We start from the raw sequence: 57671 nt of genomic DNA, 5'->3' as shown, positions 1-57671 counted from the left end.
ATCACCGCGTCGCTCGGCGGGGCGCCGGGGCTGCCGATCGCCGCGGTGAAGGGGCCCGTGCTGGCCGACGCGGTCGAGCAGGTCCTGACCGCGACCGCGAACGAGCCCGGGCGGCCCGTACTCGGCGGGCTGCGCGTCGAGGCGGGTGCCGGCGCGGTCACCCTGACCGCGACCGACCGCTACCGCCTCGCGACGCGCACCCTGGTCCCCGCAGAGGCGGGCGCCGCCGAGTGGGCGGCGACCATCGAGGGCGGTGCGGTGCGGGCCGCGCTCCCGGAGGTCCGCCGCAGCCCGATGGTGCGGATGGAGGCGTCCCTGCACGGACTCCGGCTGCGGGTGGCTCCGGACCGCGCCTTCCACTGCCGGATGCTGGAAGCGGAGTTCCCCGACTACCGGCTGATGCTCGCGTCCCTGCCTGAGCCGGCGACCCGCGTCTCTGTGCCCAAGGACGTCCTGCTGCGCGCCCTGGAGGAGCACCCGGAAGAGCACATCGCGCTGCGGGCGAGCCGGGCCGGCCTGGACGCCGGCCCGGTCGGCGCACCGCCGGCGGACGCGGCGGCAGGGGAAGCGGAGCCCGCCGCGCCCCGGGCTGCCGGTGCACTGCTCGCGGCCGCCGTGACCGGTGCGGAGGCGTGCGTCTGCTTCGCACTGACGACGCTCTACCCGGCGGTCAGCACCGCGCTCGGCCCCGACGTGCTGGTCGACCTGCGCGGCCCGGGGCAGCCCGCCACCATCCGCTCCGCCGACCGCGGCGACCTGACCACTCTGGCCATGCCCGTGAAGCCCGGCACCAGGCCCGCCGAACGCGGATGAGGCCGCCGGCCACCCGCGGCCGCTCGCGCCTGCCGAGCCGGCAATCCACCGACCGACCACAGAGGAACACCGCCATGGACACCGCATCCCCCGGCCCCGCCGCCCCCTCCTCCGGTACTGATGCCGGCGCCGGAGGAGCCAATGCCGGCGGCGCCGACACCACCATGGACGCCATCACCCGGGCCGTCCTCGCGGGCCGCGCCGGCGGCACCGACTCCGCCCGCAGCGCGCTGCTGGAGCTGTGGTCCGAGATCGGCGCGGACGGCGATCCGCTGCACCGCTGCACGCTGGCGCACTACCTGGCCGACCTGTACACCGACCCGGCGCAGGCGCTGGCCTGGGACGTCCGCGCGCTGGACGCGGCGGACGCGGTGACCGAGGAGCGGGTACAGCGGCATCACGCGGGCCTGAACATCGCCGGCTTCTACCCGTCCCTGCACCTCAACCTGGCCGACTGCTACCGCCGCCTCGGCTCGTTCGACGCGGCCGGAGCCCACCTGGCAGCTGCCCGGGAGCACGCTCCGGACCTCCCGGACGACCCCTACGGCGCCTCCCTCCGCACGGCCCTCGACGAGGTGGCCGAGGCCGTCGCCCGGCGGGACACCGCCCAGCGGGCCACGGCCCCCGGAGCCGGCTGAGGGGGCCGCACCGGGCGGTGCGGCCCCCTCAGGTCCGGAGGCCCTCTCTTCGCCGCCGGCGGCAGGGCCGCCCGGCACCGCGCGAGCCGGCCTCCCGGAACCGCCTATGCGGAGGACGACCTGCGCAGCAGCTCCTCCGTCTCCCGCTCGGCTCCAGCGGCCGAATCGGCGAACTCCGGGGTGTCGAACACCTCTGCACCGGCGGGATCCGGTGCCTGCGAACCGTCCTTGAGGCAGATGAGCCCGGTGCTGGTGTCCACGGCCACGGCCTCGGGAGGAACGTCGTGCACCGCCAGAACCTCCGCCTCCGCGGCCACCGGACCGGAGCCGGCCTGCGCGGCTCCGGTCCCCGGAGCGAGCCCGCCCAGCGCAGCCGAGGCTCCGGTGCGCCGGCCGGCGGCTGCACGGCTGCGCGCCTTCAGCAGGGCGCGCAGGTTGTCCTGCACCTGCACCTCACCGTCCGATTCCGCGCGGGCCGCTGCGACCAGCGCCGACGGGGTCGCCTGCGGACGTATCCGCACGTAGCGCGGCATGGCCGAAGCCTCGTAGCGCAGCATCCGGACCAGCGCCAGCACGGCCAGCGCGTAGATCACCGAGAGCGGCGCCGCCCCGAGGATCGAACTGACCTGGAGGACGGTGAGTGCCGCCTCGCCGCCCGCCGTGAGCAGCACGATTCCGGCCACCCCCAGCAGGACCGACCAGAACATGCGGGTCGAGCGGGGCGTCTCGCTGCGGCCGCCGTGCGCGAGGACGTCGACCACCAGGGCGCAGGAGTCGGCGGAGGTGACGAAGAACAGCACGATCACGGCGAGCGCGAGCACGGACAGCACCGTGGCCGCAGCGGCCCCGCCGGGCAGGTTCTCGAACAGCAGGAACAGGGTCGTGTTCGTGTCGACCGCGCCGTCGCCGCCGGTCATCGAGCCGTCGCGCAGCTGGTAGAGGACCCCGGTGCTGCCGAAGACCGTGAACCAGACCGCCGCGATCGCGGTCGGCGCCAGCACCACTCCGAGCATGAATTCGCGGATGGTGCGCCCCCGGGAGATGCGGGCGATGAACATGCCCACGAACGGCGCCCAGCTGAGGAACCACGCCTGGTTGAACAGGGTCCAGTTCAGGGTCCAGGTGTCGGCCGCGCCGGCCCCGGTGACGAACATGAACTGCGGCAGTGCCTGCATGTACTCGCCGGTGTTCTGCACCAGCGACCGGAACAGGAAGACGGTCGGTCCGAGGACCAGGACGCACAGCGCCAGTACCGCCGCGAGCGCCATATTGGCGTTGGACAGCCAGCGCAGCCCGCGGTTGAGGCCGGAGACGACCGACAGCGTGGCGCACGCGACGAACACGGCCACCAGGACGGAAAGGAGCACGGGGGACGGCTCGAACCATCCGATATGCGCCAGGCCGGCCTGGATCTGCAGGGCGCCCTGCCCGAGCGAGGTGGCAACGCCGAAGATGGTGCCGACGATGGCGAAGACGTCGATCGCGTGCCCGGCCCAGGATTCGATGAGCCGCCGGCCCAGCACCGGCTCCAGCAGCCACCGGACGGAGAGCGGGCGCCCGCGGCGGAACGACATGTACGCCAGTCCGAGGCCCACCACCGCATAGATGCCCCAGGCGTGCAGGCCCCAGTGGAAGAGCGCCTGGCCGATCGCCGCACCCCCCGCGGCCCGCGTTCCCGGCTCGTTGCCGGCGACGGCCGGCGGCTCGACGAGGTGCGTCAGCGGTTCCGCGACGCCCCAGAACACCAGCCCGATCCCCATGCCCGCGGAGAACAGCATGGCGAACCAGGAGAAGCGCGAGAATTCCGGCCCCTCGTCGTCGCGCCCGAGGCGGATCGCGCCGGCTTTGGAGAACACCGCCCAGGCGGAGAAGGCCAGGAAGCCGGCGACCACCAGCGCATACCACCAGCCGACGCCCTCGCCGACCGCGTCCCGCAGGCTGGTGAACGCCTCCGACGCCTCCTCCCCGTACGCGGCGCCATACCAGGTTGCGGCCGCGAGCGCGGCGGCAACGATCAGCAGCGCAGGGAGGAACACCGGCAGCACGAGGCCCCGCGTGCCCCGGGCCGGTGCGGTCGGTGCCGATCCGGTGTCGGCGTTAGATGCCACAGATACTCCTTACTCGTCCGTCAGGGAGGCGGCCGGCGGGGGGCGGCGGTCCGGCCGCGGTCCGCGCACCCCCGAAGCCGGCACCGCTGCTGGGCTGCCAGCAATCGGTACCGCGGGTGCGCGGGATGGGGGCGGGCGGGCGCGCGGGCGGTGTGCGGGGGGCTGGGTTCCACCGCGGCGCGCCGCCGAGCGAAGGTCAGGCCGTTCGGCCCCCGCTGCTGCGGTGCAGGCGGACAGTGCGGACTGCGCGCGAGGAGGGCTCGTCTGCCGATCGCGCTGCTGCGCCGGTCCCACTGGACCGGGCGGTCGTCTCCGCTGCCTGCTGAACCGTCATCACACCGACATTATCCCCGAAAGGAAACACAAGGAAAAGCGAACGCTTTAGCGGACATACCTTCAGAAATATTGCACGATCGAACGGCTGTCCTGCCCCGCGGTGAACCAGGACGACCAGGCTTCAGCACCGCGGCAGCCGCAGGCACGCGGAGCAGCCTTCCACCGGCGCTCCGGCGGGGCCGCTCCGGTCAGGGGGTCAGCGGGAAGCCGGGGCCGCCAGGAAGCCGGCGGTCGTGTCGGCAAGGGCGCGGCGGGCTTCGGGGCCGGTGAGGCGGGGCGTGCCGTCGCCGTCCTGCGGACCGTAGGCGCCGAACTGGGCGTGGGACATGCCGGCGATCTCCGTGGCGGCGGCGTCCGGAGGGAGGTGGCTGCGGTTCTGCTCGGCGGTGGCCGGGTCGGTGAGCCCGTCGCGCGAGCCGGTCACCGACAGGACCCTCAGGTCGCTGCGGCCGGCGAGGTCGGCGTCCTCGGTGGCGTAGGAGCCCCACAGGATGAGGCCCTCGAGTTCGCCCGGCGGGCGCCCGCCGGCGTAGGAGGCGGCCATGGCGCCGCCCAGGGAGTGCCCGCCGACGTACCAGCGCTCGGTCGCGCCGGCGGCTCCGGCGATCACATCCGCGGCCCGGTCGGAGGCGAAGAAGGCGAGGTTCAGCGGCATCGCAGGGATGATGACGCGGACGCCGGCGCGCTCCACGACCGGCGCCCAGGCGGCGGCGTAGGCGGCCGGCTCGACCCGGCCGCCCGGGTAGAACACCACGCCCGCTGCCGCGCGGTCCCCGGCCGGAGCGATCTCCACCCCCTCGTCCGTGGAGTGCACGGACACGCCGGGCGTGCGTTCCGCATCCGCGAGCGGGCCGGGCTCGGCCGGCGCTGCGCTGCCCGCCCACACCGTGAAGCCGGCGGCGGCGAGCACGGCGAGCAGCACCGCTGCCGCCGCGGCGGCGAGGCGCCGCTGCAGCCTGCTCCGCGGGCGGCGCGCGCGCCGCCCGCCCTCTTCCGGTCCCCCTGCTGCCTGCACACGCTCACCGTAGTGCCGCGCCCTGCGGCTCTGTCGGCGCCCCCGCCGCCGAGCCGCAGGGCGCCCGGCTCAGCCGGCGGCGCGATAGGGGGTGGCGGAGCGCAGGGTCACGGTGACCTCGGCCCCGGACGGGGTGCGGTAGGTGCGGCGGTCGCCGGGCCGGGCGCCGAGGAGGGCGGCACCGAGCGGCGACTCCGGGGAGTAGACGGTGAGGTCCTCCCCCGCCGACCGGTCGCGGACACCGAGCAGGAACGTGGCGGGCTCGCCGCCGTCGCCGTAGTCGACGGTCAGCACCATGCCGGGCTCGGCGACCCCGTCGTCCGGCGGCGCGTCCCCGACCACCGCGTTCTTGAGCAGTCCTTCGATGCGGGCGATCCGGGTCCGGCGCTGCCCCTCGTCGGGCCGCGGTCCGAACTCCGCCTCCGCGGCGGGTCCGGCGCCGGTGGCGGAGAGGTACTCGAGCTCCCGGAGCAGCCGGTCGCGGGTGGCGGGCGTCAGCCAGGTGGTGGTGTCGCTCATGGCGTGCCTGTTCTACTGGTGCTTCTCGACGGGTAGGGAAAACTGCTGTCCGGCTCCCGGAGCGGCCGTGCGGCGGGGCACCGGGTCGTACTGGGAATGCTTGTGCGGCGCAGGCCCGCAGGCAGCCCCCGCGGAACGCGCCGGAACCCCGCCAGAGGCGGGAAATGCAAGCGGGCCCCGCCATGCGCTGTGCGGGGCCTGTCGGGAACGGCGCCCCGGAGGGCGCCGCCGTGTCACCGCAGCGGATCCAGGGGCGCGAGTTCGTCCGGCACGGTGCCGGTCGCGATGGCGCGGGCCAGCAGGCGCCCGGTGGCCGGTCCCTGGGTGAGGCCCCACATGCCGTGGCCGCCCGCCGCGAACAGCCCCGGGATGCGGGTGCGGCCCACGAGCGGTCTGCCGTCGGCAGTGACCGGCCGCGGCCCCACCCAGGAGTCGGCGCGCGCGTCCAGTCCGGGCACGTCCAGGAAGCGCCGGGCCGAGGCGGCGATGTCGCGCGGGCGGGCCGGGCGCAGCCGCGCATCGGCCGCGTCGAACTCCATCGTCCCGGCGAGCCGGAGGCCGGCGGGCGACGGCGTGCAGGCCACCCGGGCCTCGGGCAGGTACACCGGCTCGGCGACCGGGTCGGACGCCGGCGCGAGGAAGCTGTAGCCGCGGCCCGAGGCCAGCGGCACGCGGATGCCCCACGAGCGCGCCTGGCGCCCCAGCCACGCCCCGGTGGCCGCGACGACGGCGCCGGCGGTCTCAGTCTCTCCATGCGCGGAGCGGACGGTGAGCTCGTCGCCGTCCTGCTCCAGCCCGGTGACGTCGAAGTCCTCCACCACCGCGCCGCCGCGGCGGCGCACCGACGCGGCGAGCGCCTCGGTGAACAGCGCCGGGTCGACGTAGCGCTGGCCGCCGATGCGCAGGCCGGCGCGCACGGCACCGGATGCCTGGGGCACTGCGGCGTGCACCTGGTCGCGGGTCAGCGGCGTGAAGTCGATCGGCAGGCCCGCGTCCTTCGCCTGGCGCAGTTCGGCGATGAGGTGCGCGGCCGCGCGCTCGGCGGAGAACAGGGCGGTGATCGGCGCTTCGGTCGAGCCGACCTCGACACCGCCCGCCGCGAGTTCGTCGAAGCCGTCCAGCGCCGCACGGTTGAGCGGCAGCGCCGCGTCGAGCGCCCGCTGCCAGGCGGCAGGGCGGCAGTTGGCGGCGAACGCGGCGAGGAAGCGGGCGACACCGGGCGCCGCCGGTGCGGGGATCGACAGCGGCGCGCGCGGGTCGGCCAGCGCGCGCGGGCCGTAGGCGAGCATGCGCGGCTCGTTGAGCGGCAGGGCGAGCCCGGGCGATAGCCAGCCGGCGTTGCCCCAGGAGGCGCCCGCGCCTACGCGGCGCCGCTCGACGACAGTCACCGCGACACCGTGCTCCTGCAGGAACCAGGCGGTCGACAGGCCGACCACTCCGGCGCCCACGACGACGGCGGTGTCCGGCACCCGGACACCACGGCTCTCCCCCATGTGCGTTGGCCTCCCTTGGTCCACACAAGCCACTGCCTCCACCCTCCGCCACCGCACCGGGAACTGCATTGTCCAGGGCTGACAATTCTCGGCTAGCCTCTTGTCCTGTGCGGACAGTACGGCGGCGCGGCGAGGAGGCCCGATGATCCGGCTGGAGCGGCTGGTCACGGTGCTGGGCGGCTACGGCGCCCGGTCGATCGGCGCCCGGATCTCCCCGGACGCGGTGATCCGCAGCGTCGCCCTGCACGATCCGACGCACACCGCACCCGACCAGGGCGACGTCTTCCTCGCGGTGGGCGTGGCCGAGGCCGCCGGTGCACTGGCACCGGCGCTGCGGGCGGGCGCCGCCGCGGTGGTGGTGCGCAGTGCCGACGGTGAGCGGTCGGAAGCCGCTGAACAGGCGCGGGAGCACGGCCTGGCCCTGGTGGCCGCCGACCCGTCGATGTCCTGGAGCCGCCTCGCCGGCGTCGTCTACGGCCTCGTGCTGGAGGGCGGGGAGACCGAGTCCGGGCGCGGGCCGACCGACCTGTCCTCGCTGGCCGACGCCATCGCGGAGCGCATCGGCGCGCCGGTCACCATCGAGGACCCGCGCTACCGGGTGCTGGCGCACTCGGGCATCCAGGCGACGGCCGACCGGGCGCGCCGGGAGACCGTTCTCGGCCGGCGGGTGCCCGAGGCGCTGCGTGAGCACCTGGAGCGCTCCGGGGCGGGGGCGCGCCTGGCCGCGTCGGCGGAGCCCCTCTTCGTTCCGGCCGCCGTCGAGTACGGACTGACCGGCCGGACGGCGATCGCGGTGCGGGCCGGCCGCGAGCTCCTCGGTTCGGTCTGGGTGCTGGCCGCGGAGCCGCTGGACGCCGCGCGCACGGCGCTGCTGCGGGAGGGCGCCGGGACGGTGGCGCTGCACCTGCTGCGCACCCGCGCCAGCGCCGACCTGGAGCGGCATGTCGAATCCGACCTGGTCAACCGGCTCCTGGAGGGCGGGGTCGACCCGACAGAGCCGGCGAGCCGCCTCGGGCTGCGCGCGGAGCGCCACCGGGTGATCGCGCTGCAGGCGCACACGCCCCAGGAGCGGCACTCGGCGGCGCTGATGGCGTTCGAGCGCGCGACGACCGGGTTCGGCTGGTCGCGCGCGGCGCGCAGTGCGGTGTTCGGCAGCACGGTCTACACGGTCCTGCCGTGCGGCAGCGACGCCGAGCCGGCCCGGGAGTGGCTGCGCTCGATCCGCGCCGGACTGCCGGACCACGTCGCCCTCAACGCCGGCATCGGCGCGCCGGCGGCTCTCGCCGACCTGCCGGACAGCCGCCGCGAGGCCGACGAGAGCCTGCACCTGCACACCGCCGGCGGCGCCGGTGCGCCCGCCGTCGCCTACGACGAGTCGTGGGACACCGTTCTTCTGCACCGGCTGCGCCAGGCGTCGGGGTCGGGGCGCCGGCCCGCCGAGGGCCCGGTCGCCGACCTGGCCCGGAACGACGCCGAGCACGGCACGCACTACGTGTCCACGCTGCGCGCGTGGCTGCGGGCCCAGGGCGATACCGCGGGCGCGGCGCGGATCCTGGACGTGCACCCCAACACCGTGCGCTACCGGATGCGCCGCATGGCCGAGCGCGCCGACCTGCGCCTGGACGACCCCGCCGCCCGGTTCGCCCTGGCCGTCGCCGTCGAGACGGCCGCCGGCGGCTGACCGTTCCGCCGCGGTGTGCGCTCGGTTGGCCCCCTAGGCAGCGCGCGGCGCCCGTGCAAGGGTTACGCGTCACTCGTGGGACGGATGGGAGAGGAGTGGCGTGAGCGTTGACTTCTTCTGGCGCCGGGTTCCTGGAGCAGTTGCGGAATCGGCGCCGGTCGACGAGCTGGCCGCCCTGTTCCCGGGCTGGTTCAGCGAGGCGTTCGATCCGCTGTTCAAAGCGGGCCTGATCATGGGTGTCGAGCGGCACGGGTACCTGATGGACGTGGTGCTTACCGCGGCCGGCCCTGCGGATGACGCGGCGCGCCACCTCCCCGTCTTCGGCGGCACACTGCGCACCGGCACCGTCGCCGACGACGCCGACGCCGACGAGGGGGTGGAGATCCTCACCCTCACCCCCGCCGAGACCGCCGACGCCGCCCGCTTCCTCCGCGCCTTCTCCATCCAGACCGCGGTCCGCTCCCTCGAGGACACCCTGGTCCGCGAGGCCGACGGCGTCGGCCTCCGCTGGGACGACGACCTATCCGACGACCTCGTCCGCGACCTCCGCGAACTCCGCGACTTCTTCGACGGCGCCGCCCAGGACGGCGACGCCGTCGTCAAATTCGAATCGGCCTAGGGCGTTCGGGCGCACCACGGCCCGGCTGCGCGTTCCGCCCGCGGCGACCGCCGGGGAGGGGACGCGCCGCGAGACCGGCCCCGGCCGCTACGGCTCCGCGGCAAGGAGCGCAAGGTCCGCCCGGCGAAACCCGTGCCCCGCGGCCTCAGCGAGGCGGTCCAGGGACCGGAGAGGGGGCACGCCGGCGATCTGCAGCACGACCATGACCGCATCCTCGGTGCGGTGGTGCGGGGAGACGCCGCTGAGGCGTCCCGGCTGACGACCGGGGACATCCTTCGGGCCGCCGCGATCCGTGATCGGGAGCCCGGGCTGCGCGCGGCGGGCCACCAGGACCGGGAGGCGTTCCCGCCGCACGAGGGCTGACCGGGCGTCCTCGGGCCGCAGGGGCGCTTCCGCCGGCGGGGCCGCTGCCGCGCGTCAGCGGCCGGGGCGGGAGAATCAGCGCATGCACCAGGAGAGCACCACTGTTTTCGTGACCGGAGCCAGCTCGGGGTTCGGGGCGGCGATCGCGCGGCGGTTCGCGGCGTCGGGGGCCCGGGTCGTCGCCGCCGCGCGGCGGACCGACCGGCTGGAGGCGCTGCGGGACGAGCTCGGCGCGGCCGTGCACCCGGTCCGGTTGGACGTTCGCGACGGTGACGCGGTCGCCGCCGCCGTCGCCGACCTGCCCGCGCCGTTCGCCGAGGTCGACGTGCTGGTCAACAACGCCGGCCTCGCACTCGGCCTGGGCCCCGCCCAGGAGGCCGACCCCCAGCAGTGGCGGCGGATGGTCGACACCAACTGCGCCGGACTCGTCTCCTGCACCCGGGCGGTCCTTCCCGGCATGGTGGAGCGCAACCGGGGCCACATCGTCAACATCGGGTCGACAGCGGCGCACTACCCCTACCCCGGAGGCAACGTCTACGGTGCCACGAAGGCCTTCACCGCCCAGTTCAGCCGCAACCTCCGTACCGACCTGCACGGCACCGCCGTGCGGGTGACCTGCGTCGAGCCCGGCCTGGTCGGCGGCACGGAGTTCTCCGAAGTCCGGTTCGGCGGCGACGCCGAGGCGGCCGCGGCGCCCTACGCCGGCACCGATCCGCTGACGCCCGAGGACATCGCCGAGACCGTCCAGTGGGCGGTCGAGCGGCCGGGCCGCGTCAATATCAACACCATCGAGCTGATGCCGGTGGCGCAGAGCGCCGGGCCGCTCCGGGTGCACCGCGGCGGCGCTTGACGCCTGGCCCCCTGCACGGCGCCGGGCGCGCAGGGGGCCAGCGCGCTCATCCGGCGCGGGCGATCGCGATCGTCGCGCCCAAGCGGTCCCCCGCCTCGTAGAACATGTACTCGGTGCCGCCGTCGGAGCCGAAGGACGGTGCCGCCGAGCGGCCCGAGTCCGGGGGTCCCGCCATCGGGCGGTGCACCACGCCGAGGTGGTCGCGACGAGCGAAGTCCGCGCCGACCTCCGTTGCGCGGATGTCGCCGCGGTCGGTGTGGTAGACGACGAGGGTGCGGCCGTCCCGCTCCACCAGGTGCGGGCTCGACAGGTTCTCCAGCCCCAGGTCGGCGTAGTCGACCAGCGGGTCGGGGTCGAAGTCGAAGGTGATGCCGTCGGCCGACCATCCCCAGCCGATCGAGCGGTGGTCGGCGCCGTTGTTGCGCATGTAGACCATGACGTAGCGGGCGTCCCGGTCGGGCAGCGCGTGCTCGAAGACGCGGGCGTAGGACGCTTCGGTCGTGCCCGGCACCATCGACGTGTGCAGCACCTCGGCCTCGTAGCTGAAGGAGAGGCCGTCGCGCGAGCGAGCGAGGCGCGTGGTCCGGTTGTCGCCGTGGAAGTACAGCCACATCTCGCGGTGCTCGGAGTTCCACAGCACGTGCGGTGAGGAGACGTGGTCCACCGCGTAGTGCGGCCGCCACTCCCTCGACACGACCGGGTTGCCCGGATGCTCGGTGAAGGGCCCTTCGAGGTCGTCGCCGTAGGCGAGGCAGATGCCGCCCGGCGGATCGTGCGGGGCGTAGTAGAGCAGGAACCTTCCCGGCGCATCGGGAAGGCGGCCGGCGGTGCCGCGGATGCAGGGGAAGATCAGCTCGCCGGTGGGGTTGTAGGCGAGGCTCCCGGTGTCCAGCGCCTCGCGCAGGTAGCGGTAGGCGGGCAGCGGGGACGCTGCGGCGCGCGAAGCGCCGCCGGCGGCCGCGGCGGCACCGGGGGCCGAGGTGGCCAGCAGGCCGCCCGCGGCGGCGGCACCGGCGCCCGCGAACAGGGACCGGCGGCTGACGCGGCCGGTGCCGGAGGCGGGAGTGCGGGACGCGTGATGATCCATCGATGCTCCCATCGGAGAAGGACCGAACCGCCAGTCTTCAACTGCTCCGACGCGCCCTGCAAGGTTCTAATACGTATTAACGAAACCCTGCCGCCATCTCGCGGTTTTCCGGTCCACCCGTCTTGACACCTCCGGGAGACGCGGATCACAGTCAGTTCCTAATGCGCATTAGAAGACCGGCATCGGCCGGATCAGCGGTGAGAGGCAGTGGATGAGTGAACCGACCGGCACCCCCGGTGCGCCCGCCGGCCGGGGGCGGCGCCGCCCCCGGCAGTCCGATATCGCCCGCATCGCCGGCGTCTCGCAGACGACGGTCTCGCTCGTCCTCCGCCAGACCGCGGTCGGCAACTCCCTGGCGCGCGAGACCCGGCACCGCGTCCTGGAGGCCGCCGAGCAGCTGGGCTACGTCCCCGACCCGGTGGCCACCCGCCTCGCCTCCGCGGGCAATGCGCTGATCGGCCTCTACACGTTCAGCGCCGCCTTCCCGACCGAGGTTGCGCACTCCTACTACCCGATCCTGGCCGGGGTCGAGGAGGAGGCCGCAGCCCAGGGGCGCGACCTGCTGCTGTTCACCGGCTCCTCGGCGCCCGGACTGCAGAGCAGTGCCGACGCGGCCCTGCGGCGCGTCCGCGTCGCCGACGGCTGCCTCTTCTTCGGGCGCCACGTCCCGGCGGCCCCCGTCCGCCGCCTCCTCGAGGACGGCTTCCCCTTCGTCTACATCGGCCGCCGCGACGAGCCGGACATCCCCTACGTGGGCGCCGACTACGTGTCCGCGTCGGCCGACGTCGTCGCGCGGCTCGCCGCAGCCGGCCACCGCACCATCCGCTATCTGCGCGAGAACGACGAAGCCCCGTCCTCGACCGACCGCGAGGAGGGGGTGCTGCGCGGCGCCCGCGCCGCGCAGATCCCCGTCGAGAACCTGGTCGTGCGCTCCGACGGCCGCACCGACACCGACGCTCTGCTGGCCCGGTGGCGCGCGGCCGGGGTCACCGCGGTGGTCGTCGAGCAGACCGACACCGGCGCGGCGCTGTCCGGGCTGGGCTCCGCGGTCGAGCGGGCCGGGCTGCGCTGCCCCCGCGACCTCTCGCTCGCCGTGCTGGGCGCCCCGACCGGGACGCGCGGCAGTGCGCCCGGGGGCGGCGCCGCCTTCAGCGGGTTCGACGTGCCCATGCGCGCCATGGGGCGCGCCGCCGTACGGCTGCTCCTGGCACTGATCGCCAACAGCGCGCATCCCGGACCGGTGCGCCACCTGCTGCGCTGCGACCCCGTCTCCGGCGGCACCATCGCCGCCCCTGCACCGCCTGAGCACTCCGCCGGGCACCGGTAGCTCCGCGCTCCGTCCGCCCGCACCCGCTACCGAAGCACCGTCACGAAGGGAAAGGCCGCTCCCGGTTCGCTCCGGGACCGTCCGATGCGCACTATGACTACAACCGCAGCCGAAATCCTCGTCGTGGGCGCAGGGCTGGGCGGAGTGGCCGCCGCACTGGCCGCCGCCGACTCCGGCCGCCGCGTCGTGCTGACCGAGGAGACCGACTGGATCGGCGGTCAGCTCACCTCCCAGGCCGTCCCGCCGGACGAGAACCCCTGGATCGAGAAGTTCGGCTGCACCGCGTCCTACCGGCGCCTGCGCGACGGTATCCGGGACCACTACCGGCGCGTCTACCCGATGCGCGGCGAGGCCGCGGCCCGCACCGGCCTCAACCCCGGGGCGGGCCGGGTCAGCAAGCTCTGCCACGAGCCGCGGGTCGCGCTGGCGGTCCTGGAGGAGATGCTCGCGCCGCACCGCGCCGCCGGGCGGATCACCCTGCTCACCGAGCACGCCCCGGTACGCGCCGAGACCAGCGGCGGCCGTGTCGCGGCGGTGGTGCTACGCGACGCCGAGGGCCGCGAGCACGCAGTGCAGGCCGAGTACGTGCTGGATGCCACCGAGAACGGCGACCTGCTGCCGCTGACCGGGACCGGTTTCGCCACCGGCGCCGAAGCCCGCAGCGAGCACGGCGAGCCGCACGCGCCCGAGGAAGCCGACCCGGCCAACCTGCAGGGCATCACCTACTGCTTCGCCGTCTCGCACCACGAGGGCGAGGACCACACCGTCGAGCGGCCGCAGATGTACGACTTCTGGCGCTCCTACCGGCCCGGCTTCTGGCCGGGGCCGCTCATCGGGTTCAGCGCGCCCGACCCGCGGTCGCTCGAACCGGTCTCCCGGACCTTCGTGCCCAACCCCGAGGGCGACCCGCTGGACGTCGGCGCCGACCAGAGCGCAGACGCCGGCGACAAGGAGCTGTGGGGCTTCCGCCGCATCCTCGCGCGCAACCTGCACCGGCCGGGGTTCTTCGACTCCGACATCACACTGGCCAACTGGCCGCTGAACGACTACTGGCTCACCCCGGCCCTGGAGATCGAGGGCCGCACCGGCGCCGCCGATGTGGCGCGGGCCCACCACGAGGCGCGCCAGCTGTCGCTGTCGGTCCTCTACTGGCTGCAGACCGAGGCCCCGCGCCCGGACGGCGGGACCGGGTTTCCCGGCCTGCGGCCGCGCCCGGACGTCACCGGCGGCGAGCAGGGCCTGGCGAAGGCGGCCTATGTCCGCGAGTCGCGCCGCATCAGGGCGGTCACCACCGTCACCGAGCACGACGTGTCGATGGAGCTGCTCGGCCCGCGCGGCATCGTCCGGCGGCACGACTCCGTGGGCATCGGCAGCTACCGGATCGACCTGCACCCCTCCACCGGCGGCGACAACTACATCGACATCGCCAGCGTGCCGTTCGAAATCCCGCTCGGCGCCCTGCTGCCCGCGGCGGAGACCAACCTGCTCCCGGCGGCGAAGAACATCGGCACCACCCACATCACCAACGGCTGCTTCCGGCTGCACCCGGTCGAGTGGAACATCGGCGAGGCCGCCGGGCGCCTCGCGGCGTTCGCGCTGGACAACGCCACCACCCCGCACGCCGTGCACGCCAAGGGCGACCTACTGGAGCGCTTCACCGCGCTGCTGGACCGCACCGGCGTCGAACGGCACTGGCCGGCCGTCCAGGGCTACTGAGTCCGACCGGCCCGGCGTCCGCCCCGCCTTCCGCGCTGCTGCGCATCCACCCCGCCGTTCACCCGCTTCCTCCCAACCCCAAGGAAAGGGGCGCGCCATGGGCGATCCGCTCGGCGAACCTCGGATCCGCGTCGGCGTCGACGTCGGCGGCACCTTCACCGACGCCGTGGCGGTCGACGCCGCCACCTTCGCGCTGCTGGGGCAGGTCAAAGTCCCCACCAGCCACCACCACGAGGACGGGGTCGCCCACGGCATCATGGCCGCCCTCGACCGCCTGCTCACCGAGGTGGGCGTCGCTGCGGAAAGCGTCGGCTTCCTCGCCCACGGCACCACCCAGGCCACCAACGCCCTGCTCGAGGGCGACGTGGCCACCATCGGCATCGTCGGCGTCGGGTCGGGCATCGACAAGCTCGCCGTGCGCGGCCTCCGGTCGCTGGGCCGCCTGCGCCTGGACTCCGGGCACCGGCTCCCGGTCCGCTACGCGGCGCTGGGCAGCCCTGCCGGGCCGCAGGCGGCGCGGGCCGCCGTCGATGCCGTCGTCAGCGAAGGCGCCGAGGTCGTGGTCGCCGTGGAGCCGTTCAGCGTCGACGACCCCGGCGGCGAGCGCGCGGTGCTGGAGGCCGCCGCCGCCCGCCGGGTCCCGGCCACCGCGACCCACGAGATCACCAGCCTGTACGGACTCACCCGGCGCGCCCGCACCGCCGCGCTCAACGCCGGGGTCATGCCGCGGATGCTGCAGACGGCCGACCTGGTGGAGCGCAGCATCGCCAAGGCCGGGATCAGCGCCCCGCTGATGGTCATGCGCTGCGACGGCGGAGTGATGTCGCTGCCGGAGATGCGCCACCGCCCGCTGCTGACCGTGCTCTCCGGGCCCGCGGCGGGCGTCGCCGGCGCCCTGATGAGCGAGAAGGTCAGCGAAGGCGTCTTCCTGGAGACCGGCGGCACCTCCACCGACATCAGCGTGATCCGGCGCGGCCACGTCCAGATCAAGCACGCCGAACTCGGCGGCAAGGAGACCTACCTGTCCGCGCTGGACGTGCGCACCGTCGGCATCGGCGGGGGTTCCGTTGTACGGATCGGCGGCGGTACCGGCGACGGCGCCGCTCGCGTCACCGGCGTGGGGCCGCGCAGCGCCCACATCGCCGGGCTGCCCTACGCCTGCTTCGCCGACCCGGCCGAGCTGGACGGAGCCGTGCTGGCCGCGGCCGCCCCGCTGGACTCCGACACCGGCGACCACGCCGTGCTCGACGCCGCCGGCGGGCGCTTCGCGCTCACGGTGACCTGCGCCGCCAACGCGCTCGGCCGCGTACCGGACGGCGACTACGCCCGCGCCGCCCCCCGGTCGGCCCGGCTGGCGCTGGAACCCCTGGCCCGCGCTCTGGGCACGTCCGTGGAGGAGGCCGCGCGCACCGTCCTGGACCGCGCGACCGACCGGGTGGCCGAGGTCGTGGAGGACCTCGCCGAGGGCTACCGGCTGGACCGCTCCACCGCCGAGCTGGTCGGCGGAGGCGGCGGCGCGGCGACCGTCACGCCGCACCTGGGCCGGCGCTTGGGCCTCTCCTCCCGCATCGCCGCGCACAGCGAGGTCATTAGCCCGCTCGGGGTGGCCCTGGCCATGGTCCGCGAGTCGGTGGAGCGGATCATCCCCGGCGCCACCCACGCCGACGTCCTCGCCGTACGCACCGAGGCCGAGCAGGCCGTGGTCGCCCAGGGCGCCGCCCCGGACGGGGTCGAGGTGGACGTCGCGGTCGACCCCCAGCGCAACCTCGTCACCGCGGTCGCGACCGGCTCCACCGAGCTGCGGACCAGGGACCGTACCGCCGCGGTGGACGGTGCCGGGGCCCGCGCCGCCGCGGCGGCGGGGCTCGGGCTGCGCCCCGACGAGCTGGAGGAGTACGCCGACAACGGCCAGTACCGCGTGCTGGGGGCGGTCCGCTCCCCCACCGGCCCGCTGCGCCGGCTGTCCCGCCCCCGCCGGCGCGTCCGGGTCGTCGACGCGGAGGGCGTCGTGCGGCTGCACCACCGCGACGCCGAAGTGGACACCCTCGTCGCCGGCCAGGCCGAGGGGCGCCTCAAGGACATGGTGGCGGAACGCACCACCTACGGCGACGGCGGCGCTGTGCCGCCCGCGGTCTGGCTGCTGCTCGGCCCCAAGATCGTCGACCTGTCCGGAGTGGTGGACTCCGGCCACCTGCTGGCGCTGGCGTCCACCGAGATCGCCCGGCGCTCCCCCGACGAAGCGGTCGTCGCGATCATGGAGCGGCGCCGGTGACCCCCGCAAGCGGCCCCGCCGGCGCGTCCCGGCCAGGGGCCGGCGGGGACGGCGGGTCCGCGTCCTCGGCCGCCGCCCATGCGGGCGCGTCCCGGCGCGCGGCGTATGCGCGGATCGAGGGGCAGAGCGAGGCCGCCCTCGGCGCCGCGCTGCTCGCCGGAATCCCGCTCCACTCAGGCCAGCCGCCCGGGACCGTGCACCGCTGGGCCGATCGGGCCGTGGAGTTCGGGCGCGGGCTCGCGCAGGACCCGGTGCCCGCGGCGGCCGCCGCGGCGCAGGTGGTGCACCGCGCCACGGGCGGCGTCACGGCCGGCGAGATCCTGCTGGCGGAGTACCTCAACCGGGCCGGCGGCGACCGGATCGTGGTATACGGCGACGCGCTGGACTTCGCGCACCGGGTCGCCGCGGAGGCCGGCTGGCGCGCCGACTACCCGCCCGCCGCCATCCGCGCAGCGGCACTGGCGCACGAGGAGGCCCACCGCCTGCTGCACGCCGGGCGGCAGCGCACGCTGCGCCGCCGGCTCGGCCACGACCTGGTCCGGCTGGGGCCGCTCCGGCTGCGCGGCCATGTGGCCGGCGCCGGCGAAATCGCCGCACACGCCTACGCCGGAGCCCGCTGCGGGCTCACCCGCAGCCCGCTCGCCCTGACCGCGGCGATCGCCGCAGCCCTGGCCCATCCCGACCCCGCGCCGGCCGCGCCCGGCGCCGAACCCCCCTCGAGAGGCACCCCATGACCGCCTTGGGAATCCTGGTGGCGATGGCGGTGGGCGTCGGCCTGATGCTGACCCGCCGCCTGCCGACCGCGTTCGCCCTCGTCCTGCTCTCCGTGGCCGTGGCGCTCATCGCCGGGGCCCCGCTCACCGGCGAGGAGGGCAGTGTGCTGGTCACGGTCGTGCAGGAGGGCGCCCCCGCCCTCGCGGCGACCATGGTGGCCATCCTGCTCGGCAGCTGGCTGGGCACGCTGCTCTCCGAGACGGGCATCGCCGCCACGCTGGTGCGCAAGATCGTGGAGTTCGGCGGCGAGCGCCCCTCGGTGGTGGCCGTGGGAATCTTCCTGGTGGCGATCCTGTGCGGCAGCATCACCGGATCGGCGCCGGCGGCCATGCTCGCCGGCGTGGTCGGCATCCCCGCCATGATCGCGGTGGGGGTGACCCCGACCGTCGCGGCGGGCACCGTCCTGGTCGGCATCGCCGCCGGCCTTCCGCTGGAGCTCATCAACTGGCAGTTCCTCTCCGATGCCATCGGGGTCCCGGTCTCCACCGTCCAGCACTTCCAGCTGCGCCTGTTCCCGATCGCCCTCGTCGGCGGCCTCGCCTACATCCTGGTCGAGATGCGCCGGGCGGGCGTCCGCCACACCTGGGCCGTCCGGGTGGACCCCTCCGGCGGCGACGCGCCCGAGCCGGCGGGCTCCGGATCGGGCGGCCGGCGCCAGCGCGCCCGCGAGCGCCGGCAGCGGCGCGGCGATGCGCCGTGGTTCGCGCTGGCCACCCCGCTGGTGCCGATCGTGCTGGCGCTGGGGCTGGAGGTGCCCATCGTGCCCGCGCTCCTCGCGGGTGTCCTGTTCGCGCTAGCCACGGCGGTGTCCCCGCGGGAGATGACCGCGACGGCGCTGCGGACGCTCTACCGGGCGTTCGACGTGGCGGCGCCGCCGATCGTGCTGTTCATCGCGATCGGCATGCTGCTGGCCGCGGTGAACCTCCCCGGCGCCGTGGAAGCGCTGAGCCCCGTCGTGCTGGCCATCAGCCCGTCCAACCCGTGGCTGTTCGTGCTGGTGTTCGCGCTGCTGGCGCCGCTCAGCCTGTACCGGGGGCCGATGAACATCTTCGGGCTGGGCGCCGGAGTGGCCGGGGTGCTCACCGCCGGCGGCATCTACCCGGCCTCCGCGGTCGTCGGCCTGATGGCCTCCTACGGCCAGGTCCTCGGCGTCTCCGACCCGACCAGCACCCAGACCGTGTGGAGCGCGCAGTACGCCGGCGTCCGCCCGGAGCGGGCGATGGTGTCGACCCTGCCCTACACGTGGGTCATCGCGATCGCCGGGCTCTGCCTCACCGCCTACCTGTACCTGTTCTGACCCCCGGAGGGTCCTGCGCCGGCCGGCGCAGGGCCCTCCCGGTGAAGGCCGCGGGCAGCCCTCTCGGGCGCCGCGCGCGGAACGGGCGCAGTCCGCGCGGAGCGCGGGCGTGTTCCGCCCCCGCTCCGGCCGGTCCGGCTCCCCGCGGGGCAGGGGACCGGCCGGGGACTGCGCGGCCGCCGGGGAGCACAGCACGGGCGGCTCCGGTGCGGAGCCCCTGCGCTGCGAGCGCCCCGGCGGTCACCACCAGCGGCCCCGCCGCCTCGGCGGGCGGCGCGGCCATGCCCGCGGCTGCGGATCAGCCGCCGGCTTCCCGGAGGATCGCGCCGGGGCCGCGGGAGCGGGAAAGGCAGCCGGCCCGGTCCACGGCCGCCCGAACGGCGCGCCGAACCAGTGGCACCGCCGATCGGCGCCGGGCTCCGGCAGCCTTCCGGGGGCGGGCCGGCGGCCGTCGCGGCGCTGCCCTCCGTGCGGCTCGGACAGCGGCAGGTGCGCGGGCGCACCGCAGGACATCCAGGAGGTGTTCATTTTTCCATCAATTGATTGAATCATTACTTTCGACGGCATACGTTGTTCCGATGACCGAATGCCCCACCCATTCCAGCGCCCCTCCCGAGGCAGCGCCCGACCGCATTTCCGCGTCGGCTACCCGGTTGTTCGCCGCGCTCGGCTACGACGGCGCCTCGACCCGGCTGATCGCCGACGCGGCGGGCGTCAACATCTCGACGCTCGCCTACTACGCCGGCACCAAGCGCGACCTCTACCTGGCCGTGATGGAGCGCGCCCAGCGCACCGAACGCGAGGTGCTGGAGGCGGCGATCGCACAGATGCGCGCCGGCGGAGGGGTCGGCGCCCTCATCGACGCCTACCTCGACTTCACCGTCGCCCACCCCGAGTTCGCCGCGCTGTGGATGCACCGCTGGCTCTCCGACGCCGCCGACGTCGCGCACCTGGAGCGACTCCACGTCCTGCCGATGCTGCGCGAGGTCGCCGCCGCCGTCACCGAGGAGCTCGGGCCGCGCGCCGCGGAGATCGACATCGAATACCTCGTCTGGACGGTCGTGTGGGCCACACACGGCTTCGTCCGGGGCGGACTGCCCGACGCCGACGGCGAGCGGATGAGCCCGCCGCCCCCTTCCTCCGTCGAGCGCATGCGGGCCACCCTGCACTCCCTGATCGGCACCCGGATCAGCGCCGCGGACCCGGCCGGAGCCTGAACCAGCACACCCCTCCCCCCGTCGGAAGGCCCCCCGTGCCCCCGCCCCCTCCGCAGAGTGCTCCGCTCCCGGGCGCCGACGCGCCCGCCCTCACCCGCAGGCAGCTGCTGGGCTACGGCGCCGGCTCCGTCGGCACCGGCGTGTTCTCCGCGGTGCCGGGCCTGCTGCTGCTCTTCTACCTGACCGACGTGCTGGGCGTCCCGGCCGCGGCCGCCGGGCTGGTGCTCGTCCTCCCCAAGGCCTGGGACGTGCTCCTCAACCCGGTCGTCGGCGTCTTCAGCGATCGGGAGGCCGCGCGGACCGGCCGCCGCACCCGGCTGCTCACCGCCGGCGCCCTGGCACTGCCGGTCCCGTTCGCGCTGATGTTCGCCGCCCCCGCCGGCGGAGCACCCGGCGGGCTCTGGTCGGCCGCCGCCTTCCTCGCCGCCGCAAGCGCGTTCGCGCTGTTCCAGGTGCCCTATGTGGCGCTGCCCGCAGAGATCTCGGACCGCGCCGACCAGCGCTCGCGGGCGATGGCGTGGCGGGTGGTGTTCCTCACCGCCGGGATCCTCGTGGCGGGCGGCCTCGCCCCTGCGGTGGTGTCTGCAGCGGGCGGCGGCCGCGCCGGGCACGCCGCGATGGGCGCGGCGGTGGCCCTGGTCATCGGCGCTGCGATGGCCTTCGCGGCGCACTCCACCCGGTGGATCCGGGCCCGGCCGGGCGCGCGTCCGCTCGGCCCCGCGGCGGCGTTCCGCGCCGCCCGCGGCAACCGCGCCTTCGCGGCCCTGGTGGGCGCGTTCGCGCTGCAGGCGCTGGCGGTCGCGGTCCTGCTGGCCGGCGCCCCGTACGCGGCCGCCTACCGGCTCGGCGACTATGCCCTCACCTCGGTGCTCTTCGTCTGCGTGGTGGGACCGAGCATGGCGGCGGTGCCGGTGTGGCAGGCGGCAGCGCGCCGCTTCGGCGCGAAGACCTGCTACGTGGCCGCGGTGCTGCTGGTGGCCGCGGCCGCTGCGGCGCTCTTCCCCGCGCTGCAGGCCGCCGCCGCGCCGGCGGTCTACGCCCTCACCGCGGCGGCCGGCGTGGGATACGCCGGCTTGCAGCTCCTGCCGCTGTCGCTGCTGCCGGAGACCGTCCTCGCCGACGCCGAGCGGAGCGGCCAGGCGCAGTCCGGCACCTTCACCGGTGTCTGGACCACCGCCGAGACCGGCGCCATGGCGCTGGGCCCGGCCCTGTTCTCCGCGGTCCTTGCGGCCGCTGCCTACCGCTCCGGCGGGCAGGGCGCCGAGGCCGCGGCGGAGTCCGGACTCGGCCAAACCGCCGCCGCGCTGACCGGGCTGACCGCCGGCTTCGCCCTCCTGCCGGCCGCGCTGCTGGCGCTGAGCCTGCTCCCCCTCGCCGCCTACCGGCGGCGCACCGGCGGCCCTGGCGCCGCCGGCCCCGTCCCCCCGGCCCCGACCGCGCAGGAGCGCCCGTGACCCCCGACGATGCATCCGCCCCGGCCCCGTCCGTGCCGCCCGGCTCCGCGCACACCGCGGCCCTGCCCGAAGAGGGCCGATCGAGCGCGGGCCTGCTCGCCGAGCTCGACCGCCTCACCGCCGCCGACGTCCCGGTGCGCGGAGGCCGGGTCGCCGCCTACGTCTACGACCCCGGCGACCCCGCCGTCCACGACGCCGCCCGCAGCGCCTACCTGCGCATGCTCGAGGTGAACGGCCTGGACCCGACCGCTTTTCCCAGCACGGTGGCGCTGGAGCGCCGGGTGGTGGCGGCCGTGGCCGAGCGGCTCGGCGGGTCGGCGGCGACCCCCGGCGTCTTCACCAGCGGCGGCACCGAATCGATCATGCTGGCGGTGAAGGCCGCCCGCGACGCGCGCCCCGACATCGCCCGCGGCCGGATCGCACTCCCGGCCAGCGCCCACCCGGCCTTCCGCAAGGCGGCGCACTACCTCGGCCTGGACGTGGACACGGTCCCCGTCGACCCGGTCACGCTGCGCGCCGACGCCGCCGCGGCGGCGCACGCGCTGACCGGCGAAACCGTGCTCGCGGTGGCGTCGGCGCCGTCCTACCCGCACGGCGTCGTCGACCCGGTCGCCGCTATCGCAGGAGCGGCGGCCGAGCGCGGCATCTGCTGCCACGTCGACGCGTGCGTGGGCGGCTGGGTGCTGCCGTGGCTGCGCGAGGACGGCGCCGACGTGCCGCCGTTCGACCTCGCCGTTCCCGGTGTCACCTCGCTCTCCTGCGACCTGCACAAGTACGGCTACACGCCGAAGGGCGCCTCGGTGCTGCTGTTCGCCGATGCGGCGCTGCGGCGGCACGCCTACTACGCCAGCGCCGACTGGCCCGGGTACACGGTCATCAACACCACCGTGCAGAGCAGCAAGGGGGCCGGGCCGCTCGCGGGCGCATGGGCGACGATGCAGGCGCTCGGCGCCGGCGGGTACCGGCGGCTGGCCCGCGACGCGATGGCCGCGACCCGCCGCGTCACCGAGGGCGTGGCGGCGATCCCCGGCCTGCGAGTGCTGGCGCAGCCGGACGCACCGCTGGTGGCGGTGGCGTCGGACGGGACCGGAACTGTGCCGGTCGACGTGTTTGCGCTGGCGGAGGAGACGGCACGGCGCGGCTGGACGCTGCAGCCGCAGCTCTCCTACGCCGGGATCCCCGCCAACCTGCACCTGACCCTGACCGGAGTCTCCCTGGCCGGCGCCGACGAGCTGCTCACCGCGATCGCCGAGGGCGCCGCCGCGGCCCGCCGATCCCCTCCGGTGCCGGAGGGGATCGCTGCCGCCCTCGGAGGCCTCGACCTGGACGGCCTCGACGACCGCGGCTTCGCCGAGCTGCTCACCGCGGTGGGCGCCGACCCGTCCGGCCTCAGCGGCACCGGTATGGCGGTCGTCAACACCGTCCTGGACTCCCTGCCCCCCGGGGCCCGGGCCGCCCTGCTGGTCCGGTTCCTCTCTGTCCTCCACTCCCCCGCCGCCGACGCCCCGCCGGCCGGCTGACGCCCGAGCACCGTGCACGGCCGCGCAGGCCGCAGCCGGCAACCTTGCTCATCCGCTCGGGGCGCGGCGCCCCCCGGGGGGCTTCCGGCCCGCGGGGGGATCAGCCCGCGGGCCGCCCCCGGCCGGCGGCGCCGGCTCCGGAAGCGGTGGCACCGCCGACCCGGTCCGCATCCGCCACCGCGGCAGCGACGACGTGCTCGACGGGATGGCGCATGCCCTCGGCCCGCGCTGCTGCGTACGGCCCTTCGCCCAGGGCGGCCCGGGCCTGCGCGGCCGCCTCCCGGTGGAGCACCTCTGCGGCCGCGTCTCCGCCGAGGCGCGTCCCGCACCGCTCCCACAGCGGGCCGGCCGCGCCGGCCAGCCAGCAGGCGCGCGTGTAGCGGTGCTCCCCCACTGCAAGCCAGGCGAGGACCTCCAGGGCGTAGGCGATACCCGCCGTGTCGTGGAGGGCGAGCTTCATCCGCACCGCCTCGCACCCCGCCGCCCGGCAGCCTTCGCGGTCGCCTTTCAGCAGGAGCGCGGCGCTGGTGATGAGCAGCAGGTAGCTGCGCAGCCAGTGCTCCCGCGACCCGGCGCCGAGCCGCTCCAGCCCGGCTGCGCAGCGCTCCACGGCCCCGTCCAGCTGGCCCTGGACGAACAGCAGGTAGGCGTGCTGGACCTGGATCCCGACCTGGCCCGCGGCGTCTCCGGCGGTGTCGGCGGCCCGCTCGGCCGCGGCGCAGGCGTCCTCCGCATCCGCGCCGCGGCCGAGAAAGGCCAGCGCCTGGTGGCGGTGGACGTGGTAGCGGGCGTGCAGCAGCGCGTCGCCGGAGGCCTCGACCAGCGGCCGCGCGCGCTCCAGGTCCTCTTCAGCGGCACCCAGGAGCCCCTGGAACGTGGCGAGATGGGCGCGGACCACCAGGCACCAGGCGCGCGCGTCGCCCAGCCCCGGCCCGCCGGCCGGCCCGCGGGCAGGGGCGCCGCCCTCCCCCGGCCCGCCGACGGCTGCCCCGTCGTGGGCGCCGTGCTCTCCGCCGAGCGCGTCGAGGACCCGGCTGAGCCAGTACCGGCCCTCCTTGAGGCGGCCGCGCGTCTGCCAGTACGCCCACAGGCGGCAGGCGAGGCGGGCCGCGTCCAGGACGCGCCCGGGCGCGGACAGCGCGGCGGCGAGGGCCTCGCGGATGCCGGCGTGCTCCTCGGCGAGGGCGCGCAGTCGCGGCAGCTGGCCGTCGTCGGTGAAGTGCCGCTCGAACCGGTCGGCCATGCGCAGGAGGCGGTCCAGGTGGCGGCCGGCGTACTCGGCCCGGCCGCCTGCTTCCGCGAGCCGCTCCGCGCCGTACTCGCGCAGGGTGTCCAGCAGGCGGTACCGGCCGCCGCCGCGCAGCACCACGGACTTGTCGACCAGCCCGATGAGCGCTTCGAGGACCTCCCACTCCTCCAGTTCCCCGCCCGCGCAGACCTCCTCGGCGGCCGCTGCGTCGAAGGTGTGCGAGAAGACGGACAGCCGCTGCCAGAGCAGCTGCTCCTGCGGCGTGCAGAGGCCGTAGGTCCAGCCGATGCCGGTGCGCAGCGTCTGCTGGCCGGGCGGTTCCGCGGCGCCGGAGCAGCGGAACTCCTCCTCGATCCGGTCGGCCAGCTGCGCCAGGGGCAGCACCCGCAGCCGCACGGTGGCCAGTTCGATGGCGAGCGGGATCCCGTCGAGGCGGCGGCAGAGCCGGACCGCGTCGCGCCGGCTGTCCGGGGTGAGCGCGAAGCCCGGTACCGCGGCGGCGGCCCGCCGCTCGAACAGCTGCACCGCGTCCCCGCCGGCTGGGCCGCCGTGCGGGTCCCCCGGCCGGGGCACGGCCAGCGGCGGGACGGTGTACCGCTGCTCGCCGGGGGCTCCGAGGCCGCGCCGGGACGTGGCGAGCACGGTGGTGCCGGGCGAGGAGTCCAGGACGAGTTCGGCGAGCAGGGCGCAGGCGCCGCGGAGGTGCTCGCAGGTGTCGAGCACCAGCAGCAGGGAGCGGCCGCGGACGTAGTCCAGCAGGAGGTCGAGCTGGCTGCCGGCGTCCTGGCCGGGCAGGTCGAGCGCCTCGGCGACCGTGTGGGCGAGCAGCTCGGGGTCGCGCAGCGCCGACAGGTCGACGAAGCAGGCACCGCCCGGATACCGCGCGGCGGCCGCAGCGGCGGCCTGCACGGCGATGCGGGTCTTGCCGACGCCGCCCGGGCCGAGGACGGTGACCAGCCGGGAGCGCTGCAGGAGCGCGGCGACGGCGGCGAGTTCGGCCGTGCGCCCGACGAACGGGGTGCGCTGGCGCGGCAGCGCACCGGGGGCCGGCCCAGCGGTGAGTACTGCTGTCCGTGCGCCCCCGACCATGCACCGCCCCCGCTCTGGCCGCACCCCGAGCGGCGTCCCGCTGCGTCCCCTCTGGGCGGAACTGTACTCGTGAACCGGCGCCGGGTCAGGAAGTCTGCCGGTTTCCCCGGATTCGCGGGCGTCCGCTCCGGAGGCGGGGCCGGCGGCGCCGGCGGGCCGCGCGGCGCAGAGCGGTGCGGTCCGGCACCGCTTGCTCAGCAGGGGACGTCGACCGGGCCGGAGACGGAGCCGCCGCGGGCCGTGTCGTCGAGGGAGACCTGCCGCAGGGCGGGCACGGCGGTGCACGTCTGCGCGATGCGCTCCAGGAGGCCGTCGGTGGCGCGGGTCTCCTCAGTGGTGACGGCGCGCACGGCATCCGGGCCGTCGGACACCAGGTGGAAGGAGCCGACGGCGGTGCGCAGCTCGGAGCCGCCGTCGGCTTCGAGCGCGGCCGTGACGTCGGCGGCGAGGCCGGATGCGGACCCGGTGTCCTGGACCGCTCCGCGGTAGGGCGAGTCCTGCACGGTGAGGCTGAGCAGCAGCAGGCCGGCCGCTCCGAGCCAGACGACGCCGGCGCACCCCCCGCACCCCCACAGCGCCACCATGGCGCCCGGCCCCGGCACGCCGCGCCCCTGCGGCGCTACGACCGGACTGCGGCCGGTATCGCTCACGGGCCTCCCCCTGATTGCCCTGCTCTGCTGGTGCGCAACGACCGTATCGACGCAGTTCAGCCCGGAGAAGCACCGCACCGGCGTGTTGGCGCGGACCGGGCCGCTGCTCATAGCGGGAGCTGGCGGGGGCGGTCTCCGCTCCCCGCCGCGGCGGGCGGCCCGTGCCGGGCATCGCTGGCCTGCCGGAACCGCTGGTCACCGCAGTGCCAGCGGGACCGCGGTTGCGGCCGGGACGGCCACGAAGAGGATCAGCCCCGCCGGCGGCAGGCGCATCCCGCCGGTGGAGGTGGCGGACAGCTGCGGCACGCATCGCAGTGCGGCCGGAAGGGCTCCGCCCGGGCTCAGCCAGAGCCGTTCGGGCTGGCAGCGCTCGGCCAGATCGGCGGGCTCGGGGGCGGGCCGGCCGGTTTCCGCTGGATCCGGACGCTCTGCCGGCCGGCCGCTGGCGCGCCGCACGCAGCAGGGCGGGGCCGGTACCTCCGGGGACGCGCGCCCCGCGGGCAAGCCGCTCCTGGATGCCGCGCGGCGAAGACGGGAACCGGCACCATCGGGACGGTCACGGCGAGCGGGAGCGGCCTCCCGTCTGGGCCAGCCGAGGGGCGCTCGCCATGCGCGACCGCCGCCGCAGCAGGCGCACCGGCCATGGTGGACAGAAGCGGACCACCGGGCTCAGCCCCGCACGCACGGCGGAGCGCGCGGGGTGTGCTGCGCAAAGGCCTGCGTCCGGAGGATGGAACGCAGCGGGTGGAACCGCCCGCAGGGGCGGGGCCGTCTGCTGGAGGGGCGCCCCGTTCGCGTCTCCAGGAAGCAGCCCGGGAGACGCGCAGGCGCGCAAGGCGCGCCTGCGGGCCGCCTCCGGGCTGTTTCGCCATGGGCGGCAACGCCGCGCGGCGGCCGCTCGCCCGGCACCCGGGCGGCCGGGGCCGCCCCCCGGCCGCCGGCAGGCCCCCGGGGCCGGAGGGCGCTCCCCAGAGGTCAGCCGCCGATGGCGGACATCGGGCGGGCGGGCTGGAGGAAGGAAGGGTCGTCGATGCCGTGGCCGGGGAGCTTGGCGGCGACGGCGGCCCGCCACCGGTCGGCGATGGCGTCGTCGTCCGCGCCGGCGCGCAGCAGCGGTCGCAGGTCGGATTCCTCGCGGGCGAACAGGCAGTTGCGGATCTGGCCGTCGGCGGTGAGCCGCACCCGGTCGCAGGAGCCGCAGAACGGCCGGGTGACCGAGCCGATGACGCCGACCGTCTCCGGGCCGCCGTCGACGGTGAACAGCTCGGCCGGTGCACTGCCCCGCGCGTCCTGGCCGACCGGCACCAGGTCGAACTCGGCGGAGAGCCGGTCGAGGATCTCGTCGGCGGTGACCATGGTGTCGCGGCGCCAGCCGTGCTGGGCGTCCAGCGGCATCTGCTCGATGAAGCGCAGCCGGTAGCCGTGTTCGAGGCAGTAGCGGAGCAGGTCGGGGGCTTCGCCGTCGTTCACGCCGCGCATCAGTACGGCGTTGACCTTGACCGGGGCGAGCCCCGCTGCGGCGGCGCCGGCCATTCCGGCCAGGACGTCGTCGAGGCGGCGCCTGCGGGCGAGCTGCTCGAAGACATCATGCCGCAGGGTGTCCAGGGAGACGTTGACGCGGTCCAGGCCGGCCTCGGCGAGCGCGGGTGCCATCCGGGCCAGGCCGATGCCGTTGGTGGTGAGCGCGGTACTGGGGCGCGGGTCCAGGGCGGTGGCGGCGGCGACAATGCCGGGCAGGCCGCGGCGGAGCAGCGGTTCACCTCCGGTGAAGCGGACCTCCTCGATGCCGAGCCGGGTGACGCCGATGCGGATGAGCCGGTGGATCTCGTCGTCGGTGAGCAGCTCCGGCTTGGGGAGCCATTCGAGGCCCTCCGGAGGCATGCAGTAGGTGCAGCGCAGGTTGCAGCGGTCCGTGAGGGAGACCCTCAGGTCCGTGGCCACGCGTCCGTAGCTGTCGGCCAGCACGGGCTCCACCTCCCTTGGTTGCGGCGGGCGCCCCGGCTCCGGTTGCCGCAGGGCGGTCCCTCCCTTCCCAGCATGGCAGACGGCGCCGACGGTTTCCTGGGACGTCGGCGGTCTTCGTGGGCGGACACGGGGACACCGCGCTCCAGCCGCCCCGGTTCGGCGGATGCCACGAAGGGCAGCCCCGGCCGGGCCTCCCGGCCGGACGGATGCCCAGGGGCGCGGGGATGCCGCGGGCCGGGGCCGGAAGGCTAGGGTCGGATGGCCGCAGCGGCGGCCTGCATCCGGGGGCCGCGCCCGGAGGCGGCAGGCCGGCCGCGCACCGTCCGAGGACGCACTGGAAGGAGAGCAGATGACCGTGTCACGCGAATGGGGCCTGCCGGGCGGGCCGGGAGGCGCGCAGCGCCTGCACGCGAAGGCGTGGGCCCCCGAGGGCGCGGAGCCGTCCTGGCTGGCGGTCCTGGCGCACGGCTACGGCGAGCACATCGGGCGCTACGAGCACGTGGCGGAGTACCTCTGCGACGCCGGCGCGGCCGTTTACGGGATGGACCATCGCGGGCACGGCCGCTCCGACGGCGAGCGGGTCCTCATCGACGACTTCGAGGGCGTGGTGGAGGACGTGCACCGCCTCGTCACCCAGGCCCGCACCGCCTACCGGACGCTGCCGCTGGTACTGGTCGGGCACTCGATGGGCGGCATGATCGCGGCGCGCTACGCCCAGGTCTACGGCGGCGAGCTCGCCGGCCTGGCGCTGTCCGGCCCGGTGCTGGGCCGATGGGACACGGTGCCCGCCCTGCTCGCGCACGAGGAGATCCCGGAGGCCCCGATCGACGTGGCGACACTCTCCCGCGATCCGGCGGTGGGTGCGGCCTACTCCGCGGACCCGCTGGTGTGGCACGGCGCGTTCAAGCGGCCGACGCTGGAGGCGATCGCGGCCGAGCTGGAGCGGATCCGCGCCGCGGGACGGATCGGCGCACTGCCGCTGCTGTGGGTGCACGGCTCCGACGACCGCCTGGTCCCGCTGGACGGAACCACCGAGGGGATCCTGGCGTTCGCGGGCGAGGACGTCGCCGCCCGCATCCTGCCCGGCGCGCGGCACGAGGTCTTCAACGAGACCGACAGGGAGGTGCCGCTGGGCGAGGTGGTCCGCTTCGCGCAGCGGTGCGCTGCGGCACAGGCGTAGCCGCGCCGGCGCGCGGCAGGACGGGGCGGCCCCGGCATCCGCCGGGCAGGCCTGCCCGGCCGGGCGGCGGCCGGTGCAGTGCCACCGCGCCGGCGACGGCGCCCGCCGGCGGGCTTGCCGCCGGGCGCCGTCGCCGGGCCGCGCCGCCCCGCGGTCAGGAGCGGTCAGGCATAGAGCGCTTCGATCACCTCGGCGTACTTGGCGTGGACGACGCGGCGGCGGAGCTTCAGCGACGGGGTGAGCTCCTCGCCCTCCACGCTCCACTCGGTGGGCAGCAGCCGCCACCGCTTGACCTGCTGGACCCGCGCCAGGGCCGCGTTGGCGCGCTCGACGGCGCGGCCGACCTCGGACAGCACCTCGGGGTGCTCGGCGAGTGCGGCGGTGCCGCCGTCTCCGGCGTCGATACCGCGGGCCGCCGCCCAGGCCGGCGCCACCTCCGGGTCCAGCGCCAGCAGCGCGACCGGATAGGGGCGGCGGTCGCCGTAGGCGAGGGCCTGCCCGATGAGCGGATGCTCCTTGAGGCGGCCCTCGATGCCGGCCGGCGCGATGTTCTCGCCGCCGACGGTGATGATGAGCTCCTTCTTGCGGTCGACGACGTAGACGAAGCCGTCGTCGTCGATCCGGCCGATGTCGCCGGTGTGCAGCCAGCCGTCGGCGTCGACCGGGCTCTCCGCCGCCGCTCGCCCGTGGTAGCGGCCGATGTTGATCGGTCCGCGCACCAGGATCTCGCCGTCGCCGGCGATCCGCAGCTCCATGCCCTCCGACACCGGACCGACGCTGCCGAAGCGGTAGGCGCCGGGCCGGTTCATGGTGACGGCGCCGCAGTTCTCCGTCATCCCGTACAGGTCGCGCACGAGTAGGCCCAGGCCGGAGAAGAAGCGGACCGTCTCCTCCGGCATGGGCGCCGCTGCGGTGAGGCAGTACACGGCGCGGTCGAGGCCGATGAGTTCGCGCAGGCCGGCGAGGACCCGGGCGTCGGCCTCGGCGAAGCGCTGCGCGAGCTCGGCGTCGGGGGTGCGGCCGTACTGGCCCTGCGCCAGGTAGGAGCGGGCGGTTTCGGCGGCCGCCTCGACGGCGCGGCGCTGCTCCTCGGGGGCGGCGGCGAGCGCCGCCTCCAGGCCCGCCTGGAGCTTCTCCCACACCCGCGGAACGCCGAACAGCCCGTGCGGGCGGACCAGCTGGAGGAACTCGCCGAGCCGGGAGAGCTCCGGGCAGAAGTAGAGGTGGCCGGCGATGCCGAGCGGCGCATAGAGGCTCAGTACGCGCTCGGCGATGTGGGCGAGCGGCAGATAGGACAGCGCCGCCGCACCGTAGGGGGTCGCGTTGGCGCGCAGCGAGATGGTGACCTGGAAGAGGATCTGGTGGTGGGTTTCGGCGACGCCCTTGGGATCACCGGTGGTGCCGGAGGTGTAGAGCAGGGCGGCCGGGTCCTCCGGGGCCGCGGCGTCCATCCGGGCCTGGACGGGCGCCGGGTCGGCGGCGTTGCGGCGCGCGCCGTCGGCGGTGAACTCGGCCCAGGAGACGTAGCGGCGCCCGTCCCCGGGGGCGGCCGGGACCGCCGCCGGATCGAGCAGGACGACGGTGTGCAGCCGGTCGAGCCGCTCCAGGGCGCGGGACCAGCGGTCGAGTTCGGCGGCGCCTTCGAGGACGGCGACGGTGGCCGCGCAGTCTTCGGCGACGAAGGCGACCTGCTCCGGGGCGAAGGTGGCGTAGACCGTCAGCGGCACCGCTCCGGCGTGCACGGCCCCGGTGTCGGCGAGGACGTGCTCGGAGCGGTTGGACATCATCAGGGCGACCACGTCGCCGGGCGCGACCCCGGCGCCGACGAAGGCGGCCGCGGTGTCCAGCGCCGCCGCCCGGTACTCGGCCCACGTGCGGGTGGACCAGTGGGCGGCGTCGCCTTCGCCGACGCGGTCGGAGAGGGCCGGCCGGCCGCCGTCCCGCTCGGCTGCGGTACGCAGCCAGTCCACCAGGGTCAGTCCGTCGATCTCGGCTTCGATTTCGGCACGCTCTGCCAGGACGTCGCGTTGAACCATGCCCACACTCCCGCTCTCCTGCGTGATGCAGGTCACCCCCGGGGTGCCTGTCATCCGATCACGGCCGGCGCGGGTACGGCAAGGACGGGAAGCCCTGTCCCGCGGGCGGTCCGGGGCGATCCGGCGCACGGTCGGCGGACGGCACCGGGTCACCGGCGGAGCAGCCGCGCGGCCGCGGCCGGCACCCGGACGCGGCCTGCGGGCGGGTCAGCGGCGCAGCGGGAGCGCGGCTCAGCAGAGCGCGCACGTGGGCATTGGCGGCGAACCGTCCGCCCCGGGCCCCGGGCGGCTGCCGGCGATGCGGACACGTCTTCCGCCGGAGGGTGCGCGGCCAGAACCCGGCCCGGACGCGCTTTCCGCGGGGCCGCGCGGCCTGCGGCGGCACGTCAGAGGTAGAGGCGGCCGTGCGGCGGCGCCGGCAGGGCGCGCGCTTCAGCGTAGGCGTCGGCGAGCCGGCCGACCAGGGCGCGGTAGTCCTCGGCAGGGCGGGTGTAGGCGATGCGGACGTGGTGCTCCAGTGGCGGCGCGTCGCCGAAGGCCGGCCCGGGGGCTATGTCGGCGCCGTGCCGCAGTGCCGCCTCAGCGAGCCGCCCGGCGACCGGTTCGGGGAGCGCGGCCCACAGCACCGGGCCGCCGCTGGGTGTGGTGAAGCGCCACTCGGGCAGCCGGGCGCGCAGCGCGGCCACCAGGGCGTCGCGGCCGCGGCGCAGCGCAGTGCTGCGCTCGGCGCGGATGCGGGTGACGTCGGCGAGCAGCCGGGTGACGGTGAGCTGGTCGATGAGGCCGCCGCCGAGGTCGGTGCGGCGGCGCACTGCGGCGAGCCGCTCCACCATCGGCGGTGTGGTGCGCACCCAGCCCACTCGCAGGCCGCCCCAGAGGAGCTTTGAGGCCGAGCCGACGCTGAACACGCGCCCGTCGGTGTCGTGCACGGCGGCCGGCGCGGGCTGGTCGCCGGAGTCGATGGCCAGCTCGGCGGCGCTCTCGTCCACGATGAGCAGCGTGCCGGCGGCGCGCGCCTCGGCGGCCAGCGCGGCCCGCTCGTCGTCGTCCATCAGCGCGCCGGTGGGGTTCTGGAAGTCCGGGGTGAACAGCGCGGCGCGCGGCCGGGTGCGGCGCAGGGCACCGCGGGCCGGTCCGGGGTCCCAGCCGTCGCCGGCAACACCGGCGGTGTGGATGCGCAGCCCCGCCGCGCGTGCGCACTCCAGCGCGTGCGGCGACCCGGGGCTCTCCATCAGCAGCGCGTCGCCCGGCTCCAGGAGCAGGGCGGTGAGCAGGGTGAAGGCGTGCTGGGCGCCGTTGGTCACCAGGATCTGCTCGGGGGTGGTGGCAAGGCCCCGCTCGACGTAGCGGCGGGCGATGGCGTGCCGCAGCTCGGGCAGGCCGTGCGGGCTGTAGCCGGGCCGGCCGACGTGCGCGGCGAGCTGCTCGACGGCGAGCCGGGCCGCGGCCTGCAGGCCCTCGACGGCGGGCGGGGAGGCACCGCCGAACCCGCTGAGGCCGCCCGCTCCGGTGCCGGCCGAGGCCGGCGCGCCGGGCTCGGCTGCCGCCTCCGCGCCGGTTCCCGGCAGCACGGTCCAGCTGCCGGCGCCCTGGCGGCTGTCCAGGTAGCCCTGCTCCCGCAGCCAGGTGTAGGCGGCGCTGACGGTGGTGCGGCTGACGCCGAGCGCCTCGGCGAGGTCGCGCTCGGCTGGCAGCCGGGTGTACGTGGGCACGCGGCCGTCGAGCACGAGGGACCCGATGGCGCGCGCCATCGCCAGGTAGTAGGGGCGCCCCTGGGCGCCGTCGCCGATCAGCCGGGCCAGAAGGCGCCCGTTGATCCGTCTGTCGCCCGCCATCGGTGCCGCTCTCCCCGCTCGCGCCCGTTCCGCGCCGCGTCCGGCCGCGGGGCCGGGCCACTATAGCGCACCCGCGGCGCCCGGCCCGGGCCAGCTCTGCGCGGCACCGCGCCGCCCGTCCGCGGCCCGGCGGGGTGACCGGAATGCAACCGCCCTCCGCGGCCGCTGCGTTCCCCGCGGGCGCCCCCGCGGATAGGGTTCGGGGCGGCGCCCGGCATGACCGAGGGGCGCCGCAGCAGCGCCGGCCCACGAGGAGGCGGCCTTTCGAGGAGGCCGCCGTGCGGGCCGCGCGCCAGGCCCGGGGCACCCCCCGGCGGCGCGCGGGAACGCAGCCGGAGGCACCCGCGCAGCAGGTGCCCTGCAGGGCTCGGGCGGCAACCCCGCGATCGGAGGCGGCGCCTCCACCGAGTCGTCCGGGGACCTCCGCGGAGTTGGATACGGTACCCACCCGGGAAAGTGATCTTGATGACGCAGGGGGTGAGCCGCGTGCCCGGCCGGATCGAGGACTACGCGCTGATCGGCGACATGCAGACTGCAGCACTCGTGGGGCGCGACGGCTCCGTGGACTGGCTGTGCCTGCCGCATTTCGACTCGCCCGCCTGCTTCACGGCGCTGCTGGGCAGCGAGCAGAACGGCAACTGGTGGCTGCGCCCCGCCAGCGGCCCGGCCGAGGCCACCCGGCGCCGCTACCGGCCCGACACGCTCGTCCTGGAGAGCGAGTGGGACACCGAGGACGGCACGGTCCGGGTCATCGACTTCATGCCGCCGCGCGGCGGCACCCCGCACCTGGTCCGCATCGTCGAGGGCGTCAGCGGCACCGTGCGCATGTCGACCGCGCTGCGGCTGCGCTTCGACTACGGCAACGTCGTGCCGTGGGTGCGCCGCTCCGGCACCGAACTGGTGGCCGTGGCCGGCCCCGACTCGGTCTGGCTAAGCACCACGGTGCCGCTGAACGGCCACAACTTCATGCACGATGCGGAGTTCACGGTCAACGCGGGCCAGCGCGTGCAGTTCGTGATGACCTGGCACCCCTCGCACACCGAGGAGTCCGACCACCTCGACGCCGAGAAGTCGCTGTCGCGCACCGAGCGCTTCTGGCGGCGCTGGGTGGAGGACTGCAGCTACGAGGGCGAGTACCGGGAAGCGGTGGTGCGCTCGCTGATCACCCTCAAGGCGCTCACCTACCGGCCGACCGGCGGCATCGTCGCCTCACCCACCACGTCGCTGCCGGAGGAGCTGGGCGGCGTGCGCAACTGGGACTACCGGTACTGCTGGCTGCGCGACGCCACCATCACCCTGGAGGCGCTGATCCGCAGCGGCTTCACCGCCGAGGCGCAGGCCTGGCGCGAGTGGCTGGTGCGGGCGGTGGCGGGCGAGCCGCAGCACATGCAGATCATGTACGGCGTGCGCGGCGAGCGGCGGCTGTCGGAATGGGAGGCCGACTGGCTGCCCGGCTACGAGGGTTCGCGCCCGGTGCGGGTCGGCAACGCGGCGGTCCACCAGTACCAGCTCGACGTGTACGGCGAGGTGATGGACGTCCTCGACCTGGCGCGCCGGTGCGGTCTGGAGGGCGGCGACCACGTCTGGGGCATGCAGCGGTCGCTGGTCAACTTCCTGGAGTGGTGCTGGGACGAGCCGGACGAGGGCCTGTGGGAGGTGCGCGGCCCGCGCCAGCACTTCGTGCACTCCAAGGTGATGGCGTGGGTGGCGGCCGACCGCGCGGTGCGCGGCATCGAGGAGTTCGGCGAGGAGGGGCCGATCGAGCGGTGGCGCAACCTGCGCGACACCATCCACGCCGAGGTGTGCGAGTACGGCTTCGACGCCCGCCGCAACACCTTCACCCAGTACTACGGCGGCACCGAGCTGGACGCGGCGCTGCTGCTCATCCCCGAGGTCGGCTTCCTCCCCTACGACGACCCGCGGGTGGTCGGCACCATCGAGGCGATCCGCGAGGACCTCATGGTGGACGGGTTCGTGCTGCGCTACCGCACCGACCGCGACGACACCGCCGACCAGCTGCCGGGCGACGAGGGCGCGTTCCTCGCGTGCAGCTTCTGGATGGCCAACGCGCTGCAGTCGATCGGCCGCGAGAAGGAGGCCCGCGAGCTGTTCGACCGGCTCCTCGGGCTCCGCAACGACCTGGGGCTCCTCGCCGAGGAGTGGGACACCCGCAGCGGACGGCAGGTCGGCAACTTCCCCCAGGCGTTCAGCCACGTTCCGCTGGTGACCACCGCCCTCAACCTGACCGGCGCAGCCAAGCGCGTGCGCCGCGACTGATGGCGGGCCTCAGCGTCCAGGGGTGGCCGCAGCTCGCCGCGCTCGGTACGGCGCTGCTGCTGTGCTCGCTGATCGGCTGGGAGCGCCAGCTCCGCAACAAGTCGGCCGGGCTGCGCACGCACACGCTGGTGGGGGTCGGCGCGGCCCTGTTCGTCCTGCTGGGCAAGTGGGGCTTCGCCGACATGGACCTGGGCGCGGCGGACGGAGCATCGTTCGACCCCGCGCGGGTGGCGGCCCAGGTCGCCTCCGGGGTCGGCTTCATCGGCGCGGGGCTGATCTTCGTCCGCGGCGACGCGGTCCGGGGCCTCACCACGGCCGCCACGGTCTGGCTGGCCGCAGCAGTCGGCTCGGCCGCCGGGGCCGGCCTCTGGCTGCTGGCCGGCGCCGCCACCGCCGCGCACTTCCTGGTTGCCTACGCCTATCCCGCCCTCACCCGCCGCTTCACCCGGGGGGGCTCCCGGGGCGGCGCTGCTGGAGATCCGCTACCTCGACGGGCAGGGCGCGCTCCGCAGCATCCTGGCTGAGGCCACCGAGCGCGGCTTCGCGGTGCGCGGCGTCCGCGCGGCCCGCACGGCAGCACCGGGCGCCGACCCGGTGATCGCGCTCTCCCTGCTCATCGCGGGGAGCGGCACGGCCGAGTCGCTGGTGGGGCCGCTGCCCGAGGTGCCCGGGGTCGTGGGAGTGGAGATCGGCGACCCCGACGACGCCGACCTGTAAGGGCGCACCGGCCGCCTCCCCTGGCCCCGCGGGCAGGGGGACCGTCCGGCCGCTTCACTGCTCGGGCCGGGCCGGCCGTGGCGCGATCGCCGGCGCTCGCCTCAGGTGAGCTTGGGGTCGCCCCACACGCCGACGGCGCCGGAGCAGTCGCCGGACCAGTCGACGGTCAGCCGCAGCCGCATCACCCCGGACACGTCGGCGCTCACTTCGGCCGGTTCGCCGGGGCCGGCGGTGGCCGAAGCGAGCTCGCGGCCGTCGCCGACGACTCGGAAGACCGCGTTGGCGCCGCCGGAGGAGGCGTCGTCGACGCCGACTGTCGCGGCGAAGGCGGACGAGGAGCGGGCGAGATTGTACTCGGTGCTGGGCTTGCCGCAGGCACCGGAGACCGTCAGCGACTCCCGGTACTGGGTGCCGTCCAGGGTGGCCGCACCGGCGGAGTAGGACTTGGCGGGCAGGATGGCGGACCGGTCGGACAGCGGGCTGCCCGCGCGTTCGTTGACCTTGTCCTTGCCGCTGTCGTCGTCCTCGCCCCCGTCGTCTGCGTCCTTGCCGCCCTTGTCCGAGGAGGACGGGGACGGCGACGGCGGGACCGATCCCGTCGCCCCGGGGCCGCGCTCGCCGGGGCCGGCGGCCTGCTGCGCCTGCGGGTCGGACCCCTCCCCGGTGCCGCCGCGCAGGTTCCAGGCGGCGGCACCGACACCGCCGGCCACGGCGAGGACCAGCGCTGCGGCCGCGGCGCCGACGGCGATCTTCCGGCGGCGGCTGGGCCGGGTCGGCGCCGTCGCCGGCTCCGAGTGCGCGAGCGGCTCTGCGCCGGGGGCGGGACCGGGCCGGGGGTCCCCCTGCGCGGGACCCTGCTGCGCCGCCGCGGCCGCAGCGCCGCCCCCGAGTGCTTCGGTGGGCTCCGACCCCGCCCCGTGCGCGCCCCCTGCCGGCGGCGGCCCTGCCGCGGCGGGGACGTCCGCCGCGCCGCCGCGCTCGACGGTGTCCAGCACCATGCGGACGAGGGGCCCGGCGGCGGGCCGGTCCTCGGGGCGGGCCGAGAACACCGCCAGGATCGCGGCGCGCAGGCCCGGGTCGGCGGCGGCCAGCGGAGGCAGTCCGCCGAGCGCCTCGCGGGCCAGCTCCGGCGAGGGCGGCGGGTGGGCACCGGACAGGGCGAAGTAGAGGATGCCGCCGAAGGCGTACCGGTCGGTGGCCGCGGAGTACTCGCCGACGAAGACCTCGGGGGCCGCGTAGCCGGGGGTGAACCAGGGGCTGCGGGTGACGTGCCGCGCCGCGATCCGGCTGAGCCCGAAGTCGACCAGGGTGGCGCGGCCGTCGCCGCCGAGCATGACGTTGCCCGGCGCCAGGTCGCCGTGGACCACGGCGCGGCCGGACGGCGTTGCGCGGCCGGAGTGCAGATGGTCGATCGCGTCGGCGGCCTGGCTGAGGACTCCGAGGAGCGCGGCGGCGTCCTGCGGCCCCGCTACGGCGTTCTCCTTGCGCCAGGCGCGCAGCGGGACGCCGTCGACGTAGTTCATCACCAGGAACAGCGACCGGTCGGCGGGGTCGGCCGCGCCGGCCGGATGCTCGCGCGGGCCCTCGAAGTGCTCGCGCACCCCGACGACGCCGCGGTGGTCGATGAACCGCAGCAGCTCGGCCTGCTCGGCCCAGCGCGCGCTGAGCTCGCCGAACTGGTCCTCTTCCGCGGCGATCTCCGCGTGCAGCGCCTTGACGATCACCGGCTCGCGCGAACCGGCCAGCAGCACCTCGGCGAGGTAGAGCGTGCCCTCGCCGCCCCGGCCCACCTTGCGGACGAGCCGGTACTTGTCCGGGCGGTCGGGCGGGCCGACGAACAGTGCGGGGTCGGGGTTCACGGCTGCGCCAGCTCCCAGGGCGTGTGCGTACTTGGAGGGTCCGCATCTGCCGGCGGGGGATCAGGGCCGCGCGCGGCCCGGCAGGCGGGGGCGCCGCGGCTGACCGCAGCGACCGGTAGGGGCACTATAGCCCGGCCCCTCCCCTGCCCCGCCACGCCCACCTCCCCCAACCGCCGCCTGCGCAGCGCCTCCCCCGATCCACCCGCCCCCTGCGCAGGGGAGAACCGGAATCCGCCTGTCCGGCACCGGCCCCGCTCAGACCCGGCGGCGCCGCCTGCTGCTCGGCGCCCTCCTGCAGGCGGCGGCCGGCACCTGCACCGCAGACGGCAGTGCACGCGCCCGCAGCGCTGCACGCGGCCGGTCCGCGCCCGACCGCCGTCCGGCCGCGGCCTCTGCTGCAGACCGTGCCGCTGCCGCGTCTCCGCCGAGCGCCTGACATCGGCGGCGTCCGTCCGCGCAGGCCGGTGCTGCTTACCGGCCGGTACCCGCGCTGCGGTGGTGCGCGCGGCGCCTGGGCGGCAGGACCGGGCGCGCTGCGGGCCCCGGCATGCGGCCAAGCCCGTCGGGCGCGCGGGACCGCGCCCGGTGCCGCAGCCGCGCCGCCCGGCGGCGAACGCTCCCCGTTGCGTCCACACGGCCCGTGCGCGGCGCGGGCCGTGTGTGCGGGCCTGCGGCGGCGAGTCCGCCGCGCCGGGCAGCCCGTCAGGCCGCGCCGCGCTCCCGCTCTGCGGCAGCGCGCAGCGCGGGGGCGACCTCCTCGCCGAACCGGCGGATCTGGGCGGGGTCGTCGCTGCCGAGGAGGAAGGCGCTGACGCCCTGGTCGAGGACGAGCGGGAGGAGATCGTCCACCCACTGCTGCGGCGGCCCGGAGAGGAATCCGCGGCCCGGTGCGCCGATCTCCGCGCCGGCGAGGTTGACGACGCGGCGGATCGCCGCGGGATCGCGTCCGGCCTCCGCGGCGGCGCTGTCGAGGGTCCGGCCCATCCGGGCGAGCCCGTCCCGGTCGGCGAAGGAGCCGCCGAGTGTGGGCAGCCAGCCGTCGGCGCGCTCCGCGGTGAGGCGGAGCATGCGCGGGCCGTAGGCGCCGACCCAGATCCCGACCGGGTGGGCCGGGGCAGGGCCGCGCTTGGCACCGGCCACCTTGTGGAAACTCCCGCCGGCGCCCGCTCCGCCGCGGGCGTCGGTGTCCCACAGGGCGCGCAGCACGTCGATCGCCTCGCCGAGCGCCTGTACCGACTCTCCGGGCGACAGCCGGGTGCCGTCCATCGCCTCGATGGCGTCCCAGAAGGCGCCGGCGCCGATTCCGAGTTCGAGGCGCCCGCCGGAGAGCAAATCGAGCGAGGCGGCAGCGCGCGCCGTGACCGCGGGCGGGCGCAGCGGCAGATTGAGCACGTCGGGGACGACCCGCAGCCGCTCGGTGCTCGCGGCGATCCAGGTCAGCAGAGTCCAGGTGTCAAGGTAGCGCGGCTGATACGGGTGGTCCTGGATGGCGGCGATGTCGAGCCCGGCGGCTTCGGCGGTGCGGGCCCGCTCGACGGTGGCGGCGGGGTCGTCGGCCGACGGCGTCAGAAAGGCGCCGAACAGCAGTTCGTGGCGGTAGTCGGGCATCGGTGGGCTCCCTTTGGCAAGCGCTGCGGATGCGGTGGGCGGCGGTGCCGGCCAGTGCGCTCCTGCGGTGCTGCGCTGGCCTCTCCCCTCCCGGTACGGGGCCGCGCCCCGTGCTTGCTCCAGCCGCCCCGCCCACCCAAGCATTCCCGCAGCGCTGCCGGTTCAGCCGCTCGGGTAGCATCCGCGCCATGCCCCCTGCTCCCCGCCCCGCTCTGCTCAGCGGCCGCACGCGGCGCGGGTGACGCCGTGGCCGACCCGCCCGCGCCGCCGCGCTTCTCGCTGCGCCAGCTCGCCTACTTCGTGGCGGTCGCGGAGGCGGGCACGCTGACCGGCGCCGCCGAGCGGCTCCGGATCTCGCAGCCGGCGGTGTCGCTGGCGCTGACCGACCTGGAGCGCGCGCTGCGGGTGCAGCTGTGCGTGCGGCGCAAGGCGCACGGCATCACCCTCACCACGGCAGGGACCGAGCTGCTGGTGCGCGCCCGGCGGCTGCTGCGCGAGGCCGAGGACGTGGCGGCGGAGGCGGGCGGCGGCGGGCCGCTGACCGGCGTGCTGTCGCTGGGCTGCTTCGTCACCATGGCGCCGACCGTGCTTCCCCCGCTGCTGCAGGGGTTCGCGGCGCTGCACCCCGACGTCACGGTGGAGTTCGACGAGGCGGATCAGGACCGGCTGCAGGAGCGCCTGCTCCGCGGCGAGCTGGATCTGGCGGTGCTCTACGACATGGAGGTCCGCCCGGAGATGGAGCGCACGGTGCTGGCCCGGGTGCGCCCGCACGTGCTGCTGCCGGCCGGGCACCGGCTGGCCGGCCAGCCGTCGGTGGCGCTGGCCGAGCTCGCCGGCGAGCCCATGGTCCTGCTCGACACCGCGCCCAGCACCCACCATGCGCTCTCGCTGTTCCAGCGCTTCGGCCTGGTGCCGCAGGTCCGGCACCGGCCGACCAGCTACGAGACGGCGCGGGCGCTGGTGGGGCGCGGCATGGGCTACGGCGTGCTGGTGCAGCGCCCGGCCAACGACCGCACCTACGAGGGCCTCCCGGTGCGGATCAAGGAGATCGCCGAGCCCGTGGGCGAGGAGTCGGTCCTGCTGGCCTGGCCCCGCGCCATGCGCTTGAACCGCCGCGCCCGCGCATTCGCCGATTTCTGCCGCGGCGCCGGAGCTGCCGCTTTCGGCTCCGCCTCCGCCCAACTGGACCCGGCGGAGGAGGTGGCCGAACCCCGCGCCGAGGCTGGTGGCGGCGACGGAGGCTGACCGGGGCCGGCGCCACCGCTGCAGTGGTTCCGGGTTCGCGGGCCGCGCTGAAAACCGCTGCAGCGCGGAGCGGGCCCCGGGGCTGTCCGGTGGCCGCCGGTGGAGCACCGGACGGGCCTGCGGCGGCCGCCGCGGCGGCGAGGACAGCGGTCCGAGGGCACGGGGCTGCGGAAACCGGCGGGCCGGATGGCGCAGCGGTCGCCCCGCGTCAGACCGCTCCGGCAGGAGGGAGCGGCTCCGCGTTCGCGGAACCCCTGGGACCCGCTCCCCGCACGGAGAGGGGATCCGGCGGTCGCCGCCGCTGGAGGCCGCCGCGAGGGCTGCAGCACCCGACAGGTCAGATGGCGCAGCGGTCGCCCCGCGTCAGACCGCTCTCGGCGAAGGGGACGGCGCGGCGTTCGCGGCTGAGCTGCCATTGGACGGCGTGTACGCCGGGGCTTTCGGCGAAGAGGCGGCGGGCCCACAGCTCGGCCTGGGCGGCGAGGTCGTCGAGGCCCTTCTCCTCGGCTTCACCGCGGGTCGACTCCAGGAGTGCGCGCACCTCCTGCGAGGTGGAGATCTGCTCGTACCAGGCCGAGGCGGCCGCGGTCGCCCCCGTGGGCCCGGAGGGCCCGTCCCCCGGCGGCACGGCGGACGGCCGGGGGGTGACCGCAGTGGGGAGGGCGCCGGCCGCCTCGGGCAGGCCGGTGTCGCTGCCCATCGATGTCCACACCACGCGGGACAGCGTGATCTGCGCGGCGAGCCGCTCCCGGTGGTCACCGGTCGCCGCCCCGAGCCGGGCCGCGCGGCGGGCGTTGGCCAGGATCGCCGGCAGCTCCCAGGCGTCGCGCTCGGCGGCCAGGAACGTCCCCACCGCCAGCCGGGGCTCCATGATGGCGTGGAAGCGGGTCTGGGCGGCGATGCGCCGGGCGCGCGCCTCCCACCAGCGCCAGCGCGGCCCCGATGCCTCGTAGCCGGCGACGGCCTGGGCGAAGGCGTCGGCCGCCCCGCGCGCGTCGCCCGCCTCGCTGAGCACCTGGCCGAAGACCAGCCGGGCGCGGGCCGCGTCCTGCGCCCGGCCGACCTCGGCGAACAGCTCTACCGACCGGCGGGCCAGCGCCACCCGGGGCGCGACCCCGGTGGTGCGGTGCCGGGCGGAGGGCAGGATGCGGCGCAGACCGTGCGCCTCCTCCTCCCACAGTGTTCCGTGGTCGAGCAGCGCCATACCGCGCAGTGCCCGGGCCAGGTGGAGCAGGCGCCCCTCGGCCTCCAGCTCGGCGCGGAGCCCGCCCAGGTGCGCCCAGGCGCGTCCGTGGTCGCCGGCCACGTTCCACAGGTCGCCGAAGACGATGCGGGTGTAGAGGAGCTGCCCCGCGTCGCCGCTGGCCTCGAACCCGGCGGCGGCCTCCTCAAGCGGCGCTGCAGCGCCGGCCGCGTCGCCGGCGAGCAGCCGCCGCTCAGCGAACGAGAGCCGCTCCTGCGGACCGGGGCCGAAAACGGCGGGGCGAGTGGCCGTTCCGGAGCTGGTCCGGGCTGCGCCGCGGCGCAGCATCAGGGTGCCCGAGGTGTCGGCCGGCTCGCCGTCCGCGGCCGCCACGGCGGCGCGGCCCAGCAGCATGTCGAGCAGGTCGTTGGCTGACGGGCGCAGCTCGGCGTCCTTGGACAGGCACAGCTCGGCGATGCGGCGCAGGTCGCCGTCGAGGCCGCGGAGTTCGGGCGCGACGTGCAGCACCCGGGCCAAGCGGGCCTGCTCGTTGGAGCCGGGGAAGGCCGAGCGCCCGGTGCCGGCGAAGACGAGGGTGGCGCCCCACGCGAACACGTCGGCGCGGTCGGTGATCTCCCGCTCCAGGAGCTGCTCGGGCGCCATGTAGCCGATGGTGCCGACCGGCGCCGTTCCGGCCGGGCCGCGCTGGGCGACGCGGGCGACCCCGAAGTCGATGACGCGCGGCCCGTCGGCTCCGAGGATGATGTTGTCCGGCTTGAGGTCGCGGTGGACGACATCGGCTGCGTGGATCGCGGTCAGCGCGGTCGCGGTCTGCACGGCGAGCCGCTCCAGGTCGCCGCCGCTGCGCGGGCCGGAGTCGCGGACGTCGGCGCGCAGCGTCGGTCCTTCGATGTATTCGGAGGCGATCCACGGCGACGGGGCGTCCGGGTCGGCGTCGAGCACCACGGCGGTACAGAAGTCGCGGACGGTGCGGGCGGCCGAGACTTCCCGCCGGAACAGCGCGCGAGCGCGGGCGTCGGCGACCATGTCGGGGTGCAGCTGCTTGACCGCGGCGCGCCGCCCCTGCTCGTCGACGCCCAGGTAGACGGTGCCGAAACCGCCGCGGCCGAGCTCCCGCTCCAGGGTGAAGGCGCCGAGTTTCCGGGGGATATCCGCCATGCCTCCCCCCGTTCTCGTTGCGCTGCGGCCGCGCTCCCGGTGCGCTGCTCACTGCCGTGCGCTGATTGCCTGCGGGCTATCCACCCTAGTGGACGGCCCGGCCGGATTCCGGGCTCCGGTCCCACCGGATGGCCCCGCGGGAGGCGCGCAAGGTGTGACCGGGAAAAACCGCATCGCCCGCGGCGAGCGGCGGAAAGACGGCGCCGGGAAGAGCACCCGCAGGGACCGAGCAGAGAATTCCCCGTCCGGAATCGGCAATTCCGACGGCGTTTCGCTCAGCGCGCCGCCCCCGCTGCTGCGGCGGCGCGCCGATCCGGTGCGGGCACCGCGGAACGGTTCGGGGGCCCGCACCGGGAGATCCCGGAGTGGGAGCGGCCGGCCGCCGCAGGGAATCATCCCCGCCGTCGCCGCCTTTCCGCTTGTGCGACGGGCTGAACACCGAACGGCCGGCTGAAGGGCTGCGGGAACCTGCGTCCCGAGCCGCCCCACCTCCGCGACCTGCAGGACCCTGGCCGCACACCGGAACTGAGCGAAGGGGCAGTAGAGAAAGACTGCCGGCGAAGCCGCCCTTGCCTTCATGTCGTGGCCCATGCCGTCCCTGAAGCGGCAGAGAAGGGCAGAAGAGGCTCCGGCGCAGCCGCCCTTGCCCGGGGTCAGTCCAGCGCAGCGCGGAGGCGGCGGATGTGCTCGGTGCCGGTCTGGCAGCAGCCGCCGATGAAGCGGGCGCCTGACTCGGGCCAGAGGCTGGCGGCGCGGGCGAAGTCGGCGGGGTCGTCGCTGCCGGTCCAGGTACGGGCGGCGGCATCCCAGGTGCGGCCGGAGTTGGGGTAGGCGACCCCGGGCAGTCCGGTGGCGGCCGTCGCGGCGGCGACGAGCGAGGGGACGTAGCGGGGCGCAGTGCAGTTCACGCCGACCCCGACCACCTGCGGAAGGCCGGCGACTGCTGCGGCGGCCTCGGCGATCGGCGTGCCGTCGGCGATGTGCTCGCCGTCGCGGGCGGAGAAGGACAGCCAGACCGGGGTTCCCGGGCTTTCCCGCATCAGCCGGGCCAGGGCGCGGGCTTCGGCGGCCGACGGGATGGTCTCGCAGGCCAGCAGGTCGGCGCCGGCCGAGGCGAGCAGGTGCCAGCGATCGTGGTGCCAGGCGTAGAGGTCGTCCTCGCCGAGGCCGTAGTCGCCGGTGTACTCGGAACCGTCGGCGCGGGCGGCGCCGTAGGGGCCGACTCCCGCGGCCACCGTGCCGCCGCCGGCCTCTTCCCTCGCCTCGCTGGCCAGGCGCACCGAGGCGAGGATGAGCCGTTCGGCCTCCGCCCGGACGATGCCGAACCGGGCGAAGCCGTCGACGCTGGCCTGGTAGGAGGCGGAGACGGCGACGTCGGCGCCGGCGTCGAAGTAGTCGACGTGCACGCGGCGCACCAGTTCGGGGTCGTCGCGGAGCATGCGTGCCGACCACAGGGCGTCGGAGAGGTCGCACCCGTACTCTTCGAGCCGGGTGGCCATTCCGCCGTCCAGGATGAGCGGCGCGCGTCCGCCGAACAGGTCCGCCATGCCACCACTCTAGGAGCGCCGCCGCACCCGCGCCCGCCCCTCCGGCCCGCCGTGACCCGCCCGTGGGCGCGACGTGTCCGGCCCGTGTTCACCGGGGCCGGCGCCCCGCCGGACGGGGCCGCCCGCACGGTCCGGCGTCACTCAACCGGGCCGAGGTGGACCGTGCCGTCGTCGTCGACGCTCCATCCGGGGTTATGGCATACCTCCCAGAGCACCCCGCCCGGGTCAGCGATATACGCGTGGTAACCGCCGAAAGCAGCCCGCTGCGGCTCCTTCACGACGCGGCCGCCCGCGCTGCGCACCGCGGCGACGGCGGCGTCGACCTCTGCGGGCGACTCCACGTTGCAGGCCAGAGTGATCCCCGCGGGACCGCCGACCGCGGTATCCCCGCCGACATCATCGGCGAACCCGGCCCGGTCGAAGAACGCCACTGCGAGCCCCGGGCCGGCCTGGAAGAAGACGATCTCGCCGGACACGTCGGCGAGGGGTGCCCAGCCCAGGCTGTCCCGGTAGAAGGCGCGCACGGCGTCCAGGTCGTCGCAGGCCAGGGTTATGAGGTTCAGTCGCTGTTCCATCAGGCCATCATGGCTAGATGGACCAGGGGGAGTATTGAACGTTCCGGACAGTGGCGCGGCACCGCGGGCCGCCTATGCCGAGCACCGCGGTCCGCCTGATCCGCGCTTCGCCTGCACGTGGGAGCAGCACGCCGGCACCGGCGCGCCCTACGTGCAGCGGGTGCTGCCCGACGGGTGCGCCGACATCGTGGTCGGCCCCGGCGGCACGGCGCGCATCGTCGGCCCCACCGCCGCGCCGGCGCTGGCCCGGCTGGCGCCCGGCGAACGGCTGCACGGGCTGCGGCTGCGCCCTTCGGCGATCGGCGCGGCTCTGGGGCTGCCGGCGGCCGAGCTGCGCGACGCGGTCGTCCCCCTCGATGCGGTGCTCGCAGGTCCGGCGGCGGCGCGGCTCGCCGAGCAGGTGGTGTCCGGCAGCGGGAGCCCCCCGGCGATGCTGCCGGCGATGCCGGGCGTCCCACCCGATCCGCGGGTGGTGCGAGTCCTGCACCTGCTCGCTGCGCCGGGCGCATCGGTCGCCGGCACGTCCGCAGCGCTGGGCTGGTCCGAGCGGCAGCTGCGCCGCACTGTACTCGCGGCATGTGGAATCGAGCCGCGCGCATGGCGGCGCATCGCGCGGCTGCACCGGTTCCTGGAGCGTGCCGAGGCAGGCCTCTCCGCGTCCGCGGCCGCTGCCGCGGCAGGCTACGCCGACCAGGCGCACCTGGTCCGAGACGTGCGCCGCCTGTCCGGGGTCACGCCGCGCACCCTGCTCGCCGAGCGGGCCGGCGGACGCGGGGCACCGCAGGGGTGACCTGGGCAAGCGTCCACCCGCTCCGCTCACCGATGCCCAGCTCCGCCGACCGATCGGCACCTCGCCCCGGGTGTCGCGCCGCCGACCCGGTTTCCCCGGGAGGATGCGGAGCCGGCTCCGGACCGGCGCCTGCGCTCCCGAGCCAGAGCTGGATGGCGGTACCGCTCCACGGCGCAGAGTAGAGGGCCGACCGGCAGCACCGGGCCCGCGACAGCTCCGGCCTCTCCGCCGGTCTCTCCCGACGCGCCGAGGCCCCGGCCCGGAGGAGCCTGGGCGTCCCCTGCCGGCGCCCCGGCCGCTGCAGCTCCACGGGCCTTTCCACGGCCCAGCCGCTTCAGCCGGCGGTCGGGGTGGCCTGGTGGTGCAGCATCCGCCAGGCGCCGTCGGCGCCGCGGCGCCACACCGAGGAGCGGTAGGCCGCGCCGTCCGCCGTCTGGGTCCGGTAGGTGACGAGGACGGCGCCGGGCGCGATCCGGATGCCCTGCAGGTCCAGCGGTTCCAGGGGTGTGCCGCCATCGGTGGCCATTCCGGTCAGGGCCGCCAGCATCGCGGCGCGGGTCCAGAAGTGCCCGGACCGGCCCACCTCGGTCCACTCGGGGTCGAGCAGTGCTCCAGCGAGGTCCGGAGAGGAGCGCACCTCCGGGTCCAATAGCCGCAGTTCACCCGCTAGCGCGGCCGCCACTTCGCTCTCCATCGCGTCCCTCCCCAGCCTGACCGACCACACGCTGCACCAGAGACCGGTCCGTGCGCCAGCACACTCCCGGCGCGGCGAACACCCGGCCGTCGGCGCGCCGGGGCGGGCAGGGGGGCTGGAGCGCCGCCCGGTCCAGAGGCGAAGGCGCGGCCCGGAGCCGTGCAGGCCCGGGCCGCTGGGTGCTGCAAACGCGGCGGCAGCGCAGCCGCCAGAGGCCGGCGGCGCCGGCTTCAGCGCGCGTCGGTCACCCGCTTGCCCGATCCGTCGTCGGTGATGGTGAAGGCGTCGACGGTGGTGCCGTCGGCGGTGCGGGCGGTGTAGTCGAGGGTGTCGCCGTCGACGGAGACCGCCTGGTAGGTCTGCGTGTCGGCGGCCTGCACCCGCGCCTCTGCGCCGTTGCCGGTCCAGTTGGCGTCGTCCACGTCGTACATCTTCGGGCCGGCGACGGTGACCGCGTAGACCGGGCCGGTGTGCACGTCGGGGTCGTCGGTCTGGTTCGCGACGAGGTTGCCGCGCGAGTAGGAGTGGTCGTGGCCCTGCAGCACCAGGTCCACGTCGGCCTCCTCCAGCGTGTCCAGCCAGGCGTCCCGCAGCGGCCCGTTGTCGCGGCCGGGGCTGTTGGAGAACACGGGGTGGTGGAAGGCCACCACCGTCCACTTCCCGGGTGCTTCGGCGAGCGCCTGCTCCAGCCATTCGCGCTGCTCGTCCAGCCAGGCGCCGGGCGCCAGCGGGGCGGCGGTGCGGTAGTTGGAGTTGAGGCCGATGAAGCGGACGCCCTGGTAGTCGGTGGCGGTCACCGTCTCGGCGAGGTCGGCGCCGGAGTCCGGCCCGTTGCCGGCCGCGGCGAACTGGCGCTCCCAGTAGTCCGACAGGTTCAGTCCGGCGTACTCGTGGTTGCCGGGCACGGCGAGGTGGTTCATTCCGCCGGTCGCCTCAGGGCCGAAGGCGTCGTACCACTCGCCCCATTGGCCGTCGTCGTTGGCGCTGTCGATGAGGTCGCCGGAGTGCACCGCGAACTCGGCGTCCGGCTCTGCGGCGAGGGCGGCCCGCACGACCGGCGCGGCCCCCTCGGTGATGTCGTTCTGGATGTCGCCGAAGTAGAGGAAGTCGAAGGGCTCGGCGCTGTCCGCCGCAGTGGTGAACTCCTGCCAGGGGCCGAGGCCGCCCTCGGCGTCGCCGACGCGGTAGCGGTAGGCGGTGTCGGGCGCGAGGCCGCTGGCAGTGGCACGGGCGAAGGCCCCGCCGGCGTCCCCGGTCGGGTCGCCGTCGATGCTCTGCACCGACTCGGGGTCGTCGGCGGGTGCGATCTCCAGCACCGGCGCCTCGGCGGGCCCGCCGGCCGCGCGCCAGGTCACGGTCTGCGCGGCGGCGGGGTCGGCAGCGGGCGACAGCAGGACGCGCTCGGGCTCGGCCGCGGCCGCTGCGGGCGCCGCGGTTCCCGCCGCGGCCGCGGCGAATGCGCAGGCGGCGGCTGCGGCGCGCGCCGCGTTCCGGCGAGGGCGGGACCTGGGGGTGGGGGACATGGGGGCCTTCCGTCCGGGGTCGGGGGCTGCGACCCTAGCGGCCGTCCCGCACACCGCGGTGAACACACGGTGACCACTACACCGCGGACGGCTACCCGGCCGTTCACGCACCCGACCGGACCGGCCGTGCTGCCGCGCGCTCCCGGAAACGCCGCGGGGGCGGCGGGGATCCCTCCCCACCGCCCCCGCTGAGGCGTGCGCGCCGCCGCTCCGGCGAAGCCGTGTCAGCGGCGCTCGCGGCGCGGGCCGCCGTCCTTGGCGTCCCGGCGCACCACCGGGCGCCGGCCCTTGATGGTGCTGCCCTGCAGCGAGGAGATGACGTGGTCGGCGGAGCCCGCCGGCACCTCCACCAGGGAGAAGCGGTCGGCGATCTCGATCGCGCCGATGTCGCGGCCGTTGAGGCCCGCCTCGCCGGCGATCGCGCCGACCAGGTCCTGCGGGCGCATCTTCGCCGAGCGGCCGGCGCCGACGAACAGCCGCGCGTAGCCCTCGGCCGGGCCGGAGGAGCGGCGCTCGCGCGGCCCGCGGGACCGGTCGCCGCGCTCACCGCGCTCGCCGTGGCGCTCGTTGCGCCGGCCGCCGCGGCCGTTGTCCCGGACGGCGGCCTCGGGGATCTCCTCGTCGGGCGCCGAACCGGTCAGCGCCTCCTGGGCGATGCGCAGCGCGGCAGCGGCCACCTCGACCGCGCCGTGCTCAGCGGACAGCCCCTCGGCGATGTCGCGGAACGCCTCCAGGCTTGCGCCCTCGGCACCGGACAGGGCGGCGTCGACCTGGGCGCGGGTGCGCTCGATGCGCAGCGCCCGCAGCGCGGCGACGCCGGGCACCTGCTCGACGGGGATAGTGAAGCCGGTGACGCGGCGGACCGTCTTCAGCGCGCGCATCTCGCGCGGCTCCATCAGCGTGATGGCGACGCCCTCGCGGCCGGCGCGGCCGACCCGGCCGACCCGGTGCACGTAGGACTCCGGCGCGCTGGGCACGGAGAAGTTCACCACGTGGGTGAGGTGGTCGATGTCGAGGCCGCGGGCCGCGACGTCGGTGGCGACGAGCAGCCGGGCGGTGCCCGAGCGCAGCCGGCCCATGACGCGGTCGCGCTGCTCCTGGCTCATCCCGCCGTGCAGCGGCTCGGCGCGGTGGCCGCGGGCCGACGCCGCCTCGGTGAGCTTGTCGACCTCCTCGCGGGTGCGGCAGAACACGATGGCCGCGGCGGGCTCCTCGACGTCGAGCAGCCGCGCCAGCGCGGCCGGCTTGTAGCCGCGCGGCACGAGGTAGGCGCTCTGCCGGACGCGCGGCGCCTCGCCCGGGTCGGGCTCTTCGCGGGCGATGCGGATGCGCAGCGGGTCGGTCTGGTGCCGGCGCGCGATGTCCTCGATACGGGCCGGCATGGTGGCCGAGAACAGCACCGTCTGGACGTCGGCCGGGGTCTCCTCGAGGATCGCCTCGATGTCCTCGGTGAAGCCCATGTCGAGCATCTCGTCGGCCTCGTCCAGGATCACCGAGGACAGGCCGTCCAGGTCGAGGCTGCCGCGGCGCAGGTGGTCCAGCGCCCGGCCGGGGGTGGCGACCACGACGTGCACCCCGCGCTCCAGGCTGCGCAGCTGGCGGCCGATGGGGGTACCGCCGTAGACGGACAGCACGCGCACGCCCAGCGGGCGGCCCATGTCCTCAATGGCCTGGGTGACCTGCACCGCGAGCTCGCGGGTGGGCACGAGGATCAGCGCGGAGGGTCCGGAGCTGCGCTGGGCGGGGTCGATCCGCTCCAGGACGGGCAGCCCGAACGCGGCGGTCTTGCCGGTTCCGGTGGCGGCCTGGCCGAGCACGTCGCGCCCGGCGACCAGCGGCGGAATGGCCTCGCGCTGGATGGGGGTCGGCTGGTCGAAGCCGAGGGCGGCCACGGAGTCGAGCAGGTCCGGGCGCAGCGGAAGGGCGCCGAAACCGCTGGCTGCCGACTCTTCGGCGGTTTCGTGCGCAGGGGCGATCGTCATATGTTGTCTTCACTCTCCGTACAGCTCGCTCCCGACCGGGGAGACACGGGGCCCTGCGCCCCCCTGTCCGCGGCTGTGGGCTCTGTGGGCACAGCGAAGTGAAGAGGCTCAACGGGTCCGATTCGCGATCGCCGGGCGCACCCGGGCGGCATCTCATAACGGCGCCGCCGCGCCCGGCGTGGGAGACCGTCTCCGGTCCTCCACTCCACAAGAGTAGGCGATCTTGGGCGGGCGTGGGGTCACCGGGCCCCGCCGAACAGGGGCCGCCCGGCGCCGCAGCCGCGTCCCGGGCACCCTGCCGGAGCCGGCATCCGGGCCCGGCGGACGCCCTCCCGGTTCGGCGTTGCAGCAGGTCCAGGCTTCACGGTTCGGCTGCGCAGGCTCCCCCGGGAACACCGGTCCGGCGGGCGGGTGCGACGTTCGTCATGCGCGCGATTCTCTGCCCGGTCCGGCCGTGTCCCGCGCCGGTGCCCGGCCCGGACCGGCCGACTACTGCGGCCGCGCGACGACGGCGAACTGCGGCGCGGAGGGGCTGTACGGAGCGCCGGCCACGTCGCCCAGCAGCTCCTCTGCGGCGAACCCGTGCCCCGCGAGTTCCTCCGCCAGCTGCTCGGGTGTGAAATGGGCGGTCCAGTTGCAGAAGGTGCGGGTGCGGTCCTGCTCGACGATGTCGAAGCGCTCCAGGGCGACGCGCTCGTCCGGGTAGCGGAACACGGTGCGGAAGCCGAAGTAGGGGCGGGGCGACCAGAAGCCGTCCATCAGACCGGGCGCGAATGCGGTTCCGGGGCGGACGGCGTCGAAGGCGGACGCCGCGTCGACGTCGAACAGCAGGGCTCCGCCGGAGTCGAGGTGGTGGCGGACGGTGGCGAGCAGCTGCGCGCGGCCCTCCGGCGGCAGCGCCGCGTAGTCCCGCATGATGACGGTGACCAGGTCGAACGGTCCCGCACCGCGCAACTCGCGGTAGTCCGCCCGCAGGTAGCGCACGCCGAGCCCGGCGGCGCGCGCATCCTCCGCTGCCCGGTCCAGCGACGCAGCGGACACGTCGACGCCGGTGACGTCTGCTCCGGTGCCCGCGAAGCGGGCGGTGAACAGGCCCGGACCGCAGCCGAAGTCGGCGACGCGCACGCCCGGACCGAGGCCGAAGCGGTCGGTGATCCAGGCGGCGGAGCGGTCGATGAAGGCGTGCGGCGGCGACGCGCTGTCGGCCAGCGGGTCGAGGTGGGCGGCGAGCATCCGCTCGGCGATGTGCGGGTCGGTCCACATCTCGGCCGTGGTGATCAGGGAGTACAGGGCGGGCCGCTCGGTGATGGCGGCGAGGTTGCGGAACACGGTCCTCTTTTGGTGGGTAGGGCTGTATGCGGCGGCTCGGGCAGCCGGACGTCTGCCCGGCCGGGCCGCGCGGCAGCCTATGGCCCGCGCCGCCCTCCCGCCCAGCGGTTTTCCCCGCGGCGGGCAGGGCATCTGCACCCGGAAACCCGCTTGACCGGGTGGCTAGGGTTCTGCCACCTCTCCCCTGCCACCGAAGGAGCACCATGCCCGCGAAGCCGCAGCCCTCCGCCACCGCGTTCCCCGCCTCGATCGGCGGTTCGGGTCCCTACGGGGTCGCCGCCGGACCCGACGGCGCGCTGTGGACGACCTTCACCGCCGGCCACATCGCCCGGGTGGCGACCGACGGCGCGGTGACCGCCTACGACCTGGACGCCCCCGGCTGCCAGCCCACGGTCATCACCCCCGGCCCCGACGGCGCCCTCTGGTTCTCCCGCACCGGCGACCACCGGATCGGCCGGATCGGCACCGACGGGACCACCGCGGACTTCCCCCTGCCCACGCCGGATGCGGGCCCCTACGGCATCGCGCCGGGGCGGGACGGGGCCCTCTGGTTCACCGAGCTGAACGCCGACCGCATCGGGCGGATCACGCCCGACGGAGTGGTCGCCGAGTTCCCGGTGCCGGTCCGGGACGGCTTCCCGTCCGCCATCGCCGCCGATTCCGGCGGCCAGCTGTGGTTCACGCTCAACAAGGCCGGCGCGCTCGGCCGGATGGCGGCCGACGGCTCCGCGGAGGTGTACCGGCTCGACGACGCCGGCGCGGGCCCGGTCGGGGTCGCGTGCGGCGCCGACGGTGTCTGGTTCGCTGCGATCCTCGGCGGGTTCATCGGGCGGCTCGCCCCCGGCGGGCGGACCGACCGCTTCCCGCTGCCGGAGGGCACCCGCCCGCACGCGGTCGCCGCCGACCCGGAGGGCGGATGCTGGTATACCGCCTGGGGGACGGGCCGCCTCGGCCGGGTCGACCCTGCGGGCCGTGTCACCGAAACCGACCTCCCCGGCTCCGAACCCCACGGCCTCGCCTTCGGCCCTGACCACGCGCTGTGGGTCGCTCTGGAGTCGGGCGCCCTGGCACGGGTGTCGCGCACGTAGCCGCCGGCCGATCTGCGGAGGCGCCGGACCGGAGCGCTGGTCAGGTCCCCAGCAGGTCCCATTTATTGCCGGCGACGTCGCGGAAGACGGCGACGCGGCCGTAGGGCTCGGCGCGCGGCGCGCCGAGGAACTCGACGCCGGCAGCCACCATGCGGGCGTAGGCCGCGTCGAAATCGTCGACGCGGAGGAAGAAGCCGACCCGGCCGGCCGCCTGGCCGCCGACGGCCTCCTCCTGGCGCGGGCCGTCTGCGCGCGCCAGGAGGAGGCCGGTGCCGCCTTCGGGCGGGCGCACGACGACCCAGCGCTTGGGCCGACCGTCGTTGGTCCGGGCCGGGGAGTCCTCCGCCAGGACGAACCCGAGCGGACCGGTGAAGAAGGCGATCGCCGCGTCGTAGTCGTCCACCACCACGGCCACCAGGTCGATCTGCATGGGCGGACCGTAGCCCGCCGCCCCGCCGTTATCCAGGGCCCGGCCAGGCGCGGGCGGTCGGGGCGAGGGCGGAGGAACCGGTTCTGCGAACCAGCGGGTGCGGAACCGGCCGGGGATGTAGCGTTGAGTGATCAATCGGAAACGGTCCGGCGTCGGCGGTTTCGCCGCACCGGACCGGCGCACGGGGCGTCCCGCTCGCCCGGCGCGTCCGCCCGCCCGCGTGCCCGCGGCGCGGTCCGGCGCGCGCGGCCGGGGCGCCCGGGCCGTCCCGCGCCCTCCCCCTACGCCGCGGCCTCCACCGCCGTCGGCCGCCCGCGCGGCGCGGCCGGCGACAACCGAAAGGTCACCCACCGGTGCTTCAGGCCCCGATCGCCGAACTCGACATCGCGCCCGGCAACGTCGTCGAATGGACGCTGCGCCCGTACAACCGCCCGGACCGGGGCGGCTCCGGCGCCTCCTACAACCAGGAGAAGCACTTCAGCGTCGCCGTCGACGCCCAAGACGACGACGAACCGCTCTCTTCCTATGTCGCCTGCACTTTCGAGCTCGACGGCCCGCCGGACCGGGCCGCGCTGCACGCCGCCCTCGACTCCTTCGTCCGCCGCCACGAGGTGCTGCGCTGCGAGTTCGAGCCCGGGGACGGCGCGCTGGAGTGCCGCCCGATGGGGGTGGGCGACGTGGTGCTCGAACCGGTCGAGTTCGGCCGGTTCGACGACCGCGACCGCCTCCGCGCACACCTGGAGGAGCGCTTCCGCGGCATCGACACGCTGTCCTGGCCGCTGCTGGTGATGGGCGCGGTCGAGCGGGCCGGTTCCACAACGGTCTACCTCGCCTTCGACCACATGGTCTCGGACGGGCTGTCGACGCCGATCGCGGTGAACGACGTCGCCTCGGCCTACGCCGAAGCGGTCGCCGGCCGGGCCGACCGGCGCGCGCCCGTCGGCAGCTACCTGGAGTTCTCCGCGGCGCAGCGCGCCGAGCACACCACCCTCACCGCCGACGATCCGCGGTTCGGCTACTGGAAGGGGTTCATGCGGCGCAACGGCGGGTTCTTTCCGCCGTTCCCCCTCGACCTGGGCGTGGAGCCGGGCGGAATGTACGCCACGGTGAACTCCAGCGACGTGCTCCTCGACGCGGCGGGCGCCGACGCGTTCGAGGCCCAGTGCCGCAAGGCCGACGGCAAGACGTTCATGGGCGTGCTCGCCGCGGTCGGCACCGCGCTGCGCCGCGAGGGCGGCCCCGATGTCTACCGCGGGCTCATGCCGGTCGGCGACCGCGGGCGGGGAAGCTACGCCGAGGCGATGGGCTGGTTCGTCAACACGATGCCCATCGAGTTCCCGGTCGCGCCCGGGGCTCCGTTCGCCGAGACCATGGCGGCCGTCCGGGCCGGGGCCGAGGAGATGCGCGACAACCTCGGCGTGCCGTTCGTCCAGGCGTGGCGGCTGCTGGCGCCCGAATACGCCGACCTGCGCTCGTGGCCCTATGCGGTGAACTTCTTCTCCTACATCGACTTCCGCAAGACCCCCGGTGCCGACCGCCACGCGGAACTGCGGGCGCGCAAGCACGTCTGGTCCTCGCACAGCAACGGCATCTGCTTCTGGTTCCACCGCGCTGACAGCGGTCTGCACGTCAACACCATCGCGGCGGACACGCCGCAGGCGCGCGCCACGAAGGTGGGGCTGATGGCGGCGGTGCGCACAGCCATGGAGTCGGTGGCGTCCCGCGGCGAGCTCTGAGCGGGGAGCCGGCGGCGGGACGGCGGTCAGCTTCCGCCGCCACCGCCGCCACCGCCACCGGCTCCCCCGCCTCCGCCGCCCCCTCCGCCGCCGAAGCTGCCGCCGGTGCTCCGCCGCCTGCCGGTCGGGGCGACGATGAACGCGGTCATGAAGACGAACCCCACCAGCACGACCAACAGGATCACCCAGTCGCCGGTTTCGGTGTCCGCTGCTCCGTCGCCGTAGTCGGGGGCGGGGAGGGATTCCGCACCCCCGTCCAGCGCGGCGGCGGGGAAGGTCAGGTCCACGCTCATCGCCTGCCCGGACTCCAGGGAGCGGTGGGCCGCCTCGACCCCGGTGCCGGACGCGTCGAGCCGGTCGCATCCGCTGGTCGACCCCGGTTCCCCGGCGTAGCAGCTGGCACCGGCCGCCCCACCGGGCAGGGCGATCTGCACCGACGCCTCCTCGATCGGCAGTGTCCAGCCGTCGCCGACGACGTCGATGTACAGGCGCGCATCGTCGGACGGCTCCTGTTCGAGGAGGGCGTCGTAGGTGTAGCGGTAGACCACCGTGGCGCTGCCCTGCAGCCCCTCCGGTCCGATGGTGATGGCGGTGCCGTCCGAGTCCTCGGACACGTCCGACTCTGCCGCGCCGCCGTCGTCGACGACCTCGACTCCGCGCAGGCCGAGGTCGCGCTCCTCGGCGCCGTCGATCGATGCTGATCCGGGCAGCTGCCGGGTCACGGGGGCCGGCTCTCCCGCCTCGAAGTCGTAGCTGACCTCTTCGGTCACCTGTACCGAGCCGTCCGAGCCGACCTCGACGTCGGTGTGCAGCGAGGTGACGGTGCGGTTTCCGGTGTCGGCGGCGGCCGGAGCGGGCGCCACGGCGGGAATCGGCACGCTGATCGCGGCGGTCAGCCCGGCTGCGGCCGCCGCGGGAAGCGCGGAGCGGCACAGCGCGGCCCGGATGCGGCGGAAGGTCGCGATAGTCATGCCGGGTAAGACTCGCGGGCCTGCAGACCGGTTGCGGCAGACCCGCGTGCTGTCGGATCGGCGCAGGTCGCGCTGGAGGGCCGGATCAGGACACGGCGCTCAGGTGCCGCCGCCACCTCCTCCCCCTCCCCCTCCGCCGCCGCCGTCGCCACCGGAGAACCCGCCACCGTCGCCACCAGAGGATCCGCCGCCGAAGAAGCCGCCGGCGCCATCGGCGCCACCGCTCCCCGCCGATCCGGTGCCGCCACCGGACCCGCCTCCGCCGCCGATGCTGCGGATCACCCAGATCACGGCGCCGCCCACCAGGACCCAGGCGAGCATGAAGAGCCCGCTACCGCCGCCGTCCTCCTCGTCACTCGCGAGCGCAGCGGGTTCCGGAGCGGCGGCGGGCGCAGGCGCTGCGCCCCGGGACAGAGCACCGGGCGGCTCTGAGGCGGGACCGAACGCTGCCGGACCGGGCGCCGCCAGTGCGGGGCGCGCGCCGAGGGGCAGATCCGCGGCCGCGGCGGGCGCGGGAGCCGCCAGCCCGCTCAACACGGCGGCGGCGAGCACGCCCAGGGCCGCAACAGGCGCGGCACGGCGGAGGGGGGAACCGTGGGAGGAGGTCACCGGTGGCGGTCCTTCCTGGGTGGGTGCGGACGGAGGGGTGCGGCCCAGCGGTCACGATCCTCCTCCGCCGCCTCCCCCGCCGTCGGCGCCGCCCCCTCCTCCGCCGCCTCCGTCGCCGCCGAAGATGCCGCCGGACGATCCGCCCCCGTCGGATCCTCCGTAGCCGGCGCCCGTTCCGGGGTCGCCGGGAGTGTGGTGGGTGCCGCGCCTGCCGCCCGGACCGCGGCTGTCGCGGGCCATGACAGTCGCCATCCAGATCAGAAAGGCGAACGTTGCGAGCACCACCGCGATGATGACGCCCGCGGGGATGTCCCCGCCCTCGCTGGCCTGGGGCGGGGACGCGGCGATTGCTGCAGCGGGAGCGCATACGGCCGCACCCAGTGCCGTCACAGTGCGTCCTCGGCTTCGGGGAAGGGGGGCTCGGCGAATCTCCATGCCGGTGTGACGCAGGCAACGGCGTCCTGGTTGCGCACGGATCTCCCGGCGCAGCGGGCACGGCCGGGCACGGCAGGGTCGAATCGAGGGGCAGGCTGGCGAGCGGCCCGCAGCGGAACCGGACGTGCGCTGCCTGCCGGCATCTCCTGCGGCGGTCAGACACCGCCTGCCGCGAACAGGGCCAGGTAGTGCTCCTGGGCGAACACGCGGGCCGTGTCGGCGGCCGAAGGAGCGCCGGCGGCCGGATCGGCGCCGTGGCGGACGAGGCATTCCACCACGGCGTCCTCGCCCTTGAAGACGGCGCCGGCCAGCGGCGTCTGGCCGCGGTCGTTGGCCCGGTCGGGATCGGCGCCGCGCGTGCACAGTGCGTCGACCGTGTCGGCATGGCCGTGGTAGGCGGCGAGCATCACGAGCGTATCGCCGGCGCCGTTGGTGAGGTTGGCCGGGACGCCGGCGTCGACGTAGGCGCTCAGCAGCGGGGTATCGCCGCGGCGCGCCGCGTCGAACAGCCGCCCGGCCAGCTCGGCCACTTCGGGGTCAGGGGCCGCATCCGCGGCCGGGCCGTCGTCGCTCACCCGCCCAGCCTAGGACGCGGGCACCGGACCGGGTCGAGACCGGCGCGGCGTGTCCGATCGGCGCAGACTGCACTCCGCGCACCGGAGGCACCGATGCACCGCCCGGCACTATCCGGCGCAGCGGGACGCTCGCGGCAGGGCCGGGCAGCAGGCAGGGGCCGGGCGGCAGCCCGCAACGGTGCAGCGCTGTCGCCGCACCCCCGGGGGGAAAGACAT

General features: G+C 75.8%; 46 protein-coding genes (1 of these 46 cut by a window edge). 22 read left to right on the top strand and 24 right to left on the bottom strand.

What is annotated here, in order from left to right; genetic code table 11:
• Together ACYVGT_RS00875 and ACYVGT_RS00870 are read left to right on the top strand one after the other, a co-directional pair.
• Window positions 1-813, top strand: partial view of a DNA polymerase III subunit beta family protein gene (locus ACYVGT_RS00875; RefSeq protein ID WP_460854383.1) — the 3' portion only. Its footprint begins 315 nt before the window's first position; only the last 813 of its 1128 coding nucleotides appear in the window; its start codon lies beyond the left edge, outside the window; it ends in the stop codon at window positions 811-813.
• Between the two features lie 74 nt (window positions 814-887).
• Entirely contained in the window at window positions 888-1451 is a 564-nt protein-coding gene (locus tag ACYVGT_RS00870; protein ID WP_460854382.1) for a hypothetical protein, read from the top strand.
• Between the two features lie 104 nt (window positions 1452-1555).
• Here the strand turns inward: ACYVGT_RS00870 and ACYVGT_RS00865 are convergent, their stop codons facing one another.
• The 4 genes from ACYVGT_RS00865 to ACYVGT_RS00850 form a co-directional block, all read right to left on the bottom strand.
• The gene (locus ACYVGT_RS00865) at window positions 1556-3559 is read right to left on the bottom strand and encodes a BCCT family transporter (RefSeq protein ID WP_460854381.1); all 2004 of its coding nucleotides are present in this window, start codon (window positions 3557-3559) and stop codon (window positions 1556-1558) included.
• A 532-nt stretch (window positions 3560-4091) separates the two neighbouring features.
• On the bottom strand, window positions 4092-4910 hold the full coding sequence (locus tag ACYVGT_RS00860) for an alpha/beta hydrolase (RefSeq protein ID WP_460854380.1): 819 nt from the start codon (window positions 4908-4910) through the stop codon (window positions 4092-4094).
• Window positions 4911-4979: 69 nt separating this feature from the next.
• Window positions 4980-5429: a GreA/GreB family elongation factor gene (locus ACYVGT_RS00855; RefSeq protein WP_460854379.1), complete on the bottom strand. Its 450-nt coding sequence runs from the start codon at window positions 5427-5429 to the stop codon at window positions 4980-4982.
• Between the two features lie 233 nt (window positions 5430-5662).
• The gene (locus tag ACYVGT_RS00850) at window positions 5663-6922 is read right to left on the bottom strand and encodes an NAD(P)/FAD-dependent oxidoreductase (protein ID WP_460854378.1); all 1260 of its coding nucleotides are present in this window, start codon (window positions 6920-6922) and stop codon (window positions 5663-5665) included.
• A gap of 142 nt (window positions 6923-7064) precedes the next feature.
• On the opposite strand from ACYVGT_RS00850, the gene ACYVGT_RS00845 reads away from it, so the two are divergent.
• The 4 genes from ACYVGT_RS00845 (at window position 7065) to ACYVGT_RS00830 (ending at window position 10435) form a co-directional block, all read left to right on the top strand.
• Entirely contained in the window at window positions 7065-8603 is a 1539-nt protein-coding gene (locus tag ACYVGT_RS00845; protein ID WP_460854377.1) for a PucR family transcriptional regulator, read from the top strand.
• Between the two features lie 100 nt (window positions 8604-8703).
• On the top strand, window positions 8704-9222 hold the full coding sequence (locus tag ACYVGT_RS00840) for a hypothetical protein (protein ID WP_460854376.1): 519 nt from the start codon (window positions 8704-8706) through the stop codon (window positions 9220-9222).
• A 222-nt stretch (window positions 9223-9444) separates the two neighbouring features.
• The gene (locus ACYVGT_RS00835) at window positions 9445-9585 is read left to right on the top strand and encodes a hypothetical protein (protein WP_460854375.1); all 141 of its coding nucleotides are present in this window, start codon (window positions 9445-9447) and stop codon (window positions 9583-9585) included.
• An 82-nt stretch (window positions 9586-9667) separates the two neighbouring features.
• Window positions 9668-10435 (top strand): SDR family NAD(P)-dependent oxidoreductase, encoded by a 768-nt coding sequence (locus ACYVGT_RS00830; protein ID WP_460854374.1) that lies wholly within the window; start codon window positions 9668-9670, stop codon window positions 10433-10435.
• 46 nt (window positions 10436-10481) lie between these two features.
• Here the strand turns inward: ACYVGT_RS00830 and ACYVGT_RS00825 are convergent, their stop codons facing one another.
• Window positions 10482-11522, bottom strand: coding sequence for a hypothetical protein (locus ACYVGT_RS00825; protein ID WP_460854373.1), 1041 nt, complete (start codon window positions 11520-11522; stop codon window positions 10482-10484).
• Between the two features lie 211 nt (window positions 11523-11733).
• On the opposite strand from ACYVGT_RS00825, the gene ACYVGT_RS00820 reads away from it, so the two are divergent.
• From ACYVGT_RS00820 to ACYVGT_RS00785, 8 genes are all read left to right on the top strand, one after another.
• Complete coding sequence (locus ACYVGT_RS00820; RefSeq protein ID WP_460854372.1) at window positions 11734-12849, top strand: LacI family DNA-binding transcriptional regulator; 1116 nt, start codon at window positions 11734-11736, stop codon at window positions 12847-12849.
• Window positions 12850-12942: 93 nt separating this feature from the next.
• Window positions 12943-14565 carry an FAD-dependent oxidoreductase gene (locus tag ACYVGT_RS00815; RefSeq protein ID WP_460854371.1) on the top strand — a complete coding sequence of 541 codons (1623 nt, stop codon included), beginning with the start codon at window positions 12943-12945 and terminating at the stop codon, window positions 14563-14565.
• A gap of 97 nt (window positions 14566-14662) precedes the next feature.
• The gene (locus tag ACYVGT_RS00810; protein ID WP_460854370.1) at window positions 14663-16837 is read left to right on the top strand and encodes a hydantoinase/oxoprolinase family protein; all 2175 of its coding nucleotides are present in this window, start codon (window positions 14663-14665) and stop codon (window positions 16835-16837) included.
• On the top strand, window positions 16834-17571 hold the full coding sequence (locus ACYVGT_RS00805) for a hypothetical protein (RefSeq protein ID WP_460854369.1): 738 nt from the start codon (window positions 16834-16836) through the stop codon (window positions 17569-17571). Before ACYVGT_RS00810 ends, ACYVGT_RS00805 begins: the two co-directional genes overlap by 4 nt.
• The gene (locus tag ACYVGT_RS00800) at window positions 17568-18908 is read left to right on the top strand and encodes a transporter (protein ID WP_460854368.1); all 1341 of its coding nucleotides are present in this window, start codon (window positions 17568-17570) and stop codon (window positions 18906-18908) included. Before ACYVGT_RS00805 ends, ACYVGT_RS00800 begins: the two co-directional genes overlap by 4 nt.
• A 578-nt stretch (window positions 18909-19486) precedes the next feature.
• On the top strand, window positions 19487-20125 hold the full coding sequence (locus tag ACYVGT_RS00795) for a TetR/AcrR family transcriptional regulator (RefSeq protein ID WP_460854367.1): 639 nt from the start codon (window positions 19487-19489) through the stop codon (window positions 20123-20125).
• A gap of 35 nt (window positions 20126-20160) precedes the next feature.
• On the top strand, window positions 20161-21579 hold the full coding sequence (locus ACYVGT_RS00790; protein WP_460854366.1) for an MFS transporter: 1419 nt from the start codon (window positions 20161-20163) through the stop codon (window positions 21577-21579).
• 32 nt (window positions 21580-21611) lie between these two features.
• Window positions 21612-23099 carry a pyridoxal phosphate-dependent decarboxylase family protein gene (locus ACYVGT_RS00785; RefSeq protein ID WP_460854619.1) on the top strand — a complete coding sequence of 496 codons (1488 nt, stop codon included), beginning with the start codon at window positions 21612-21614 and terminating at the stop codon, window positions 23097-23099.
• Window positions 23100-23199: 100 nt separating this feature from the next.
• Here ACYVGT_RS00785 and ACYVGT_RS00780 read toward each other — a convergent pair whose 3' ends face one another.
• The 3 genes from ACYVGT_RS00780 to moaA all read right to left on the bottom strand — a co-directional run bounded on the left by ACYVGT_RS00780 (window position 23200) and on the right by moaA (window position 28052).
• Complete coding sequence (locus tag ACYVGT_RS00780) at window positions 23200-25437, bottom strand: ATP-binding protein (protein WP_460854365.1); 2238 nt, start codon at window positions 25435-25437, stop codon at window positions 23200-23202.
• 194 nt (window positions 25438-25631) lie between these two features.
• The gene (locus tag ACYVGT_RS00775) at window positions 25632-26087 is read right to left on the bottom strand and encodes a hypothetical protein (protein ID WP_460854364.1); all 456 of its coding nucleotides are present in this window, start codon (window positions 26085-26087) and stop codon (window positions 25632-25634) included.
• A 975-nt stretch (window positions 26088-27062) separates the two neighbouring features.
• Complete coding sequence (gene moaA / locus ACYVGT_RS00770) at window positions 27063-28052, bottom strand: GTP 3',8-cyclase MoaA (protein ID WP_460854363.1); 990 nt, start codon at window positions 28050-28052, stop codon at window positions 27063-27065.
• 349 nt (window positions 28053-28401) lie between these two features.
• On the opposite strand from moaA, the gene ACYVGT_RS00765 reads away from it, so the two are divergent.
• Window positions 28402-29232 carry a lysophospholipase gene (locus ACYVGT_RS00765; protein ID WP_460854362.1) on the top strand — a complete coding sequence of 277 codons (831 nt, stop codon included), beginning with the start codon at window positions 28402-28404 and terminating at the stop codon, window positions 29230-29232.
• A gap of 164 nt (window positions 29233-29396) precedes the next feature.
• Here the strand turns inward: ACYVGT_RS00765 and ACYVGT_RS00760 are convergent, their stop codons facing one another.
• A complete protein-coding gene (locus tag ACYVGT_RS00760) occupies window positions 29397-31268 on the bottom strand; it encodes an AMP-dependent synthetase/ligase (protein WP_460854361.1) in 1872 nt (623 codons plus the stop codon).
• Window positions 31269-31654: 386 nt separating this feature from the next.
• The gene (gene yczR / locus ACYVGT_RS00755; protein ID WP_460854360.1) at window positions 31655-33103 is read right to left on the bottom strand and encodes a MocR-like transcription factor YczR; all 1449 of its coding nucleotides are present in this window, start codon (window positions 33101-33103) and stop codon (window positions 31655-31657) included.
• Window positions 33104-33568: 465 nt separating this feature from the next.
• Between yczR and ACYVGT_RS00750 the strand changes: the two genes are divergently transcribed.
• From ACYVGT_RS00750 to ACYVGT_RS00740, 3 genes are read left to right on the top strand one after another with little or no spacing between them, the layout of a single operon-like run.
• Entirely contained in the window at window positions 33569-35380 is a 1812-nt protein-coding gene (locus tag ACYVGT_RS00750) for a glycoside hydrolase family 15 protein (RefSeq protein ID WP_460854359.1), read from the top strand.
• On the top strand, window positions 35380-35904 hold the full coding sequence (locus tag ACYVGT_RS00745) for an MgtC/SapB family protein (RefSeq protein WP_460854358.1): 525 nt from the start codon (window positions 35380-35382) through the stop codon (window positions 35902-35904). Before ACYVGT_RS00750 ends, ACYVGT_RS00745 begins: the two co-directional genes overlap by 1 nt.
• 22 nt (window positions 35905-35926) lie before the next feature.
• Window positions 35927-36097 carry a hypothetical protein gene (locus ACYVGT_RS00740; RefSeq protein ID WP_460854357.1) on the top strand — a complete coding sequence of 57 codons (171 nt, stop codon included), beginning with the start codon at window positions 35927-35929 and terminating at the stop codon, window positions 36095-36097.
• A 101-nt stretch (window positions 36098-36198) separates the two neighbouring features.
• On the opposite strand, the gene ACYVGT_RS00735 is transcribed toward ACYVGT_RS00740, so the two are convergent.
• Window positions 36199-37956, bottom strand: a complete 1758-nt coding sequence (locus tag ACYVGT_RS00735; protein ID WP_460854356.1) for a protein kinase domain-containing protein — start codon at window positions 37954-37956, stop codon at window positions 36199-36201.
• A gap of 702 nt (window positions 37957-38658) precedes the next feature.
• Window positions 38659-39564 (bottom strand): LLM class flavin-dependent oxidoreductase, encoded by a 906-nt coding sequence (locus ACYVGT_RS00730; protein WP_460854355.1) that lies wholly within the window; start codon window positions 39562-39564, stop codon window positions 38659-38661.
• A 246-nt stretch (window positions 39565-39810) separates the two neighbouring features.
• On the opposite strand from ACYVGT_RS00730, the gene ACYVGT_RS00725 reads away from it, so the two are divergent.
• Complete coding sequence (locus ACYVGT_RS00725) at window positions 39811-40809, top strand: LysR family transcriptional regulator (RefSeq protein ID WP_460854354.1); 999 nt, start codon at window positions 39811-39813, stop codon at window positions 40807-40809.
• 337 nt (window positions 40810-41146) lie between these two features.
• Here the strand turns inward: ACYVGT_RS00725 and ACYVGT_RS00720 are convergent, their stop codons facing one another.
• From ACYVGT_RS00720 to ACYVGT_RS00710, 3 genes are all read right to left on the bottom strand, one after another.
• Entirely contained in the window at window positions 41147-43171 is a 2025-nt protein-coding gene (locus ACYVGT_RS00720; protein WP_460854353.1) for a protein kinase domain-containing protein, read from the bottom strand.
• Between the two features lie 653 nt (window positions 43172-43824).
• The gene (gene mmuM, locus ACYVGT_RS00715; protein ID WP_460854352.1) at window positions 43825-44718 is read right to left on the bottom strand and encodes a homocysteine S-methyltransferase; all 894 of its coding nucleotides are present in this window, start codon (window positions 44716-44718) and stop codon (window positions 43825-43827) included.
• Between the two features lie 137 nt (window positions 44719-44855).
• Window positions 44856-45293 carry a VOC family protein gene (locus ACYVGT_RS00710; RefSeq protein WP_460854351.1) on the bottom strand — a complete coding sequence of 146 codons (438 nt, stop codon included), beginning with the start codon at window positions 45291-45293 and terminating at the stop codon, window positions 44856-44858.
• Between the two features lie 34 nt (window positions 45294-45327).
• On the opposite strand from ACYVGT_RS00710, the gene ACYVGT_RS00705 reads away from it, so the two are divergent.
• A complete protein-coding gene (locus ACYVGT_RS00705) occupies window positions 45328-46083 on the top strand; it encodes a helix-turn-helix domain-containing protein (protein ID WP_460854350.1) in 756 nt (251 codons plus the stop codon).
• 334 nt (window positions 46084-46417) lie between these two features.
• Here ACYVGT_RS00705 and ACYVGT_RS00700 read toward each other — a convergent pair whose 3' ends face one another.
• The 4 genes from ACYVGT_RS00700 to ACYVGT_RS00685 form a co-directional block, all read right to left on the bottom strand.
• Window positions 46418-46777 (bottom strand): nuclear transport factor 2 family protein, encoded by a 360-nt coding sequence (locus ACYVGT_RS00700; protein ID WP_460854349.1) that lies wholly within the window; start codon window positions 46775-46777, stop codon window positions 46418-46420.
• Window positions 46778-47007: 230 nt separating this feature from the next.
• Window positions 47008-48300 carry a purple acid phosphatase family protein gene (locus tag ACYVGT_RS00695; protein WP_460854348.1) on the bottom strand — a complete coding sequence of 431 codons (1293 nt, stop codon included), beginning with the start codon at window positions 48298-48300 and terminating at the stop codon, window positions 47008-47010.
• 224 nt (window positions 48301-48524) lie between these two features.
• Entirely contained in the window at window positions 48525-50282 is a 1758-nt protein-coding gene (locus tag ACYVGT_RS00690; protein ID WP_460854347.1) for a DEAD/DEAH box helicase, read from the bottom strand.
• A 489-nt stretch (window positions 50283-50771) separates the two neighbouring features.
• A complete protein-coding gene (locus ACYVGT_RS00685; RefSeq protein ID WP_460854346.1) occupies window positions 50772-51611 on the bottom strand; it encodes an SAM-dependent methyltransferase in 840 nt (279 codons plus the stop codon).
• Window positions 51612-51814: 203 nt separating this feature from the next.
• On the opposite strand from ACYVGT_RS00685, the gene ACYVGT_RS00680 reads away from it, so the two are divergent.
• The gene (locus ACYVGT_RS00680; RefSeq protein ID WP_460854345.1) at window positions 51815-52699 is read left to right on the top strand and encodes a Vgb family protein; all 885 of its coding nucleotides are present in this window, start codon (window positions 51815-51817) and stop codon (window positions 52697-52699) included.
• 40 nt (window positions 52700-52739) lie between these two features.
• Here the strand turns inward: ACYVGT_RS00680 and ACYVGT_RS00675 are convergent, their stop codons facing one another.
• Complete coding sequence (locus tag ACYVGT_RS00675; RefSeq protein WP_460854344.1) at window positions 52740-53129, bottom strand: VOC family protein; 390 nt, start codon at window positions 53127-53129, stop codon at window positions 52740-52742.
• A 353-nt stretch (window positions 53130-53482) separates the two neighbouring features.
• On the opposite strand from ACYVGT_RS00675, the gene ACYVGT_RS00670 reads away from it, so the two are divergent.
• Window positions 53483-54865 (top strand): condensation domain-containing protein, encoded by a 1383-nt coding sequence (locus ACYVGT_RS00670; protein WP_460854343.1) that lies wholly within the window; start codon window positions 53483-53485, stop codon window positions 54863-54865.
• Window positions 54866-54891: 26 nt separating this feature from the next.
• Here ACYVGT_RS00670 and ACYVGT_RS00665 read toward each other — a convergent pair whose 3' ends face one another.
• The 4 genes from ACYVGT_RS00665 to ACYVGT_RS00650 form a co-directional block, all read right to left on the bottom strand.
• Window positions 54892-55836, bottom strand: a complete 945-nt coding sequence (locus ACYVGT_RS00665; RefSeq protein WP_460854342.1) for a DUF2207 domain-containing protein — start codon at window positions 55834-55836, stop codon at window positions 54892-54894.
• 99 nt (window positions 55837-55935) lie between these two features.
• On the bottom strand, window positions 55936-56445 hold the full coding sequence (locus ACYVGT_RS00660) for a hypothetical protein (protein WP_460854341.1): 510 nt from the start codon (window positions 56443-56445) through the stop codon (window positions 55936-55938).
• 51 nt (window positions 56446-56496) lie between these two features.
• The gene (locus ACYVGT_RS00655) at window positions 56497-56835 is read right to left on the bottom strand and encodes a hypothetical protein (protein ID WP_460854340.1); all 339 of its coding nucleotides are present in this window, start codon (window positions 56833-56835) and stop codon (window positions 56497-56499) included.
• Between the two features lie 200 nt (window positions 56836-57035).
• Complete coding sequence (locus ACYVGT_RS00650) at window positions 57036-57455, bottom strand: ankyrin repeat domain-containing protein (RefSeq protein ID WP_460854339.1); 420 nt, start codon at window positions 57453-57455, stop codon at window positions 57036-57038.
• Window positions 57456-57671: the final 216 nt, after the last annotated feature.

This window comes from Nocardiopsis coralliicola, assembly GCF_054779695.1.
Note: the sequence above shows the minus strand (reverse complement) of the source record. Positions and strands in the feature narration are given on the sequence as shown.

Bases quoted from the DNA above. Each gene is read 5' to 3' on its own strand.
- ACYVGT_RS00870 (WP_460854382.1), top strand. From the start codon at position 888: ATGGACACCGCATCCCCCGGCCCCGCCGCCCCCTCCTCCGGTACTGAT.
- ACYVGT_RS00855 (WP_460854379.1), bottom strand. From the start codon at position 5,429: ATGAGCGACACCACCACCTGGCTGACGCCCGCCACCCGCGACCGGCTG.
- ACYVGT_RS00850 (WP_460854378.1), bottom strand. From the start codon at position 6,922: ATGGGGGAGAGCCGTGGTGTCCGGGTGCCGGACACCGCCGTCGTCGTG.
- ACYVGT_RS00845 (WP_460854377.1), top strand. From the start codon at position 7,065: ATGATCCGGCTGGAGCGGCTGGTCACGGTGCTGGGCGGCTACGGCGCC.
- ACYVGT_RS00830 (WP_460854374.1), top strand. From the start codon at position 9,668: ATGCACCAGGAGAGCACCACTGTTTTCGTGACCGGAGCCAGCTCGGGG.
- ACYVGT_RS00825 (WP_460854373.1), bottom strand. From the start codon at position 11,522: ATGGATCATCACGCGTCCCGCACTCCCGCCTCCGGCACCGGCCGCGTC.
- ACYVGT_RS00820 (WP_460854372.1), top strand. From the start codon at position 11,734: ATGAGTGAACCGACCGGCACCCCCGGTGCGCCCGCCGGCCGGGGGCGG.
- ACYVGT_RS00815 (WP_460854371.1), top strand. From the start codon at position 12,943: ATGACTACAACCGCAGCCGAAATCCTCGTCGTGGGCGCAGGGCTGGGC.
- ACYVGT_RS00810 (WP_460854370.1), top strand. From the start codon at position 14,663: ATGGGCGATCCGCTCGGCGAACCTCGGATCCGCGTCGGCGTCGACGTC.
- ACYVGT_RS00800 (WP_460854368.1), top strand. From the start codon at position 17,568: ATGACCGCCTTGGGAATCCTGGTGGCGATGGCGGTGGGCGTCGGCCTG.
- ACYVGT_RS00795 (WP_460854367.1), top strand. From the start codon at position 19,487: ATGACCGAATGCCCCACCCATTCCAGCGCCCCTCCCGAGGCAGCGCCC.
- ACYVGT_RS00780 (WP_460854365.1), bottom strand. From the start codon at position 25,437: ATGGTCGGGGGCGCACGGACAGCAGTACTCACCGCTGGGCCGGCCCCC.
- ACYVGT_RS00765 (WP_460854362.1), top strand. From the start codon at position 28,402: ATGACCGTGTCACGCGAATGGGGCCTGCCGGGCGGGCCGGGAGGCGCG.
- ACYVGT_RS00760 (WP_460854361.1), bottom strand. From the start codon at position 31,268: ATGGTTCAACGCGACGTCCTGGCAGAGCGTGCCGAAATCGAAGCCGAG.
- yczR (WP_460854360.1), bottom strand. From the start codon at position 33,103: ATGGCGGGCGACAGACGGATCAACGGGCGCCTTCTGGCCCGGCTGATC.
- ACYVGT_RS00750 (WP_460854359.1), top strand. From the start codon at position 33,569: ATGACGCAGGGGGTGAGCCGCGTGCCCGGCCGGATCGAGGACTACGCG.
- ACYVGT_RS00745 (WP_460854358.1), top strand. From the start codon at position 35,380: ATGGCGGGCCTCAGCGTCCAGGGGTGGCCGCAGCTCGCCGCGCTCGGT.
- ACYVGT_RS00730 (WP_460854355.1), bottom strand. From the start codon at position 39,564: ATGCCCGACTACCGCCACGAACTGCTGTTCGGCGCCTTTCTGACGCCG.
- ACYVGT_RS00720 (WP_460854353.1), bottom strand. From the start codon at position 43,171: ATGGCGGATATCCCCCGGAAACTCGGCGCCTTCACCCTGGAGCGGGAG.
- mmuM (WP_460854352.1), bottom strand. From the start codon at position 44,718: ATGGCGGACCTGTTCGGCGGACGCGCGCCGCTCATCCTGGACGGCGGA.
- ACYVGT_RS00710 (WP_460854351.1), bottom strand. From the start codon at position 45,293: ATGGAACAGCGACTGAACCTCATAACCCTGGCCTGCGACGACCTGGAC.
- ACYVGT_RS00700 (WP_460854349.1), bottom strand. From the start codon at position 46,777: ATGGAGAGCGAAGTGGCGGCCGCGCTAGCGGGTGAACTGCGGCTATTG.
- ACYVGT_RS00695 (WP_460854348.1), bottom strand. From the start codon at position 48,300: ATGTCCCCCACCCCCAGGTCCCGCCCTCGCCGGAACGCGGCGCGCGCC.
- ACYVGT_RS00690 (WP_460854347.1), bottom strand. From the start codon at position 50,282: ATGACGATCGCCCCTGCGCACGAAACCGCCGAAGAGTCGGCAGCCAGC.
- ACYVGT_RS00680 (WP_460854345.1), top strand. From the start codon at position 51,815: ATGCCCGCGAAGCCGCAGCCCTCCGCCACCGCGTTCCCCGCCTCGATC.
- ACYVGT_RS00675 (WP_460854344.1), bottom strand. From the start codon at position 53,129: ATGCAGATCGACCTGGTGGCCGTGGTGGTGGACGACTACGACGCGGCG.
- ACYVGT_RS00665 (WP_460854342.1), bottom strand. From the start codon at position 55,836: ATGACTATCGCGACCTTCCGCCGCATCCGGGCCGCGCTGTGCCGCTCC.